General features: G+C 67.1%; 51 protein-coding genes (2 of these 51 cut by a window edge). 21 read left to right on the forward strand and 30 right to left on the reverse strand.

What is annotated here, in order from left to right:
- The 4 genes from MJ605_RS11995 to MJ605_RS12010 all read right to left on the reverse strand — a co-directional run.
- Positions 1-37 carry the 5' portion of a methyltransferase domain-containing protein gene (locus MJ605_RS11995; protein ID WP_243041760.1) on the reverse strand. Its footprint begins 740 nt before the window's first position, so only the first 37 of its 777 coding nucleotides appear in the window; its start codon is at positions 35-37; its stop codon lies beyond the left edge, outside the window.
- On the reverse strand, positions 34-1,188 hold the full coding sequence (locus tag MJ605_RS12000) for a glycosyltransferase (protein ID WP_243041761.1): 1,155 nt from the start codon (positions 1,186-1,188) through the stop codon (positions 34-36). The genes MJ605_RS11995 and MJ605_RS12000 overlap by 4 nt, the downstream gene beginning before the upstream one ends.
- Positions 1,189-1,190: 2 nt before the next feature.
- Positions 1,191-2,060 (reverse strand): glycosyltransferase family 2 protein, encoded by an 870-nt coding sequence (locus tag MJ605_RS12005; protein WP_243041762.1) that lies wholly within the window; start codon positions 2,058-2,060, stop codon positions 1,191-1,193.
- 99 nt (positions 2,061-2,159) lie between these two features.
- Positions 2,160-3,332 (reverse strand): DegT/DnrJ/EryC1/StrS family aminotransferase, encoded by a 1,173-nt coding sequence (locus MJ605_RS12010; protein WP_243041763.1) that lies wholly within the window; start codon positions 3,330-3,332, stop codon positions 2,160-2,162.
- Between the two features lie 220 nt (positions 3,333-3,552).
- Between MJ605_RS12010 and pilB the strand changes: the two genes are divergently transcribed.
- The 4 genes from pilB to coaE all read left to right on the forward strand — a co-directional run bounded on the left by pilB (position 3,553) and on the right by coaE (position 8,248).
- On the forward strand, positions 3,553-5,274 hold the full coding sequence (gene pilB / locus MJ605_RS12015; protein ID WP_243041764.1) for a type IV-A pilus assembly ATPase PilB: 1,722 nt from the start codon (positions 3,553-3,555) through the stop codon (positions 5,272-5,274).
- A gap of 161 nt (positions 5,275-5,435) precedes the next feature.
- On the forward strand, positions 5,436-6,704 hold the full coding sequence (locus MJ605_RS12020) for a type II secretion system F family protein (RefSeq protein WP_279237564.1): 1,269 nt from the start codon (positions 5,436-5,438) through the stop codon (positions 6,702-6,704).
- A gap of 69 nt (positions 6,705-6,773) precedes the next feature.
- Positions 6,774-7,631 carry a prepilin peptidase gene (locus tag MJ605_RS12025; RefSeq protein WP_243041765.1) on the forward strand — a complete coding sequence of 286 codons (858 nt, stop codon included), beginning with the start codon at positions 6,774-6,776 and terminating at the stop codon, positions 7,629-7,631.
- Entirely contained in the window at positions 7,628-8,248 is a 621-nt protein-coding gene (gene coaE / locus MJ605_RS12030; protein WP_243041766.1) for a dephospho-CoA kinase, read from the forward strand. Before MJ605_RS12025 ends, coaE begins: the two co-directional genes overlap by 4 nt.
- A 103-nt stretch (positions 8,249-8,351) precedes the next feature.
- Here coaE and MJ605_RS12035 read toward each other — a convergent pair whose 3' ends face one another.
- The 4 genes from MJ605_RS12035 to lgt form a co-directional block, all read right to left on the reverse strand.
- Entirely contained in the window at positions 8,352-9,305 is a 954-nt protein-coding gene (locus MJ605_RS12035; RefSeq protein WP_243041767.1) for a Nudix family hydrolase, read from the reverse strand.
- 14 nt (positions 9,306-9,319) lie between these two features.
- Positions 9,320-9,808 carry a dihydrofolate reductase gene (locus MJ605_RS12040; protein ID WP_243041768.1) on the reverse strand — a complete coding sequence of 163 codons (489 nt, stop codon included), beginning with the start codon at positions 9,806-9,808 and terminating at the stop codon, positions 9,320-9,322.
- Between the two features lie 106 nt (positions 9,809-9,914).
- Positions 9,915-10,709 carry a thymidylate synthase gene (locus MJ605_RS12045; protein ID WP_243041769.1) on the reverse strand — a complete coding sequence of 265 codons (795 nt, stop codon included), beginning with the start codon at positions 10,707-10,709 and terminating at the stop codon, positions 9,915-9,917.
- 7 nt (positions 10,710-10,716) lie between these two features.
- Positions 10,717-11,625 carry a prolipoprotein diacylglyceryl transferase gene (lgt, locus tag MJ605_RS12050; RefSeq protein WP_243041770.1) on the reverse strand — a complete coding sequence of 303 codons (909 nt, stop codon included), beginning with the start codon at positions 11,623-11,625 and terminating at the stop codon, positions 10,717-10,719.
- Positions 11,626-11,948: 323 nt separating this feature from the next.
- Between lgt and MJ605_RS12055 the strand changes: the two genes are divergently transcribed.
- Positions 11,949-14,828: a TonB-dependent receptor plug domain-containing protein gene (locus MJ605_RS12055; protein WP_243041771.1), complete on the forward strand. Its 2,880-nt coding sequence runs from the start codon at positions 11,949-11,951 to the stop codon at positions 14,826-14,828.
- Between the two features lie 144 nt (positions 14,829-14,972).
- On the opposite strand, the gene MJ605_RS12060 is transcribed toward MJ605_RS12055, so the two are convergent.
- The 4 genes from MJ605_RS12060 to MJ605_RS12075 form a co-directional block, all read right to left on the reverse strand.
- Positions 14,973-15,476 carry a TPM domain-containing protein gene (locus MJ605_RS12060; protein ID WP_243041772.1) on the reverse strand — a complete coding sequence of 168 codons (504 nt, stop codon included), beginning with the start codon at positions 15,474-15,476 and terminating at the stop codon, positions 14,973-14,975.
- Between the two features lies 1 nt (position 15,477).
- Entirely contained in the window at positions 15,478-16,380 is a 903-nt protein-coding gene (locus MJ605_RS12065) for a TPM domain-containing protein (protein WP_243041773.1), read from the reverse strand.
- 1 nt (position 16,381) lies between these two features.
- Positions 16,382-17,002, reverse strand: a complete 621-nt coding sequence (locus MJ605_RS12070; RefSeq protein WP_243041774.1) for a LemA family protein — start codon at positions 17,000-17,002, stop codon at positions 16,382-16,384.
- An 81-nt stretch (positions 17,003-17,083) separates the two neighbouring features.
- Positions 17,084-17,455 (reverse strand): diacylglycerol kinase, encoded by a 372-nt coding sequence (locus MJ605_RS12075; RefSeq protein ID WP_243041978.1) that lies wholly within the window; start codon positions 17,453-17,455, stop codon positions 17,084-17,086.
- Positions 17,456-17,684: 229 nt separating this feature from the next.
- Between MJ605_RS12075 and MJ605_RS12080 the strand changes: the two genes are divergently transcribed.
- The 3 genes from MJ605_RS12080 to MJ605_RS12090 all read left to right on the forward strand — a co-directional run bounded on the left by MJ605_RS12080 (position 17,685) and on the right by MJ605_RS12090 (position 21,330).
- Positions 17,685-19,217 (forward strand): peptide MFS transporter, encoded by a 1,533-nt coding sequence (locus MJ605_RS12080; RefSeq protein WP_243041775.1) that lies wholly within the window; start codon positions 17,685-17,687, stop codon positions 19,215-19,217.
- Between the two features lie 176 nt (positions 19,218-19,393).
- The gene (locus tag MJ605_RS12085) at positions 19,394-20,668 is read left to right on the forward strand and encodes an ATP-binding protein (protein ID WP_243041776.1); all 1,275 of its coding nucleotides are present in this window, start codon (positions 19,394-19,396) and stop codon (positions 20,666-20,668) included.
- A gap of 98 nt (positions 20,669-20,766) precedes the next feature.
- Complete coding sequence (locus tag MJ605_RS12090) at positions 20,767-21,330, forward strand: response regulator transcription factor (RefSeq protein WP_243041777.1); 564 nt, start codon at positions 20,767-20,769, stop codon at positions 21,328-21,330.
- Positions 21,331-21,901: 571 nt separating this feature from the next.
- Here the strand turns inward: MJ605_RS12090 and MJ605_RS12095 are convergent.
- Complete coding sequence (locus MJ605_RS12095; protein ID WP_243041778.1) at positions 21,902-22,897, reverse strand: isoaspartyl peptidase/L-asparaginase family protein; 996 nt, start codon at positions 22,895-22,897, stop codon at positions 21,902-21,904.
- 219 nt (positions 22,898-23,116) lie between these two features.
- Between MJ605_RS12095 and MJ605_RS19315 the strand changes: the two genes are divergently transcribed.
- The gene (locus tag MJ605_RS19315) at positions 23,117-24,475 is read left to right on the forward strand and encodes a 3-oxoacid CoA-transferase (protein ID WP_279237565.1); all 1,359 of its coding nucleotides are present in this window, start codon (positions 23,117-23,119) and stop codon (positions 24,473-24,475) included.
- A gap of 113 nt (positions 24,476-24,588) precedes the next feature.
- On the opposite strand, the gene MJ605_RS12110 is transcribed toward MJ605_RS19315, so the two are convergent.
- From MJ605_RS12110 to MJ605_RS12120, 3 genes are all read right to left on the reverse strand, one after another.
- On the reverse strand, positions 24,589-25,566 hold the full coding sequence (locus MJ605_RS12110; protein WP_243041779.1) for a sensor histidine kinase: 978 nt from the start codon (positions 25,564-25,566) through the stop codon (positions 24,589-24,591).
- A 21-nt stretch (positions 25,567-25,587) separates the two neighbouring features.
- Positions 25,588-26,319 carry a response regulator transcription factor gene (locus tag MJ605_RS12115; RefSeq protein WP_243041780.1) on the reverse strand — a complete coding sequence of 244 codons (732 nt, stop codon included), beginning with the start codon at positions 26,317-26,319 and terminating at the stop codon, positions 25,588-25,590.
- Between the two features lie 106 nt (positions 26,320-26,425).
- Positions 26,426-27,049, reverse strand: coding sequence for an arylesterase (locus tag MJ605_RS12120; protein WP_243041781.1), 624 nt, complete (start codon positions 27,047-27,049; stop codon positions 26,426-26,428).
- Here MJ605_RS12120 and MJ605_RS12125 point away from each other — a divergent pair.
- From MJ605_RS12125 to MJ605_RS12135, 3 genes are read left to right on the forward strand one after another with little or no spacing between them, the layout of a single operon-like run.
- A complete protein-coding gene (locus tag MJ605_RS12125; protein WP_243041782.1) occupies positions 27,048-27,779 on the forward strand; it encodes an ABC transporter ATP-binding protein in 732 nt (243 codons plus the stop codon). The genes MJ605_RS12120 and MJ605_RS12125 overlap by 2 nt on opposite strands.
- Positions 27,776-30,259 (forward strand): ABC transporter permease, encoded by a 2,484-nt coding sequence (locus tag MJ605_RS12130; RefSeq protein ID WP_243041783.1) that lies wholly within the window; start codon positions 27,776-27,778, stop codon positions 30,257-30,259. The genes MJ605_RS12125 and MJ605_RS12130 overlap by 4 nt, the downstream gene beginning before the upstream one ends.
- Positions 30,260-30,262: 3 nt before the next feature.
- Positions 30,263-31,384, forward strand: a complete 1,122-nt coding sequence (locus MJ605_RS12135; protein WP_243041784.1) for an SLC13 family permease — start codon at positions 30,263-30,265, stop codon at positions 31,382-31,384.
- 1 nt (position 31,385) lies between these two features.
- On the opposite strand, the gene MJ605_RS12140 is transcribed toward MJ605_RS12135, so the two are convergent.
- From MJ605_RS12140 to gspN, 6 genes are all read right to left on the reverse strand, one after another.
- Positions 31,386-32,162, reverse strand: a complete 777-nt coding sequence (locus MJ605_RS12140; RefSeq protein WP_243041785.1) for a DUF4097 family beta strand repeat-containing protein — start codon at positions 32,160-32,162, stop codon at positions 31,386-31,388.
- A 225-nt stretch (positions 32,163-32,387) separates the two neighbouring features.
- A complete protein-coding gene (mazG, locus tag MJ605_RS12145; protein WP_345779535.1) occupies positions 32,388-33,206 on the reverse strand; it encodes a nucleoside triphosphate pyrophosphohydrolase in 819 nt (272 codons plus the stop codon).
- Positions 33,203-34,030, reverse strand: a complete 828-nt coding sequence (gene cysQ, locus MJ605_RS12150; RefSeq protein WP_243041786.1) for a 3'(2'),5'-bisphosphate nucleotidase CysQ — start codon at positions 34,028-34,030, stop codon at positions 33,203-33,205. The genes mazG and cysQ overlap by 4 nt, the downstream gene beginning before the upstream one ends.
- Positions 34,027-34,584, reverse strand: coding sequence for an ADP compounds hydrolase NudE (gene nudE, locus MJ605_RS12155; protein WP_243041787.1), 558 nt, complete (start codon positions 34,582-34,584; stop codon positions 34,027-34,029). Before nudE ends, cysQ begins: the two co-directional genes overlap by 4 nt.
- A gap of 9 nt (positions 34,585-34,593) precedes the next feature.
- A complete protein-coding gene (locus MJ605_RS12160; RefSeq protein WP_243041788.1) occupies positions 34,594-35,379 on the reverse strand; it encodes an inositol monophosphatase family protein in 786 nt (261 codons plus the stop codon).
- Entirely contained in the window at positions 35,376-36,164 is a 789-nt protein-coding gene (gene gspN / locus MJ605_RS12165) for a type II secretion system protein N (protein WP_243041789.1), read from the reverse strand. The genes MJ605_RS12160 and gspN overlap by 4 nt, the downstream gene beginning before the upstream one ends.
- 61 nt (positions 36,165-36,225) lie before the next feature.
- Between gspN and MJ605_RS12170 the strand changes: the two genes are divergently transcribed.
- Positions 36,226-37,587 (forward strand): adenosylmethionine--8-amino-7-oxononanoate transaminase, encoded by a 1,362-nt coding sequence (locus MJ605_RS12170; protein ID WP_243041790.1) that lies wholly within the window; start codon positions 36,226-36,228, stop codon positions 37,585-37,587.
- Positions 37,588-37,589: 2 nt separating this feature from the next.
- On the opposite strand, the gene MJ605_RS12175 is transcribed toward MJ605_RS12170, so the two are convergent.
- Positions 37,590-37,913, reverse strand: coding sequence for a hypothetical protein (locus tag MJ605_RS12175; RefSeq protein WP_243041791.1), 324 nt, complete (start codon positions 37,911-37,913; stop codon positions 37,590-37,592).
- Positions 37,914-38,056: 143 nt separating this feature from the next.
- Here MJ605_RS12175 and MJ605_RS12180 point away from each other — a divergent pair, with 143 nt between their 5' ends.
- Complete coding sequence (locus tag MJ605_RS12180) at positions 38,057-38,791, forward strand: 16S rRNA (uracil(1498)-N(3))-methyltransferase (RefSeq protein WP_243041792.1); 735 nt, start codon at positions 38,057-38,059, stop codon at positions 38,789-38,791.
- Between the two features lie 57 nt (positions 38,792-38,848).
- Here MJ605_RS12180 and MJ605_RS12185 read toward each other — a convergent pair whose 3' ends face one another.
- From MJ605_RS12185 to pilG, 7 genes are all read right to left on the reverse strand, one after another.
- Positions 38,849-39,325: a chemotaxis protein CheW gene (locus tag MJ605_RS12185; RefSeq protein ID WP_243041793.1), complete on the reverse strand. Its 477-nt coding sequence runs from the start codon at positions 39,323-39,325 to the stop codon at positions 38,849-38,851.
- A complete protein-coding gene (locus MJ605_RS12190) occupies positions 39,322-40,875 on the reverse strand; it encodes a chemotaxis protein CheB (protein WP_243041794.1) in 1,554 nt (517 codons plus the stop codon). The genes MJ605_RS12185 and MJ605_RS12190 overlap by 4 nt, the downstream gene beginning before the upstream one ends.
- On the reverse strand, positions 40,868-46,909 hold the full coding sequence (locus tag MJ605_RS12195) for an Hpt domain-containing protein (RefSeq protein ID WP_243041795.1): 6,042 nt from the start codon (positions 46,907-46,909) through the stop codon (positions 40,868-40,870). Before MJ605_RS12195 ends, MJ605_RS12190 begins: the two co-directional genes overlap by 8 nt.
- 71 nt (positions 46,910-46,980) lie before the next feature.
- A complete protein-coding gene (locus MJ605_RS12200) occupies positions 46,981-49,011 on the reverse strand; it encodes a methyl-accepting chemotaxis protein (RefSeq protein WP_345779538.1) in 2,031 nt (676 codons plus the stop codon).
- Positions 49,012-49,121: 110 nt separating this feature from the next.
- Positions 49,122-49,661 (reverse strand): chemotaxis protein CheW, encoded by a 540-nt coding sequence (locus tag MJ605_RS12205; RefSeq protein ID WP_243041797.1) that lies wholly within the window; start codon positions 49,659-49,661, stop codon positions 49,122-49,124.
- Positions 49,662-49,668: 7 nt separating this feature from the next.
- Entirely contained in the window at positions 49,669-50,040 is a 372-nt protein-coding gene (locus MJ605_RS12210) for a response regulator (RefSeq protein ID WP_243041798.1), read from the reverse strand.
- 30 nt (positions 50,041-50,070) lie between these two features.
- Positions 50,071-50,427: a twitching motility response regulator PilG gene (gene pilG, locus MJ605_RS12215; protein ID WP_114238650.1), complete on the reverse strand. Its 357-nt coding sequence runs from the start codon at positions 50,425-50,427 to the stop codon at positions 50,071-50,073.
- Between the two features lie 443 nt (positions 50,428-50,870).
- Here pilG and gshB point away from each other — a divergent pair, with 443 nt between their 5' ends.
- The 7 genes from gshB to MJ605_RS12250 form a co-directional block, all read left to right on the forward strand.
- Positions 50,871-51,845 carry a glutathione synthase gene (gene gshB / locus MJ605_RS12220; RefSeq protein ID WP_243041799.1) on the forward strand — a complete coding sequence of 325 codons (975 nt, stop codon included), beginning with the start codon at positions 50,871-50,873 and terminating at the stop codon, positions 51,843-51,845.
- Entirely contained in the window at positions 51,842-52,708 is an 867-nt protein-coding gene (locus MJ605_RS12225) for an energy transducer TonB (protein WP_243041800.1), read from the forward strand. The genes gshB and MJ605_RS12225 overlap by 4 nt, the downstream gene beginning before the upstream one ends.
- A 44-nt stretch (positions 52,709-52,752) precedes the next feature.
- Positions 52,753-53,328: a YqgE/AlgH family protein gene (locus MJ605_RS12230; RefSeq protein WP_243041801.1), complete on the forward strand. Its 576-nt coding sequence runs from the start codon at positions 52,753-52,755 to the stop codon at positions 53,326-53,328.
- A 67-nt stretch (positions 53,329-53,395) separates the two neighbouring features.
- Positions 53,396-53,839: a Holliday junction resolvase RuvX gene (gene ruvX, locus MJ605_RS12235; RefSeq protein WP_243041802.1), complete on the forward strand. Its 444-nt coding sequence runs from the start codon at positions 53,396-53,398 to the stop codon at positions 53,837-53,839.
- 30 nt (positions 53,840-53,869) lie between these two features.
- Positions 53,870-54,796, forward strand: a complete 927-nt coding sequence (locus MJ605_RS12240; protein WP_243041803.1) for an aspartate carbamoyltransferase catalytic subunit — start codon at positions 53,870-53,872, stop codon at positions 54,794-54,796.
- A gap of 265 nt (positions 54,797-55,061) precedes the next feature.
- A complete protein-coding gene (locus MJ605_RS12245; RefSeq protein ID WP_243041804.1) occupies positions 55,062-56,828 on the forward strand; it encodes a hypothetical protein in 1,767 nt (588 codons plus the stop codon).
- Between the two features lie 270 nt (positions 56,829-57,098).
- Positions 57,099-57,296 carry the 5' portion of a BON domain-containing protein gene (locus MJ605_RS12250; RefSeq protein WP_243041805.1) on the forward strand. Its footprint extends 165 nt past the window's final position, so only the first 198 of its 363 coding nucleotides appear in the window; it begins with the start codon at positions 57,099-57,101; the stop codon falls past the right edge of the window.

Consider the following 57,296-nt stretch of genomic DNA (forward strand, 5'->3'; position numbering starts at 1 on the left):
TTGCTCGCTTTTCCCAAGTTTCTCGAATACTACTCACTCAGGCACCACGCTTGATATAAGCTGATTTGCTATGTGTCCAAGGGAAAACTCCTTGGCAGCAGTTTCCGTATACTTAGCGAAAGAAGATGCATCTGCATGCAATGCATCGCGCAAGGCCAAAGCAAAACTTTGTGGATCAACCTTTGCGCTCAGTATCCCACACCCGAAAGATCTTACCAGGCGTGGCAGATCTCCTACCGGGGTACATACGATGGGCCTCCCCAGCTTCATCGCGTCCGAATAAACGACCGGAATGCTCTCGATCTTGGATGGTATGAGAATCCAATCAGCACGTGAAATGGCATCTTCCGCCTCAGACTTCGAAAGATATCCTCCAAGGATAACCGGTCGACATTCCTTAACCAGCTTATTAATACGATCTTTGACGAGACGATCAAGACCACCTCCACCTTGAATCTCAATAGATTCGATAGATAGCCAGTCCGACTCGGATAAGAAATCCAGCGCATCCAACAAAAGGTCAATTCCTTTGTTGGGATGCCAGCGACCAAGAAATAACAGCCTATATGGCTTGAATGTTCGAGGAGGATATGAAGAACAGGATTGGAGCGCTCGGGTAGTTGGAAGAAAACCAACGCGTGCATTGGCAAGCCGACTCGCATCATCGGCGAGTTGATAGCCATCCGCTATGGCGACATCTGCCTGCCTTATTACTCGTCGCAGCATTGAACGAAGCAGCGGTATTCGCCCAAGGGTCCAAACGTCACTACCCAACATCCATGCAGTATACGGAACGCGAGCTTTAGACGCCGACCGCCGGACCCATTCACCACAAGGCAATCCCCATAATGCAATGGCTCTTACAATGCCACCTCGCATCGCCTTATTTGTTGCTCGCTGCCCTCCCAGAAGTACCCGCCCTATCCAAAGAGCATCTATCAGACGCCATGGCTTGAGCGTCGACAAGGGCTTTTCAGGTGAGGCAAACCGATATATCTCTACACCATCACACCAATATTCGTAACTAGTCGAGATACCAGGTGCAACAACTCGTACTTGGTAATATGAAGCCAATGCACAGGCCAAGTCAGCGACAAAGGATCCCGCAGCTTCGCTGCCATCGTTATGTATTGGAAACGAACTTGTGACTAGAACAACTACTGACGTTCTAGCGCCTTCGGTAGCCATGCTTACGAACCTTCATGATCTTTAATGCTGTTATACGTCAATGCGGTGATTTGCTCTGAAACCAGACCAATCAAGAAGACAATTACGGCAGCACTCCAAAGCAGCGTACTCATATTCGTTAGCCTGCCGTAACGCATAAAAGTCCACGCGTAATTCATACATCCTAAGACAAAAAATAGCGCACTCGCAGGAACAAATAATCTCAAAGGCGAATAGAGCGTTGCAATCTTGAATATAATCAACAAAAACCGCAGACCATCCCGTATCGGCTTGATATGACTCTTGCCAATTCGCTGGGCCGCTTTGATAGGGATATACGCAACAGGATAGGCACTACGGAAAAACGCCATAGTGCTCGTAGTTGGATATGAGAATCCATTAGGCAACAAATGAATGAACTCGCGGAATTTCCCAGCACGAACTGCGCGCAGGCCAGAGGTTAGATCTGCAACAACATGACCGGTCATCCTGGTAGCCAGCCAGTTATAAAGTGTATTGGCTACACCACGCCCTACGCCCGCCTGACTACTCCAGTCACGTGCACCAACCACCATATCGTAGCCTTCTTCCAATTTTTCGAGCAGTCGCGTGATATCAGCGGGATCATGCTGACCATCACCATCCATGAATACCAGGATATTGCCGGATGCCGCCCGCGTACCGCGTTTTATCGCGGCACCGTTTCCCATCGAGTAAGGCGAGGAGAGGCATTTCACTCCACTGGCCGCACAGATATTACGGGTATCATCCGTGGAACCATCGTCCACTACCATGATCTCGGCATCCGGCTGGGCCGTTCGCAACCTAGGCAGAAGATCCTTCAAGGCAGGCCCTTCATTTTTCGCAGGCAGGATGATGCTGAGTCGATTCAAGCGACTTCCCCTCAAGATTGAAGAGTCATCATAACCCGGCCATAAGCCGGTAGATGTGGCGAACTTGACGTTTGCGTGGTGCACAGCAACCCCTTATCACTAGCGCCCCAACAGCACCTTCACCGCCTGCACAACCCGTTCCGCATCACCATCAGACATGGCCGGAGACAATGGAAGGCTGACGGTCTGCCGGCCGAGACGCATCGCTTGCGGCCACTGCTCGGGCCGCCAGCCAAAACGTTGCTGGTAATAGGGGTGCTCTGGTACGGATAGGTAATGCACGCCTGCACCGATGCGAGCCGCGTTCATTGCATCGAGAAAGCCATCCCGACTCAAGCCACAGCGCGCCTCATCGATCATCACGGTATAGAGGTGATAGCCGTGCCGGGTCTGTGCTTCTGGCGGGGCAGGCAGGTCGATGGGTAGCCCCTCAAGGGCATGGTCATAGCGTTGCCACAACTCTCTCCGCCGCTGCCAGTTCTGCTCGACTCGGGCCAACTGGTGGATACCGATGGCAGCCTGCAGATCCATCATGTTGTATTTGAAGCCGCATTCGACCACCTGGTAATGCTTGTAACCCTTGTCACCGAAGCGATGCCAGGCGTCCTTGCTCATGCCATGCAGGGCCAAGATACGGGCACGGGCAACATGCTCTTCATCGCGCCCCAGAATCATGCCTCCCTCGCCCGTCACGACGTTTTTAGTCACATAGAAGCTGAAGCAGCCGAAATCGCCGAAGGTACCGGCAGGCCGGCCATGGAACTCGGTTTCGATGGCGTGGGCGCAATCCTCGATCACCATCAGGCCGTGCTTGTCGGCAATGGCCATGATCCGGTCCATATCGCAGGGCCGCCCGGCAAAGTGAACCGGCAGGATGGCCCGGGTCCGGGGGGTAATGGCGGCCTCGATCGCATCTGGATCGATGTTCTGGGTCACAGGGTCGACATCGGCCAGGACTGGGGTCAGTCCAGCATGGAGGATGGCATTGACCGTGGCGCAGAATGTGAGGGGCGTGGTGATGACTTCACTGCCTGGCTCCAATCCCGCCGCCACCATACTTACGTGCAGGGCTGCCGTACAGGAATTGACGGCAGCCACCTGAGACGACCGCACCCCTCGCCAAGCGGCAAAGTCCCGCTCGAATTGCGCAACCCGTGGCCCCGTCCCTAACCAGCCGGAGCGTAGACAGGCCTCGACTTCGGCAATCTCATCCTCCTCGATACGAGGAGCGCCAAAGACCAGGAAAGGTTGCTGCGAGGCATCAGATGACACGGTCGATTCTCAAGGTGAAAGCCGGCTTTCTATCCCAATCCCAAGGCAGCCGTCCATGACCCCTCGCTCGGGCACGGCAGTTGCTTACCGTTCTGGGAGGTGGCTCGCATGCATCTGTGCGGCACGTCACCTCAGGCGCATACCCTTGTCCTTGCTGCGTGACCAACCCATTGAACTAGGGTAAATTCCTATCCAATCAGGGGGCTGAGCCAAAACCGCCATGTCAACGTTAATGCAACCCTCGCTCGCGGGCCTATCCGGCTTGGCGCGCAGGCTGGTATCGGAGGATGTCCTACCCGAGGCTGATGTGCGCAAGGCCGTGGCGGACTCGCTGCAGCACAAGGCCACGCTGACCGCCTGGCTGCTGGACCACAACCTGGTGGACAGCGCCCGTCTGACCCGCATCGCTTCTGACGAGTTCGGTATGCCCATGATGGATGTGAGCACTATCGCTCCCGCCCACATGCCATCCAACCTGATCAGCGAGGCGCTGATCAACAAGCATCACGCCCTGCCGCTGTTCAAGCGCGGCAAGCGTTTGTTCGTGGGCATTGCCGACCCGATGCAATCCCACGCACTGGACGAAATCAAGTTCCACTCCAACTGCATGGTGGAACCCATACTGGTGGAGCGCGGCCAGTTGATGCGCGCCATCGAGACCATGCTCAATACCATGAGCGCCACCGTACCCGACCTCGGCGGCGGCGACTTGGACGAGCTGGCACTGGAGGGAGGCGACGAAGAGGCCGAAACCACCGGCATCGACGCCAATGCCAACGACGATGCGCCAGTCGTCAAGTTCGTCAACAAAATCCTGGTGGATGCCATCAAGCGCGGCGCTTCGGATATCCACTTCGAACCCTTCGAAACCCAATATCGTGTGCGTTTGCGCATGGATGGCATGCTTCGCGCCGTGGCCAGCCCCCCCATGAAGCTGGCATCGCGTATCTCCTCGCGCCTGAAGGTGATGTCCGGCCTGGATATCGCCGAACGCCGCGTGCCTCAGGATGGACGCATCAAGCTCAACCTCTCCAAGAGCCGTGCAGTGGACTTCCGCGTCAGCACGTTGCCGACACTGTTCGGCGAGAAGATCGTGCTGCGTATCCTGGACGGCTCCGCCGCGAAGCTGGGCATCGACGCCCTGGGCTATGAGGACGAGCAGAAAAAGCTCTACCTGGATGCCATCCATAAGCCCTATGGCATGGTGCTGGTCACGGGCCCGACCGGTTCAGGTAAGACGGTGTCGCTGTATACGGCACTCAACATCCTCAACACCGCCGAACGCAATATCTCGACAGTGGAAGACCCGGTGGAAATCCGTGTCGAGGGCATCAACCAGGTCCAGCAGAACGTCAAGCGCGGCATGACCTTCGCGGCAGCCTTGCGCTCCTTCCTGCGCCAGGACCCGGATGTGATCATGGTCGGCGAAATCCGCGACCTGGAAACGGCCGAGATCGCCATCAAAGCGGCGCAGACCGGCCATATGGTGCTTTCCACGCTGCACACCAACGACGCACCGCAGACCATCTCGCGCCTGATGAACATGGGTATCGCGCCCTACAACATCACTTCCTCGGTAACCCTGGTGATCGCGCAGCGACTGGCTCGTCGCTTGCACGACTGCAAAAAGCCCATGGACCTGCCGCCCCAGACGTTGCTGGATGCCGGCTTTACCCAGGAAGACATCGACGCCGGCCTGACCATCTATGAAGCCGTCGGCTGCGATGCCTGCAATGAAGGCTACAAGGGCCGCGTCGGCATCTACCAGGTCATGCCCATGCTGGAGGATATCCAGAAGATCGTGCTGCAAGGCGGCAATGCGCTGCAGATCGCCGAAGTGGCCCGCAAGGCGGGCGTCAATGACCTGCGTGCCTCCGCGTTGCTGAAGGTCAAGAAGGGCGTCACCAGCCTAGCCGAAATCGACCGCGTCACCAAGGACTAAGGTACCCGCCAGGCATCGACCAGGCGGGACGAGGCGGTTCGTCACACTGAAGTTGCGCCCGGGACCACGAATTACCCTGGGGGAATGGCTTAAGCTGAATAAAATCAGGCAGTCGCCATCCTGAGGCGGCCCGACCGAACAAGCAGGGGGGAAGGAATACCATGGCCACGGCCACCGCCACCGCTAAGAGCACCGAGAAGCTTGCCGCGCAACGCGCAGAGGTCAGCAAGCTGACCATGTACGACTGGGTTGCGCTCGACAAGCGCGGCAAGCGCATGAAGGGCGAAATGCCGGCGAAGAACGCCTCGCTGGTCAAGGCGGAACTGCGCCGCCAGGGCATGAACCCGCAGACCGTGCGGGAACGCTCCAAACCCCTGTTCGGCGCCACCGGCAGCACGGTGAAGCCCCGTGACGTGGCCATCTTCAGCCGCCAGATCGCCACCATGATGGCCTCCGGCGTGCCGATGGTGCAGGCCTTCGAGATCATTGCCGACGGCCAGAAAAACATCCGCTTCAAGAACATGCTCACCGATGTGAAGCAGAGTATCGAGGGCGGCTCGGCCTTGCACGAGGCCCTGGCCAAGTACCCCGTCCAGTTCGACGAGCTCTATCGCAACCTGGTGCATGCCGGCGAGTCGGCTGGCGTGCTCGACACCGTGCTGGATACGGTAGCGACGTACAAGGAGCGCATGGAGGGCATCAAGTCCAAGATCAAGAAGGCCTTGTTCTACCCAATCATGGTGCTAGCAGTGGCCATCCTGGTCAGCATGATCCTGCTGCTGTTCGTGGTGCCGGTATTCGCACAGACCTTCAAGGACGCCGGCGCGGCGCTGCCCGCGCCCACGCAGTTCGTGATCAGCGCATCGGACTTCATGAAGTCCTATTGGTGGGTCGTCATCGGCGGTATTGTGGGTGGTGTCGTCGCGATCATCATGGGCAAGAAGCGCTCCCCCAAATTCGCCCATCTCCTCGACCGAATCTCGCTACGGCTGCCCGTCATGGGCAATATCCTGCGCCAGTCGGCTATCGCCCGCTTTGCTCGTACGCTAGGCGTGACCTTCAAGGCGGGTGTACCGTTGGTGGAAGCTCTGGATGCTGTGGCAGGCGCCACCGGCAGCATCGTCTACAGTGATGCGGTTCACCAGATGCGCGAGGACGTGGCCGTGGGTCATCAGTTGCAGCTTTCCATGCGCCAGACCGGGCTGTTCCCGAACATGGTGGTGCAGATGACCGCCATCGGCGAGGAATCCGGTGCACTCGACCATATGCTGTTCAAGGTCGCGGAGTTCTACGAGGAAGAGGTGAACAACGCCGTCGACACCCTGTCGACCCTGCTGGAGCCCCTGATCATGGTGATCCTCGGCGTGCTGGTGGGCGGCATGGTGATCTCGCTGTATCTGCCGATCTTCAAGCTCGCAGGCACCGTGTAAGCTTGGCCCCGATCCGGGCCCCTCTCCCGCCGGGAGGGGGGCTTTTTTTATAGCTGCTGGAACCTCTGCATGCTCGATCTTCCGCACTGGCTTTGGATACTCGCTGCCGGCGTGCTCGGCCTGTTGGTGGGCAGTTTTCTCAATGTGGTGATCCTTCGCCTGCCCGAGCGGATGAAGGCCGAGTGGCGGCTGGATGCGTTCGATACGCTGGAACTGGAGCCGGACGGCCAGCCAATGCCACCAGGCATCGTGCGCGAGCCTTCGCATTGTCCCCATTGCCACCACCCTCTCGCGGCGTACGACAATATCCCGCTGTTCGGCTGGCTCCTGCTGGGTGGGCGCTGCCGCTATTGCAAGGCGCCGATTTCCATCCAGTACCCGCTGGTCGAATTGCTTTGCGGCGTGCTGAGTGCCCTCATCGTGTGGAAACTGGGGCCGACATGGACCGCCCTGGCCGGGCTGGCCTTCACCTGGCTGCTGATCGCGCTGTCGGGTATTGATTTCCGTACTCAGTACCTGCCGGACCAGCTCAACTATCCGCTGCTGTGGCTGGGCCTGCTGCTTTCCCTGCTGCCGATGTTCGTGCTGCCGCACGCGGCCATCCTGGGGGCCGCCATCGGCTATCTGAGCCTATGGAGCGTGTACTGGCTGTTCAAGCTGCTGACCGGCAAAGAAGGCATGGGTTACGGCGACTTCAAGCTGCTGGCCGCGCTGGGCGCCTGGATGGGGCCGACCGCCCTGCTGCCGGTGGTCCTGCTGTCCTCGCTGATCGGCGCCTTGGTCGGTGGCACCCTGATCGCCCTGCGCAAGCACGGGCGTGACGTGCCCATGCCGTTCGGTCCCTTTATCGCAGCGGCCGGCTGGGTGTGGTTCATGGCGGGCGACTGGCTGCTGCAGCACTACCTGCTGCTGACCGGGCTACGGTGAACACGCCTCGCCGCAGCTATGTGGTGGCCTTGACCGGCGGCATCGCCGCCGGCAAGAGCGCCATCTCGCGGCGTTTCGAGGCGCTGGGCATCCATGTCTACGACGCCGACGTAGCCGCGCGCGAGGTGGTGGCCCCAGGCACGGAGGGCCTGCGCGCGGTGGTGGAGCGCTTTGGCGCCGGGGTATTGGATGCCGGCGGCCAGCTCGATCGCACGGCCATGCGCCAGCGCATCTTCGGCGACGACGAGGCAAGGCACGCGCTGGAGGCCATCATTCACCCCCGCGTCCGCGCCTGGCTGCACGAACACGCCCTGGCCGACCATGGCCCCTATTGCCTGCTGGCCATCCCGCTACTGGCCGAGAATGCCAGCCACTACGACTGGGTGGACCGCGTCCTGGTGGTCGATGCGCCGGAAGCGTTGCAGCTCGACCGGCTGGTGCGCCGCGACGGCATCGAAGAGTCGCTGGCACGGCGCATGATAGAGCGCCAGGCCACGCGCGAGCGCCGCCTGGCGCTAGCGCATGACGTCATCGAGAACAGTGGCGACGAAGCCGAGCTGGACCATGCCGTCGCGCGGCTGCATGCCCGTTATCTGGCGTTGGCGTCGGCGGGTTGAGCGCTTCAACAAGCCCCCCTCCCAACCTCCCCCTGCCCGCAGGGGAGGAGCCAAGGCAGCCCGCCCTGACTCCCTGGACAAGGGGAATCATCATTGGCGCTGTTCACCAGAAGCCGCGAATCCCCGCCACGCCCTGTCCGCCGGCCCGCCTAGCCGTCTCGGTGTCGTCCCGGTGCATGCCGCCCAGGGCATAGACCGGCAAGGCAGCGGCCTCAACCAGTCCATGGAAAACCGGCCAGCCCAGCGGCACTGCCTCCGGATGCGTCGCGGTTGCCGCTACCGGCGACAAGGTGGCGAAGTCGGCCACCCGTTGGGCGCGATCCAGGTCGGCCGCATCGTGGCAACTGGCGCCGATCCATTGATTCAATGGCAGCGGCCTGGTCGCCAGCCCAGCCAATTGGCGGGCCTTCAGCTGTACGCCCACGCCCTCGCCCAGCGCCAGCGCACCGGCCACGTCGCCGCTCAGCAGCAGATGCGCGCCAAGGGGACGCGATACGGGCAACAGGGCGCGCGCCAGCTCGCGCACCTGTTCGATATCCCATAAAGGCAGGCGTAGCAGGACCAGCCGCTCACCGCCAGCAAGCACACCGGCCAGCCGCTGCCGCCAATCCGGAAAGGCCTCGGGCGGCACTTCGGCCGGCGTGATCAGATAATGCGCGGGCAGTTGCACCGCCCGCAGGATGAAACGGTCGGCCGGCGCCAACGACGACAGGTCCACGTCGGCGGGATCGCACCATCGCAGCGCCTGCCCTTCCAGCGAGGCCGGCTCGCCTTGCCATTGGCGAACCGTCCAGGCGTCCAATAGCAGCGAACGCTCGCCATAGCGCCAGGGAATGCGGATCAATGGCCGGTCGGCCGCCGCCTCCACACCCAGTTCCTCGCGCAGTTCACGCGCCAGTCCGGCCACGGGCGATTCGCCGGGTTCCAGCTTGCCTCCGGGGAACTCCCACAGGCCCGCCAGGTGCTTGCCGGGCGGCCGTTGCGCCAGCAGCACCCGGCCAGACGCATCGCGCAGCACGCCAGCCATCACGTGCATGGCCGGGGCGGATACGGACAAGGAAGAGCGCTCGCTCAATCGTTGCGGATGTACTCGACCATGTCGAAATCGTAGGCGTGCTCGGCATCCTTCTTGTGGTGCACGCGGGACACTTCGGTCCATTCGCTGAAGTGCACGCCAGGGAAGAAGGTGTCGGCGCCATCGACGGCCGCATTGACCCAGGTGAGGTACAGGCGCCGGGCCTGCGGCAGTGCCTCGGCATACACCGCGCCGCCGCCGATCACCATCAAGCCGGTACCCGCCGTGCGCGCCTGCGCCTCGGGCACGGAGCGCACGGTGACCTGGCCCGGAAACGGCGCCTCATGCCGGCGGCTGAGTACCAGGTTGGTACGGTCCGGCAGGGCGCGCCCGATGGCCACGGCGGTGTTGTAGCCCATCAGCACGTATTTCCCGAGCGTCAGCTCCTTGAACCAGCGCAGATCGTCCGGCAGGTGCCAGGGAAGCTGTCCCTTGCGACCGATGGCGAAGTTCTCGTCCAGTGCGGCGATCAGCGAAATAGCCATGGAAATCCTTGCATCATAGGGAGCCAGCCCCGCGCCGGCCGGTAGCGCGGCGCGCGCCGATCTTAGCAGGATGCGGCAAAGCGTCCACGCCCGACCAACGGCACTGTTACACCGCCACCGGCGCCTTGATGGCCCCGTGCGGCTCATAGCCGACGATGGCGATGTCGTCGTAGCAAAATTCGAATAGCGAGCGCACCTCGGGATTGAGCCGCAGCCTCGGCAGCGGGCGCGGCTCGCGGGTCAGCTGCAGGCGCGCCTGCTCCACGTGGTTGTTGTACAGGTGCGCGTCGCCCAGCGTGTGCACGAAATCGCCCACGCCCAGGCCGCAGACCTGGGCGATCATGTGGGTCAGCAGGGCATAGCTGGCGATGTTGAACGGCACGCCCAGGAAGATATCGCCCGAGCGCTGGTACAGCTGGCAGCTGAGCTTGCCGTCGGCCACGTAGAACTGGAACAGCGCGTGGCAAGGCATCAGCGCCATCTTCGGCAGCTCGCCCACGTTCCAGGCGCTGACCACCAGCCGGCGCGAATCGGGGTTGCGCTTGATCTCGTCCACCACCCAGCGGATCTGGTCCACGGCGCCGCCGTCGGCCGTCGGCCAGGCGCGCCACTGGCGGCCATACACCGGCCCCAGCTCGCCATCGGCGTCGGCCCATTCGTCCCAGATGCTGACGCCGTGTTCCTTGAGGTAGGCGATATTGGTCTCGCCGCGGAGGAACCAAATCAGCTCGTGGACGATGGATTTCAGGTGCAGCTTCTTGGTGGTGACCAGCGGGAAACCCTTGGCCAGGTCGAAACGCATCTGCCAGCCGAACACGCTGCGCGTGCCGGTGCCGGTGCGGTCGGCCTTGGCGGTGCCATGGTCGAGCACGTGCTGCAGCAGGTTCAGGTAGGCACGCATGGATCGGTTACTCCTTGGCCGGCATGGCGACCGTGAAGGGCCGCAAGGTCGGCGCCTTGCGCGACATCACCAGCAGGACAATGCCGATGATGACCAACGGCAGCGACAGCACCTGCCCCATGGTCAGCCAGCCCCAGGCGAGATAGCCCGGCCGCGGAAAGTCCGGCAAACGCACGAATTCCACGCCGAAACGGAAGCAGCCATACAGCAGGGCGAACAGCCCGGAAATCAGGTAGCGCGGGCGCGGCTTCATCGACACCAGCCACAGCACGGTGAACAGCACCACGCCCTCCAGCAGCATTTCGTACAGCTGCGATGGATGGCGCGGCAGCGCGCCGAACTGCGCCAGCGTCGCCTGCCATTGCGGATGCGAAGCGGCCCACGGCGCGTCGCAGGAAAGTTCGTGGCATTCACGGGCATGCGGGAAGATCATCGCCCACGGCACGTCGCTGGGCTTGCCCCACAACTCGCCGTTGATGAAATTGCCCAGGCGCCCCAGCCCCAGGCCGATCGGTACGATGGGCGCCACGAAATCCACCGTGTCGAAGAAATGCATCTGGTTGCGGCGCGACCACCACAGGCCCGCGACCAGCACGCCCAGCAGGCCGCCATGGAAGCTCATGCCGCCGTCCCATACCCGGAACAACGCCAGCGGATCCTGCCAGATCCAGTGCAGGTCCGCGTAGAACAGCATGTAGCCCACGCGCCCGCCCACGATCACGCCCATCATCACGTAGAAGGCCAGGTCGCCCAACGCATCGCGCGTCACCGGCAGGCGGCCGTGGCGGCGGCGGTACTCGGCCAATAGCCACGCCCCGACGAAGCCGCCCAGGTACATCAAACCGTACCAATGGATCTGCAGTGGCCCCAGATGGAAGGCAACAGGGTCGATGGCGACGGTATAGGGCTGCGTCATGGGCAAGAGGGATAGCAGGCAATGCGCCAGTGTAGCCGGCGGCGCCTTCGCTGGGCATCCGGCCGCCACGCAGGCCATCGTTCCTCCTACGCATGCATTCGAATGAATCACACTACGGAATGCGGTAAGGGATGAATGTTTCAATAGGCTTGCACCTGTACGTCACTTTGTTTTAACGTCGGGCTTACATCGCCTGTCCCCCAAGCCCGGCGATGCCATTGCACCCCACGCCCCTCCCCAGGGCACGGCGTGCTTCCCCATATCCAGACGTCCAGCTCAAGCGCGCTGGCTGCTGGCTATTTTTTGTTCGGAGTTCCACAACAATGAAGCAAAAGACACTGCTGGCTGCTGCCATTGCCGCAGCGCTCGTGCTGCAGACGTGGTCGGTGGCGGCACAGGATGCTGCCCCCGCCCAGGCTGACCAGTCCTCGGCCAAGAGCCTCGAAACCGTCACCGTGACCGGTTCGCGCATTCGCAGCGTGGACGTGGAAACCTCGCAGCCGGTATTCACCCTGGACAGGGCGGCCATCCAGGCCACCGGCCTGACCAACGTCAACGACATTCTGGCCCGCATGCCGTCCGCCGGTACTCCGGACATCACCCCGCAGGACACGCTGTCTTCCGGCACTGACGTGGGCGGCCGCTACGTCAACATCCGCAACCTGGGCTCGCAGCGCACCCTGGTGCTGGTCAACGGCCACCGCTGGAGCACCAGCCTGTCCGGCCTGACCGACCTGTCGACCATCCCGGTCTCGATGATCGAGCGCATCGACGTCCTCAAGGACGGCGCCTCCTCCATCTATGGCTCCGACGCCATCGGCGGCGTGGTGAACATCATCACCAAGGAGAAGTTCGACGGCGCCGAAGCCAACGTCTACTACGGCCAGAACGGCAAGGGCGACGGCACCACCACCAACTACGACTTCACCTGGGGCCACAGCACCGAAAAGAACTCCATCATCATCGGTGCCTCGTACCAGAACACCGACCCGATGTGGAACGACAAGCGTAGCGAAACCACCTACGCCCAGGGCCCGCGCCACCCCGACGCCGGTCGCGGCCTCGGCCCGTGGGGCCGCGTGGTCGATCCGACCACGGGCGACCAGTACGTGTACAACCATGGCTCGGCCACGACGTCGAATGGCGCACCGGCCGGCTATCACCTGTACGACCCCAACAGCACCGCCGATACGTACAACACGCAGAAGGACATGACCTTCCGCGCCGGCTCGAAGCTGAAGAACCTGTACCTGCAGGAACGCTACAAGCTCACCGACAACATCACCCTGCACGGCACCGCCAGCTACAGCACGCGCGATACCTCCGCCCAGCTGGCCGGCTATCCGTTCCAGTCGGGCGTGGCTGACGATCCGATCCTGATCAGCGGCCAGAACGCCTACAACCCGTTCCCGGGCCAGGATGTCGAATTCTTCCGCCGCACGGTGGAAATGCCGCGCATCACGGATTCCAATTCCAAGCTTGCGCACATCGACCTGGGCGCCGAAGGCTACTTCCAGTTCCTGAACCACGACTGGAGCTGGGACGCGGGCTTCACCTACGACCAGAACAAGATCAAGCAGGTCACCACCGGCAACATCTACCTGCCGAATGCTCGCGCGGCCCTGGGCCCGACGACCATCATCGACGGCCAGGTCGCTTGCGCCAGCGCCGCCGACCGCGCCGCGGGCTGCGTGCCGTGGAACATCCTGGCCGGCCCGGGCGGCACCCCGCAGTCGGTGTGGAACTACGTCAACCACGTCAGCACCGACCGCCAGACCAGCTACACCTCGGACTGGACCGCCAACGTGTCCGGCGGCCTGTTCGACCTGCCGGCCGGCACGGTCAGCCTGGCCGTGGGCGTGGAGCACCGCGGCGAGAAGGGCGACTTCCGTCCGGACGCCGCCGACTCGGCCGGCCTGACCACCAACCTGGCCAGCGCCCCGACCTCCGGCGCCTACAACACCAACGAAGCGTACGCCGAGCTCGACGTGCCGCTGCTGCGTGACCTGCCGGGCGCCCAGGAGCTGGGCCTGAACATCGCCAGCCGCTACTCGCACTACAGCAACTTCGGCAGCACCACCAACAACAAGTACAGCTTCCGCTGGCGTCCGTTCGCGGACCTGCTGGTCCGCGGCACCTACGCCGAAGGCTTCCGTGCGCCGACCATCAGCGACCTGTACGGCGGCACCGGCCAGAGCTTCGAAACGTTCCTGGATCCGTGTGACTCGCAATACGGCGCAGCCAAGACCAACCCGACGGTTGCCCAGCGCTGTGCCGCTGCGGGCGTGCCGGCGAACTACCGCCAGGTCGACCAGACCGGCGCGCAGATCGGCAGCACCAACGGCGGCCAAACGCCGGTGGCGTTCCTGTCGGGCTCCAACCCGAACCTGAAGCCGGAAACCTCGATCACCCGCACGCTGGGCCTGGTCTACAGCCCGCACCAGATCGATGGCCTGGACTTCACCGTGGATTACTACAACATCTACGTGAAGAACATCATCTCCTCGGTGCTGGCGCAGGACATCGTCAACTTCTGCTACATCCAGGGCGACCAGAACTTCTGCAACAACTTCCAGCGCAGCCAGACCGCCACGTCGAACCTGGCGGCCGGCTCGATCGACCAGCTCAACGAAGGCCTGTCCAACCTGGGCACGCTGAAGACCGAAGGCTACGACGTCGGCATCCACTACCGCCTGCCGGAAACCTCGATCGGCCGCTTCCGCATCGCCTCGGACAGCACCTACCTGACCAAGTACGAGACGGTCAGCGGCCCGGGTGCCATCCCGGTGACGCCGGTGGGCTTCATGGACGGCGAGGACGGCCTGTACCGCCTGCGTTCGAACCTGCAGGTGGACTGGGACTTCAAGCAGTTCGGCGCCAGCTGGACCATCCGCTACTACTCTGGCTTGAAGGACAACTGCTACGATCCGGAAGCTTTGATTGAGTGCAGCTCGCCGAATTACACCAATCCCTGGTGGGGTCAGTACGGCATGAGCCAGAAGGGTTCGGTGGCCTTCAATGATGCGCAGTTCCGCTATACCGCGCCGTGGAAGGGCGTGTTCACCGTCGGCGTGAACAACATCTTCAACAAGAAGGGGCCGTACTACTACTCGGTGACCACCTCGGGTACCGGCAGCTCGCCGTACAACCCGGCGTTCGACATCGATCGTTACTTCTACGTGTCGTACAACCAGAAGTTCTAAGCTCGAAAGAGCCGGGATTTTTGGATGAGGCGGGCCTTCGGGCCCGCCTTTTTTTATGTGGAATCGCGCACTGGGTGCGCTCCTACAGGCAACGATTCCCTTGGTAGGAGCGCACCCAGTGCGCGACCCAACCGCCAAGCGACGCTAGAGAATCACCGGCCGATCCGGCAGCTCGTCCGGTGCGTCCTTGTCGTTGCCCGGGAAATGCCGCGCGAGCAGCGCATGCGCCTCGGCGATGGCGTCCAGACAGCCCTTGCGCCACTCACCCCGCGTGAAACACGCCAGCATGCGATCGCGGACAGCATCCCACTCCACTTGCGTCACGACGGCGGCCACGCCACGGTCGGCCAGGATCACCACGCGGTGCTCGGCCATCAGCACGTAGAACAGCACGCCGCTGTTGTGCTGGGTATCCCACACGTGGAGCTGGGCGAAGACCTGCCGGGCGCGATGCTCCGCATCCAGGCCGGCGAGGACCGTGCCAGGCGCCAGCCGCGATTCGATGGCGAAGCATACTTCGCCCTTGTGCCCGCGCTCGCCGTTGGCGATGGCGACCGCCATCTCGTCGAGCAGGCTCGCGGGAAAACGCCGGCGCAACTGGAACCAGCCGTCGAACAGGTTCATCCACAGCCGTTGCATGCGCGCCATGTCACCAGCTCCCCGAGGAACCGCCGCCGCCGAAGCTGCCCCCACCGCCGCTGAAGCCGCCACCTCCACCGCTGCCGCCGCCGAATCCGCCGCCGCCCCAGCCACCGAATCCCCCGCCGCCAAAACCGCCCCAGCCACCGCCGCCGATCGAGCGACCGCCGCCAGCCGGCAGCAGCATCAGCACGCCGCCGATCAACCCGCCCAGGATGCCCATCCCGATGGACGCGGCGAGCAGCCACAGCAGGCCGCCGGTGATCGCGGCGCCCAGCGGCGTGCGCAGCCAGACGGTCGAGCGGCCGAAGATGCCGCGCAGGAAGAACGCCACGAACACGCCGATCAGCAGCACGTGGCCGGCGTCGAAGCCGCGCCGCTCTCGCTGGCCGCTTTCCACCGGCGGCGGCAATGCCTCGCCGTTGACCAGTTGGGTCAAGGCGCCGACGGCGTCGTTGATGCCGCCGAAGTAGTCGTTGGTGCGGAATTTCGGCGCGATGTACTCGCGGATGATGCGGGCCGTGGCCGCGTCCGGCACCGCGCCTTCCAGGCCATAGCCAACCTCGATGCGCACGCGCCGGTCGTTCTTGGCGATCAGCAGCAGCAGGCCATCGTCGGTGCCCTTGCGGCCGATCCTGTTGGCCTCGGCCACCGCCAGCGAATACTCCGCGATATCCTGCGGCTGGGTGGTGGGCACCATCAGTACCACCAGTTGGGCGCCCTTGCTCTTTTCCAGCGCCACCAATTGCGCGTCGAGCTGGTCCACCTGCGGCGGCGTCAGCGTGCCGGTCAGGTCGGTGACGTGCCGGGCGAGATGGGGCACCGCGGGCGCGGCGTCCTGCGCGTGCGGCCAGGCCAGCGGCAACAAGGCCGCCGCCAGCACCAGCAGGAGGCGCCCCACGCGCCGCCGCATCTCAATGCGCCGAGCTGGCGGGCGCGGGTGCGCTACCGCCGAAATCGACGGTCGGCGCGGTAGAGATCGCCTTCTCGTTCTCCACCGAGAAGTTCGGCTTGACCTGGTAGCCGAACATCTTGGCGGTGAGATTGTTGGGGAAGGTGCGGACCAGCGTGTTGTATTCCTGCACCGCCTGGATGTAGCGGTTGCGCGCCACGGTGATGCGGTTCTCGGTGCCTTCCAACTGCGCCTGCAGGTTCTGGAACAGGCCGTCCGCCTTGAGCTGCGGATAGTTCTCGCTGACCACCATGAGGCGCGAGAGCGCGCCGGACAGTTGGCCCTGCGCCGCCTGGAACTGTTGCAGCTTCTGCGGATCGTTCAAGTCGTCGGCCGACAACTGCATGCTGCCCACCTTGGCGCGCGCGTTGGTCACCTCGGTGAGCACCCGCTCCTCATGCTGGGCATAGCCCTTCACCGTATTGACCAGGTTGGGCACCAGGTCGGCGCGCCGCTGATACTGGTTGAGTACCTCGGACCACTGCTGCTTGACCACCTCATCCTGGCGCTGGATGGCGTTGTAGCCGCAGCCGGAAAGGACGGCGGCTACCAGCAGCAAGGCAAGCACACGTAGAAGTTTCATGGGGGATGCCTCCGGTCCGATGGAGCCGCCATTGCAGCATCCTGCCGTGACCGGCGCAATCTTGCGAATGGCCCGGACCGTTCAGCCCCCGTGGGGCCACAGGATGAGGCCCCAGCTCAGCACGGTCATCATCAGCAGCAGGAAGACCGCGGCCGAGCCCATGTCCTTGGCCCGGCCGGCCAGTTCGTGGAATTCCGGGCTGACCTTGTCCACCACCGCCTCCACCGCCGAATTGAGCAGTTCGGCGGACAGCACCAGCACGGGCGGCAGCACCAGGGCGATCTTCTCCAGCGCCCCGTTGCCCAGCCACAGGCCCAGCGGCACCAGCACCACCGCCAGGCCCACTTCCGAGCGGAACGAGGCCTCGTGGCGCCAGCCGGCACGCAACCCCTTCATGGACCACTTGAAGGCGGCCCAGAGCTGGCGGGGTCCGCGGAAACCGGTGGCGGCCATGGTGTCGTCGTCCTCTTGAGCGTGTGGCATGGCCGCAGGCGGCGGGCATAAGCCTCGAATGATGCCACAGCCGGTCCAGGGATGCCGGGGGCGCAGTTTCCTGCATTGCGGCATCGCAACGCCACCTGAATGACGGATGCGTTACCCTTGGCCGGTTTGTGACCCGGTTCCGGGTTGCATGAGCCGGCCGCTCCGCGGTCGTCGTATGAACCGCAGTACGGACAATTGAATGGCAATACAGAATCCCCCGGTCTCGCAGACCCGCTCGTTCAGCACCGTGTTCCTGATCGAGATGTGGGAGCGCTTCGGCTTCTACGGCATGCAGGTGTTGATGGTCACCTACATGATGAAGAAGCTCGGCTTCATCGATACCAAGGCCAACCTGGTCTGGGGCGCGGCCGCCGCCCTGATCTACGCGACCCCCGCCATCGGCGGCTGGGTGGGCGACAAGCTGATCGGCACCCGCCGCACCATGCTCACCGGCGCCGTGGTGCTGGCCCTGGGCTACGCGCTGCTGTGGATTCCCTCCAACAACCCCACCCTGCTCTACTGCGCCCTGGGCGTCATCGTGGTCGGCAACGGCTTCTTCAAGCCCAACGCCGGCAACCTCGTGCGCAAGATCTACGAGGGCGACGACACCCGCATCGACAGCGCCTTCACCATCTACTACATGGCGGTGAACGTCGGTTCGATGGTGTCGATGACCGCCACGCCGTGGATCCGCAACTACGTGGGCACACACTACAGCGACGCCATGGGCTGGCATACCGCCTTCGGCGCCTGTGCCGTCGGCCTCGCGCTGGGCCTGGGCAACTACCTGCTGATGTACCGCACGCTGGCCCATATCGGCTCGCCGGCCGACGACAGGCCGGTGGGCGCCGGCCGCGCCGCCGCGGTGTTCGTCGTCTCGTTGGCGCTGGTGTTCGTGGCCGCCGGCATCCTGCAAAGCCTTACGGTGGCCAAGGGCGCGGTGATCCTGGCCGGCATCGTGATCCTGGGCATCTTCGCCTACCTGATCGCCATCAGCCAGAAGAGCGAACGCGCCGGCCTGATCGCCGCGCTGGTGCTCACCGTGCAGACGATCTTCTTCTTCATCTTCTACGCGCAGATGGCGACCTCGCTGAACCTGTTCGCGCAGAAGAACGTCAACCTGTCGTTCGACGTGTTCGGCATCCACCTGTTCAACTGGATCCCCGAGCAGTACCAGAACCTCAACGCGATCTGGATCGTGATCCTGAGTCCCCTGCTGGTGGCGGCCTACAACACGCTCGGCCGCATCGGCAGGGATCCGTCGGTGGCGTTCAAGTTCGCGCTGGGCTTCGCCGCCGTGGCGCTGGGCTTCTTCATGTACGGCTTCGGCGCGCTCAGCGCGGTGGACGGCCAGGTGTCCTCGTGGACCATGGTGTGGGGCTATGGCCTGTACTCGCTGGGCGAGCTGCTGGTCAGCGGCCTGGGCCTGGCCATGATCGCCCGCTACGTGCCCGCCCGCATGGGCGGCTTCATGATGGGCGCCTACTACGTGGCCGTGGGCATCTCGCAATACCTGGGCAGCGTAGTGGCCAACCTCGCCGCCATGCCGGAGAACATCAGCAGCCCGGTGGAATCGCTCAACATCTACGTCGGCCTGTTCAACAAGCTCGGCTTCGTGGGCATCGGCTGCACGGTGATCGCCGTGGTGATGCTGCCGCTGATGAACCGCCTCTCGCGCAGCCACGCCGAGGCGCATACGCCACTGCCGGCGGTGCGCAGCGAGGAAGCGTGAAGCCTCGCGCCCTCTCTCCCCGCCGGGCGACGCGGTGCGGGTCCCCGAGGGAGGGAGGGCCGGGACCGGCGGTTTTATTGCGATAGCGCTATATCCCGCGTCCCTGTTTGTTGCAGTCTTGTCGCGAGCGCCCCTCCCTTCGGTCCTCTTCCCGAGGGGAGAGGTGGAAAAGAACCATGAAACGCACCATGTCCCAGCAGCGCATCGGCCCACGCCCCCTCTTCCGCAGCCTGGCTTGGCTGCGCATCTGCGCCATCGCCGGCCAGAGCGCCGCCGTGCTGGTCTGCGCGCTGTGGATGCAACTGGACATCCCGCTGCTGCCGCTGATGGTGGGCATCGGCATCCTCGCCGTATTCGCCGTGTTCGCCGCCTGGCGGCTGACCCAGCCCTGGCCGATCCAGCAGTGGGAAACCATCCTGCACGTGGCGGTCGACACGCTGCTGCTGGGCTACCTGCTGCACTTCACCGGCGGCGCCAGCAACCCCTTCATCACCCTGCTGCTGATCCCCATCGCGCTGAGCGCGGCGGCCTTGCCGGTGGGCGCCGTGCTGTCGGTAGCGGCGCTGGTGGGCGCGGCCTACGTGGTGCTGCTGTTCTGGTACGTGCCGCTGCCGGTGCCCGTGCACGAAGGCACCGGCGGTTTCTCGCTGCACGTGCTGGGCATGGGCGTGAACTTCGTCATCATGGCCGTGCTGCTTGGCTTCTTCATCAACCGGCTGGCCCGCGCCCTGCGGTTGCAGCAGTTGGAAGTGCAGCGCGTACGCGAGCGTGCCCTGCGCGACGAAGGCATCCTCGCCATCGCCACCCAGGCGGCCGGCGCGGCGCATGAGCTCAATACGCCGCTGGCGACCATGCGCACCCTGCTGCCCGAACTGCGCCGCGAGCATGCGGGCGACCTGGCCCTGGCCGACGACCTGGCCCTGCTGGAAGGCCAGGTGGACCGCTGCCGCACCATCCTCCGCGAGATGGTCGCCTTCGGCCAGGCGCAGCTTTCGCAGGAGCCGGAGCAACTCACCGTCGACCGCTTCATCCACGGCTGCCTGGAGCGCTTCCAGCTGCTGCGCCCGGAAGCCGACCTGGCCCTGGCCCTGGACCAGGAGGCCGCGCGCACCGTGCTGCGCACCCCGCCCGGCCTGCGCCATGCGCTGATCAACCTGCTGAACAACGCCGCCGACGCCTCCGCCCTGAACCAGTCGCAGGCGGTGGCACTCACCGTGCGCCGCGACAACGGCTACCTGGAGCTGATCGTCACCGACCACGGCCCCGGCTTCGGCAATACCGACGACCTGGCCGTGCTGGGGCGCTCGCACAAGCAGACGGGCCTGGGGATCGGCCTGGCGCTGGCCGAGGCCACGGCGGAACGGTTGGAAGGTGAATTGACGGCGTCCAATACCGGCAATGGCGCACAAATGCGCCTGCGCCTGCCGCTATCGGTGATTGCGGCGCCATAATCCGTGCGGCGGATAGCCACAGTGGCGCAAGGCCACATGTGCATGCGTTGCCGCAGCGGCGAAACTATGCGTATACGGCCCGTGCCGCGGAGAACCCCATGAGCGACCAGCAACTCCTGATCATCGACGACGACGCCACCTTTGCCCGCGTTCTGGCGCGTGCCTTGAGCTCTCGTGGCTTCGAGGTCATCACCGCCAGCAACGCCGACGAGGCGCGCGCGCTGACCCGGCGGCACCAGCCGCGCTACTGCGTGCTCGACCTCAAGCTGGGCGACGAGAATGGCCTGCGCCTGATCCCCGAGCTGCAGGCGCTGGTGCCGGAGATCCGCGTGCTGCTGCTGACCGGCTACGCCTCGATCGCCACCGCGGTGGAAGCCATCAAGCGCGGCGCGCACGACTACCTGGCCAAGCCGGTCGATGCCGACGCGGTGGTCCGTGCCCTGCTCGACGGCGACACCAATGCCGGCGACGACGACGTCGTCGATGCGCCCGAGGCGCCCCTGGCGCTGCGTCGCCTGGAATGGGAACACATCCAGCGCGTGCTCACCGAGTGCGACGGCAACATCTCCGAGACCGCCCGCCGCCTGGGCATGCACCGCCGTACGCTGCAGCGCAAGCTGAGCAAGCACCCGGTGCGCGAAAGACCCGAGAACGAGGAATAACGCCCTCACAGGATGATGACGACGACGCGGCGAGACCGCGCCCAGGATGTTCAAAATCCCGGCGTACCCCCAGTTAACCCCCTCCCAACCTCCCCCTGCGCGGCAGGGGGAGGGGCCAAAAAACATGTGCGCTCCGCCCCCCTACGTGCGATAGAGATTTTGAACAGGCTCTAAGCCCTCAGTCCATCGCCGCCCTGCGGGGTAGCCGCGGTGTGTAGCGGAAGGAGAGACTGATTCGGCTGGCGAGAACCTTCAAGGCTGGGCCAGCAAGAGAAACGTGACTCGGCAGCCCCACGGGGACTAGCTTCGCGTCGCCGGCAGGACGTCGAAACGCCCGCCGCGTCCCACGGGGACTTCCTTCGGTCGTAGGCGGCAACCTGGCGATAACGCGACAACCGAGCGGTACCGTTACTGGATCCCAGCCCTTGCCCCCTTTTGTGGGGTGCGCCGGGACGACGCCAAAGAACGGGGCGAAAGGCGGTCGCGCACAGGGTGCGCTCCTACAGGAGAGGGCCGATTGGCGTCGGCTGGGAGGAAGTAGCCGGGATGACACCAAGATTTTGAACAGGCTCTAAGGCGACGACGCCGAGCTAGCCTCCGCCGGCAGCGGTTCGGCGGTGCCGTCGTTCTCGTCGCCGTAGATGGCCACGTGCGGCACGCCATCGGCGCCGATCCAGCCGCGATACATGCCGTCGGTATTGAACGGCATCGCGATGGTGCCGTCGGCATCCAGCGCGATGGCGCCGCCATTGCCGCCCATCGAGGGAATCTCCTGGTTGATCACCTCGGCCGCCGCGCGGCGGATCGGCACGCGCATCTGCGACACGCGCATGCAGATCTCGTGCGCGGCCACCGTGCGGATGTAGTACTCGCCCCAGCCGGTGCCAGAGACGGCGCAGTCGGCATCGGCATAGGTACCGGCGCCGATGATGGGCGAGTCGCCCACGCGGCCCCAGCGTTTGTCGGTCATGCCGCCGGTGGAAGTGCCGGCGGCGAGATGGCCCTGCGCATCCAGCGCGACCGCGCCCACCGTGCCGAAGTGCTTGGCGGTCTCCTCGTCGGCGTGCTTCGATTTCTCGGCGTCTTCCTTCAGCGCCTTCTGCAACTGCTGCCAGCGCTCCTCGGTGCGGAAATACGAGGGATCGACCAACGTGATGCCCACCGCTTTCGCAAATTCTTCCGCTCCATCACCCACCAGCATCACGTGCGAGGATTTATCCATCACCGCGCGCGCCAGCAGGATCGGGTTCTTCACGCGGTGCACGCCGGCCACCGATCCGGCGGCCAGGTTGGAGCCGTCCATGATCGCCGCGTCCAGCTCGTTCCTGCCGTCGTGGGTGAATACCGAGCCCTTGCCCGCGTTGAAGTTGGGATCGTCCTCCAGCACGGTGATCGCCGCCGCCACCGCATCCACCGCGGTCCTGCCGGCCTTGAGCTGCGCATAGCCGCTCTGCAGGGCCTGGGTCAGCGCGGCGCGGATGGCCTTGTCCCTGGCCGGGCTCATCTCGCGCTTGATGACCCCCGCCCCGCCATGGATCACCAGCACGGGCGCGGCAGCATGGCTCATGGACGCGATCCCCAGCGCCGCGAGGGCGGCGAACAGACGGCACGACTTCACTGACGGTACTCCCTAGGCGCTGGGCCGGAGTATAGCCAGCCGCCTGCCCATGCTCATCCGCATGGTCATGCCCCGCAGCCGTATCCCTTGGACCTTCGTACAGCGCCGAGCGGTCGCCGATCCGTCGTATCCTAGGTAGCTGGCTCTCCCCCTGCAGAAGGCATCGCAATGGACAAGGTTTGTGCAAGCGCAACCCAGGCTCTCGACGGGTTGCTGTTCGATGACATGACCATCGCCGCCGGCGGCTTCGGCCTGTGCGGCATTCCCGAGAACCTGATCGCGGCGCTGCTGGCGGCCGGCACCAAGGGGCTGACCATCGTGGGCAACAATGCCGGCGTGGACGATTTCGGCATGGGTCCGCTGCTCAAGACCCGCCAGGTCAAGCGCGTGTATGCCTCCTACGTGGGCGAGAACAAGGAATTCGAGCGCCAGGTGCTGGCCGGCGAACTGGAACTGCACCTGGTGCCGCAAGGCACGCTGGCCGAGAAGCTGCGCGCCGGCGGCGCGGGCATTCCCGGCTTCTACACCCGCACCGCGTTCGGCACCAAGCTGGCCGAGGGCAAGGAAACCAAGCTGTTCGACGGCAAGGAATACGTGCTGGAGGAAGCCATCCATGCCGACCTTTCCATCGTCAAGGCGTGGAAGGGCGACCGCCTGGGCAACCTGGTGTTCCGCAAGACCGCGCGCAACTTCAACCCGATGATCGCCACTTGCGGCAAGGTCTGCGTGGCCGAGGTGGAGGAACTGGTCGAGGTGGGCGAACTCGATGCGGACAGCATCCACGTGCCGGGCATCTACGTGGACCGCATCATCCAGGGCCCCTCGTACGAGAAGCGCATCGAGTTCCGCACCGTGACCGGCGCCAACACCGGCAAGGAAAGCCCGGTGCGCAGCGCGATGGCGCAGCGCGCCGCGCGGGAACTGCAGGACGGCTTCTACGTGAACCTGGGCATCGGCATCCCGACCCTGGTGGCCAACTATATCCCGCCGGGCATGGACGTGACCCTGCAGTCGGAGAACGGCCTGCTCGGCATCGGCCCGTTCCCGGACGACGCGCACGTCGACCCGGACCTGATCAACGCCGGCAAGCAGACCATCACCGAGCTGCCCGGTTCGAGCTTCTTCTCCAGCGCCGAGTCGTTCGCGATGATCCGCGGCGGGCATATCGACCTGTCCATCCTCGGCGGCCTGGAGGTGTCCTGCCACGGCGACCTCGCCAACTGGATGGTGCCGGGCAAGATGGTGAAGGGTCCGGGCGGCGCCATGGACCTGGTCAGCGGCGTCAAGCGCGTGGTGGTGCTGATGGAGCACACCGCCAAGGACGGTTCGCCCAAGATCAAGGAACAGTGCGACCTGCCCATTACCGGCAAGGCATGCGTGGACCTGATCATCACCGACTTGTGCGTGTTCTCGGTGGAAAAGGGCAAGGGCCTGACCCTGATCGAACTCAACCCGGGCGTGACGGTGGACGAGGTGAAGGCGAAGACGGGTTGCGCGTTCGCGGTGAGCGCGGCGCTGAGGCCGTAAACGAAAGCAAGGTCTGGCCCCCTCCCCTGCGCGTCCCGAAAAGGGACTCCCTACGGTCGCAGGGAGGGTTGGGGAGGGGGGCTTGTGGCCAAGCCGAGACTTTGAACAGGCTCTTACGCCGGCATCGATTCGGGAAAGCGGATGCGCGCCACGTGCCGGCGGCCTTCACGCGTCTGCAGTTCCAGCGGCCACTGGAAGCGCTCGCTGATGCGCTGGGCGATGGCCAGCTCGAAGCCGTGGCGGTTGGCGCTCGCGGGCATCGGCGGCTCGCCGCGGTGGGTCACCGTCACCACCCCGGGCATCACCGTGATTACTACCGTGCCGCCCTCGCATTGCTGGCAGGCGTTGCGGATCAGTTGCCAGCACAGCACGGCGAATACGCGCGGCGAGCCATGCAGCGCGAAGCGCGCGGGTTCTTCCAGCTCAAGCGTGATGGGACGTCCTTCGAGCATCTCCAGCACGTCGGGCAGCTCGTGCCGGATCACATCGTTGACCACGAAATCCTCCTCGGTGAGCCCGTTGTCGGATTCGCGCGCCAGGATCAGCAGGGCCTCGACCAGCGCCTCCATCTCGCGCGTCGAGCGCTTGATGCGCTGCACGGAGCGCTGGCCGAATTCACCCAGCGACGGGTCGTCGGCGAGCATGTCGGCCGACATCTTGATGACGGTGAGCGGGCTGCGCAGCTCGTGGCTCGCATCGCGGGTGAAGTTGCGCTCGCGCTGGTTGTAGCCGGCGATGCGGTTGGCCAGCGCGTACAAGCTGCTGGCCAGCGTGGCCACGTCGGCGTCGGTGCGGCGGGACAGCTGGTCGGGACGCCAGCCGTCGAGGCCGGCGGCTTGCTCGTCCCAGTCGCTCACCGCCTGCGCCAGGGCGCTCACCGGCGCCCATTGCCGGCGCGCCGCCAGCCATGCCAGCGCGCTGACCACGACGATCAGCACCAGCACGGCGCCCATCGGCGCGACGTTGTAGAAGCCCATCAGGCAGGCGACGACGATGGCCAGCAGTTGCAGGCCGAAGATGATCGCCAAGCGCCGATGGAACAATCCGCGCCGGAACCTGTGCGCGGCGTGCACGCTACTCCCGCTGGCCATGGTCAATGCATGCAAGCGCGATCATGCCGTCTGCGAGGCGGAAGCCACCTCCGACTCGAGATCGGCAAGGCGATAACCGGCGGAATGGATGGTATGCAGCAGGGGGCGCTCGAACGGCTTGTCGATCACCCGGCGCAGGTTGTACAGGTGCGAGCGCAGCGTGTCCGAGTCGGGCAGCGTATCGCCCCAGATCTCGCGCTCGATGTCGCGGCGGCTCACCACGCGCGGCGATTCGCGCATCAGGATGGCCAGCAGCTTCAGGCCGATCGGCGAGACGGTGAGCTCCTGGCCGCCACGCACCAGACGCAGGGTGGCGGTGTCCAGCGTCATGTCGCCGACGGTGAGGATCTCGGTGGAGACCTGCCGGCGGTCGCGCCGGATCAGCGCGCGCAGGCGGGCTTCCAGCTCGCGCACCTCGAACGGCTTGACCAGGTAGTCGTCGGCGCCGGCCTCCAGTCCCACCAGCTTGTCCTCCAGGGTGTCGCGGGCGGTCAGCATCAGCACCGGGGTGGACTTCTTGGCGTCGCGGCGCAGCTTCCGGCAGACGTCCAGGCCGTCCATGCCCGGCAGCATCAGGTCCAGCACCACCACGTCGTAGCTGTTGGAAACGGCCAGGTGCAGGCCGCTGACGCCATCGGCGGCATAGTCGACCGAGTAGCCCCGCCGCTCAAGGAACTCTCCCACCATCTCGGCGATCTGGCGGTTGTCCTCGACCAGAAGAATCAGTCCGGATTGTTCGTCGCGCGAGCTCATCCTTACCTCCTGCAGCTGGCTTCACAAAGGTGAACAGCTAACGATCCGCATCGTGAGGATCGCGTGAAAGGCATGACGCCGGGTTCACGTGAGGTTGTGAGAGTCGTCACGGCTGGCGCAACAGGGGCGACAATGCCTTCCATACGTTGTCCAGCACCAACGGCTCGCCCGCGGCGACGGGATGCAGGCCGTCCTCCTGCATCAGCTCGGGCCTGAGCGCCACGCCATCCAGCAGGAAAGGCAGCAGTGCCGCCTTCTTCTCCTTTGCCAGATCGGCATAGACAGCGCGCAGGCCATCGCGGTATTGCGGCCCGTAGTTCACCGGCAACTCGATGCCCAGCAGCAGCACCCTCGCCCTGGCCTGCTCGCCGGCATCGACCATCGCCGCCAGGTTCTCGCGCAGCTGCGCCAACGGCAGGCCGCGCAGGCCGTCGTTGGCCCCCAGTTCGATCACCAGCACTGCCGGGTGGTACTTCTCCAGCAGCCCGGGCAGTCGGTTGCGGCCACTCAGCGAGGTCTCGCCGCTGATGCTGGCATTGACCACCGTCCAGCCCGGCTCCATCTTGGCTAGACGGTCGCCCAGCAGATGCACCCAGCCGGACTCGACCGGGATGTTGTGCGCGGCGGACAGCGAATCGCCCAGCACCAGCACGGTTTTCGGCGGGGCCGCCCAGGCGGTGCCGGCGAGGGCGCCCAGCAGCACGAGCAGGCAACAAAGGAAACGACGCATGAGTGGCAAGCCCTCCCTATCCAACGGTGTCCTTCTGGACGCGGCCGATGTTAGCAAGTCGGTCCAGGGCCCCGAGGGGCGGCTGGACATCCTCGGCGGCGTGTCGCTGCAGGTGCGCGAGGGCGAGAGCTTCGCCATCGTGGGCGCCTCCGGCTCGGGCAAGACCACCCTGCTCGGCCTGCTGGCCGGGCTGGACGTGCCCAGCAGTGGACGCATCGTCCTCGACGGCCACCCCTTGCACGCCATGGACGAGGAAGCCCGCGCCGACCTGCGCCGGCGCCTGGTCGGCTTCGTGTTCCAGTCGTTCCACCTGCTGCCGGCGCTCACCGCCGAGGAGAACGTGATGCTGCCGCTGGAGCTGGAAGGCCGCGACGATGCCCGCTCGCGGGCCCGCGAGGCGCTGGAAGCGGTGGAGTTGGCAACGCGCCGGCGCCATTATCCCGCCCAGCTTTCGGGCGGGGAACAACAGCGTGTGGCGATCGCCCGCGCCTTCGTGCACCGCCCCCGCCTGCTGTTCGCCGACGAGCCCACCGGCAACCTGGACCAGCGCACCGGCCACCACATCAGCGACCTGATGTTCGCGCTCAACCAGGATCACCGCACCACCCTGGTGCTGGTCACCCACGATCCCAAGCTGGCCGCGCGCTGCGCGCGCCAGGTGGAGCTGGACAACGGGCGGGTGGTCACCTCGGCGCGCCTGGCCGAGACCTTGCTGGAAACCCGCGCATGAAGCTGCTGCGGCTTTCCCTGCGCAGCCTGCGGCGCGAATGGCATCTGCCCGAGCTGCGCACGCTGGGCGCCTCGCTGGTACTGGCGGTGGTGGCCCTGGGCGTGGTCGCCACGCTGTCCACCCGCATGGAACGCGGCGTGCTGGCCAGCGCCGCCGAGCTGATCGGCGGCGACCTGGGCATCAGCTCGCCGCAGGCGCTGCCCGCCGAGTACACCTCGCAGGCCGCCCGGCAAGGCTTGCGGACCTCGCGCAGCGCCAGCTTTCCCAGCGTGGCGTTCACCCACGGCCAGAGCCAGTTGCTGGACGTGCTGGCCACCGACAACGCTTATCCGTTGCGCGGCACGCTGGAACTGGACGATGGCCGGGAAGGCAGCGTCATCGGCCACGGCCCCGCGCCCGGCACCGCCTACCTGGACCACCGTGCGCTGGTCGCCCTGGGCATCCGGCTGGGCGATACCGTGCAGTTGGGCGGCCGTGACCTGCGCATCACCGCCGAACTGGTGCGCCAACCCGACGGCGGCGAACTGGTGGCGATGGCGCCGCGTGCGTTGATGAACGTCGCCGACGCCGAGCAGGCCGGCCTGCTGGGCACCGGCAGCCGCGCCCGCCACCGCCTGCTGGCCGCGGGCGAACCCGCCGCCGTGCAGGCCTGGCGCGACTGGCTGCAGGCCCAGGCCCTGCCGCAGGGCGCCGAACTGATCACCCCGGAACAGACCCAGGAACGCATGCGCAGCGCCTTTGACCGCGCCAGCGCGTTCCTGCGCCTCACCGCCCTGCTCTCGGCCCTACTGGCCGGCGTGGCGATCGCCCTCGCGGCGCAGCGCTACGCCCGCCGCAAGACCAACGAGGTCGCCCTGCTGCGTGCCCTGGGTACGCCGCGCCGGCAGGTGCTGGGCCTGCTGGTGGGCACCCTGACGCTGCTCGCCGTGCCCGCCGTGCTTGTCGGCGGTGCGGTTGCGCTGGGTCTGGCCCAGCTCACCTGGCATGTCGCCAGCCAGTTGTTCGCCACCGTGCCCACCGACCTGCCGCTGGGTCCGGCGATTGCCGCTGCGGCGATGGGCCTGGCGGTGCTGGCCGGCTTTACCCTGCCGCCGCTGGCACGGCTGGCCGAGGTGCCACCGGTGGCGGTATTCCGCGAGAGCGCGACCCGGCGCGTGCGCCGCTTCGACGCGCTGTACCTGGTGCCGGCGCTGGTGGCCCTGCTGCTGATCTGGAGCCAGAGCGGCTCGGCCAGGCTGGCCGGCGTGCTCGCGGTGAGCCTGCTGGGCGTGGCGGTGGTGGCGGGCCTGCTCTCGGCCCTGCTGCTGTGGACCGCCCGGCGCGTGGCGCCCGGCGCCCATCCCGCCCTGCGCCTGGGCTTGGCCGCGCTGGCCCGCCGCCGCGGCATGAGCCTGGTGCAGGCCACCGCGCTGAGCCTGGGCCTGGTCGCCCTGCTGTTGCTCGCCATCGTGGCGCCCGCGCTGCTGGAAGGCTGGCGGCGCGAGCTGCCCTCCGACACGCCCAACTGGTTCGTGCTCAACCTGCAGGACGACCAGCGCGCGGGCTTCGAACAGGCCCTCGCCGGCATGGGCGGGCAGAAGCTCAACATGCTGCCGCTGGCGGTCGGCAAGCTCACCGCCATCAACGGCCATCCGATCGACCAGTTGCACTTCCAGGAGGAGCGCGCCAAGGACTGGTCCGACCGCCAGCTGCGCCTGTCCTGGGCCGGTGCGCTGCCGCCTAGCAACCAAGTGATCGCCGGGCAGTGGCATGGCGAGCATCCGGCGCAGGCGGAGGTATCCATCGATACCATGTGGCGCGACATGTTCGCGCTGAAGGTGGGCGACGTGATGAGCTTCAACGTGGGCGAAGGCAACATCGACGCCCGCGTCGGCAGCATCCGCCAGGTGGACTGGACCTCGTTCCAGGTGAACTTCTTCCTGGTGTTCGACCCGGCCCACGCCAGCACGCTACCGCATACCTGGATCGCCAGCTTCTACCTGCCGCGCGGGCATACCCAGGCACTGGCCCAGCTGTCGCGCGACTACGGCAACCTCAGCCTGATCGACGTGGATGCCATGCTCGACCGCGTGCGCGAGATCGTGGACCAGGTGAGCGGCGCGGTGCGCTGGGTGCTCGGCTTCAGCCTGCTGGCCGGCGCGCTGGTGCTGGCCGCCGCGCTGGCCGCGAGCGCGCAGGAACGCCGCCACGAGGCAGCGCTGCTGCGCACCCTGGGCGCACGTCGCAGCCAGTTGCGCGCCGCGGCGGCCTGCGAGTTCGCCCTGCTGGGCCTGGTGGCGGGCCTCACCGCCGCCTTCGGTGCCGCCGGCACCGGCCTGTGGCTGGGCCATGCGATCTTCCATATCGAGCACTTCGTGCCGCCGTTGGGCGCGCTGCTGCTGGCTGCGCTGGGCGCCGCCGCTGTGGTGATGCTGCTGGGCCTGGCCGGCACGCGGAAGGTGAGCCGCACCTCGCCCATGCGCCTGCTGCGGGAAGGCTGAGCCTTGCCGCCGGCCCGGTCATGGCTCAAGCGCCTGGCGCACGAGCGGTTGCTGGTGGGCTTCGGCCTGCTGGCCGTCGTGCTCGCAGTGGCCGACCCGCACCCGCTGCCGGACTACCAGCGCTGGCTGCAAGTGCCGACGCTGGCCGGCCTGCTGGGCCTGATGATCTGCATCCAGGGCATCCGCGACAGCGGCCTGGTGCAGCATGCGGCGGCGGCGCTGATTGAACATGTCCATTCGCTGCGCGGGCTGGGCCTGCTGCTGGTGAGCACCACGGCGCTGCTGTCGATGGTGCTGACCAACGACGTGAGCCTGTTCCTGGTGGTGCCGCTGACCCTCGCCATCGGCGGCATGTCCAATCTGCCGGTGATGCGCATGGTGGTGCTCGAGGCGCTGGCCGTGAATGCCGGCTCCACCCTCAGCCCCATCGGCAATCCGCAGAACCTGCTGCTGTGGCAGGTCGGGCACCGCTCCTTCCTGCAGTTCGCGCAGGCCATGCTGCCTGTATTCGCCGTGATGTTCGTGCTGGTCGCGGTGCTCACGCTGGTTTGGATGCCGAAGCAGCGCGTGGTGCTGCATGCCGAGGAGATCGACGGACACCCGGTGGCCACCGCGCAGGCGGCGTTGTCGATACTTGCCCTGGTCAGCATGGTATTGATGATGGAGCACGGCCACGCCCTGCTGGGCGCGCTGCTCCTGCTGGCGCCGTTCATGCTGCTGGAGCGCGGCACGCTGGCGCGGATCGACTGGCTGCTGCTGGCCACCTTCGCCGCGATCTTCCTCGGCCTGGGCCACTTCGCCGAACTGGGCGCGGTGCGACACGTGCTGGATGGCCTGGACCTGGACCGGCCGCTCACGCTCTACCTGAGCGGCATCCTCGCCTCGCAACTGATCAGCAACGTGCCGGCCACGGTGCTGCTGCTGGGCCACGCGCCGGATGCCATCGCCCTGGCGGTGGCGGTGAACGTGGGCGGCTTCGGCGTGGCCATCGGCTCGCTGGCCAATCTCATCGCCCTGCGCCTGGCGAAGCAGCCCCATGGCGGACGGCTGCTTCACCTGGTATCGGTTCCCTTCCTGCTGGTATGCGCGCCACTGGCCTACCTGGCATGGCGCTGGCTGGGGTAAGTCAGTCGTCGTCGCGGTCGTGCGGGATGCTCACCTTGCCCTGCACGCCCGAGTGGCTGACGTCGCCGCTGCCCTTGGCGCCGACGCTGAAGTCGCCGCGCACGTCGCGCACGCGCAGGTCGCCCGAGCCCAGCGTCTCCACCCGCACGCTGCCGCCGACGCCATGGATGGTGACGTCACCCGAGCCCACGCTGCCCACGCGGGCATCGCCGCGCACGCCATCGATCTTGAGGTCGCCCGAGCCGACCGAGCCCACGTCGAGGCTGCCGATGTCGGTGGCGTCCACGTCGCCCGAGCCCACGCTGACGCGGAATGGACCGGCGATCTTGCTGATGTGCACGTCACCCGAGCCCACCTGGCTTTCCAGGCGCTGCATGCCGGTGACCCAGGCATCGCCCGAGCCCACGTTGAGCACCACCGGCATCTGCGTCGGCAACTGCATATTGAGCTGCAGGTCGGTGTAGTTGGAACCGAACAGGCTGAAGCTCATGCGTCCATGGCCGCCCGCCTCGACGATCAGGCGATCGCCTTCGCGCCGCTGGGTCACGGTGAGGTCATCCAGCAGCCTCGCATCGGAGGCGCAGGCGCGGCCGGTCACGCTGCCGCCCTTGGTGGCATCGCTGCCGGCAAGGTGCAGGTCGTGGCTGTGCAGGTCCACCTCCACTTCGCGAATGCCGCTGAGGTCGAGGGTGAGATTGCGCGGCGCCTCGTACTTGCATTCCATGGCATGCGAGGCCAGCGGGGCGAACAGCAGGGCGGACAACAGAAGGCGACGCATGGGAAAACTCCTGAGGGTGGGTTGTGCCACATGGGATGCCTCCGGCGGCCGGAAGGTTTAGCCCGCAGGTCAACGCCTGCCGGGTCGGCACGTTCCCGGGACCATGTTTCCTCCCGGCCCACCGGCCACCCCGCCATAACCATAACGAGAAAGGCACTGCCGGAGGCAGCGCGCCACCCCTGAGGCACGGGAACCCCAGAGCCCGTGCCTCTTTTTTGGGCCGGATCAGGCGCCGGTATCGCCGCCGTCGCGCTTGGCGCGCTGCCACAATGCTTCCTGGGCGGCGAGGTCGCGTTCCGCCAGGGGCCGTCCCTCGGCGCGCGCAAGTTCTTCCATGCGCCGGAATCGCCGCTCGAACTTCGCATTGGCATGCCGCAGGGCCTGCGAGACATCCACGCCGGCGTGCCGCGCGAGATTGGCCACCACGAACAGCACGTCGCCGATCTCGTCCTCCAGCCGCCGCGGGTCACGGCCATCGACGAACTCGGCGCGCACTTCCTCCACCTCTTCCAGCAGCTTGTCGAACACCGGCTGCTCATCGGGCCAGTCGAAGCCCACCTTGGCCGCGCGTTCCTGCAACTTCTGCGCGCGCTTCCATTCCGGCAGGCCATGCGAGATGCCGGCCAGCGCGCTGTCGTCGGGCCGCCCGCCCTTGGCTTCCCGCTCGGCCGCCTTGATCGCTTCCCAGGCCTGCTTCTGCGCCTCGGCGTCCGCATAGCGCTCGTCGCCGAACACGTGTGGATGGCGGCGGATCATCTTGTCGCTGATCGCATGCGCCACGTCGGCGAAATCGAACAGACCCGCTTCCTTGGCCATCTGTGCATGGAACACCACCTGCAGCAGCAGGTCGCCCAGTTCGTCGCGCAGGTCGCGCCAGTCCTGGCGGTCGATCGCATCGACGACCTCGTAGGCTTCCTCGATGGTGTAGCGCGCAATCGAGGTGAAATCCTGCTGCACGTCCCACGGGCAACCGCGCTGCGGGTCGCGCAGGCGCGCCATGATGGCCAGCAGATCCTCGAGGCTGTGCCGCGTGGCCGCGCTCACGGCGCACCCAGGTCGGCGGCCCGCAGGCGGGCCTTCCAGTCGACGGACGTGTCGCCCACCGCGATGAACTCGGGATTGATGAGCGAATCCCCGCGGTTGTAGCGCAACGGCTCGCCATCGAGGTCGAGCACGGCGCCGCCGGCCTCTTCCAGCACGCTCTGCGCCGCGGCGGTATCCCATTCGCTGGTGGCGCCACGGCGCAGGTAGACATCCGCGGCGCCACGCGCGACCAGGCAGAACTTCAGCGACGAACCCAGCGGCATCGATTGGTAGCCATCGCCAATCAACTGGTGCAGCAAGCCCGTGCTCGCGCCACCGTGCGAGCGGCTGCCCGCGACCGTCGCCGGTGCGGCCAGCCCACGCGTGCCGATGCGCAGCCACGGCGCCTCGGCATCGGCCTGCATCCAGGCGCCTTGCCCCCGCGCGGCGGCATACAGCTCGCCGGTGACCGGCGCCAGCACCACGCCGAGCACCGGCCGGTGATCCTCGATCAGCGCGATGTTGACGGTGAACTCGCCGTTGCGCTTGATGAATTCGCGCGTGCCGTCGAGCGGATCGACCAGCCAGTAGCGATGCCACTCACGCCGCTGGGCCCAGGGCGCGTTGCTGGCCTCTTCCGAGACCACCGGCAACGCGGCGTCGAGCCGGGCCAGCCTATCGGTAATCACCTGCTGCGCGGCCAGGTCGGCGGCGGTCACCGGCGAATGGTCCTGCTTGCGCTGCACCTCGAAATCCTCGCCGTAGACGACGAGGATGGCTTCGCCGGCCTCGCGCGCGATCGCGGCGACCTGCTGCAGCAAAGGGGAAATGGGCGTTGGACTCATGTCGGGGAGAAGCGGCCGGCCAGATATTCGCGGGCCATGAACAGGGCGGCGATCGAGCGTCCTTCGGTGACGTCGTCTCGCGCGACCAGGGTATGCAGGTCCGAAAGCTTCCAGGGAACCACTTCCAGTTCCTCCGGCTCGTCGCCTTCGAGCCGCTCGGGGTACAGGTCCTGCGCCAGCACCACGTGCGCCATATGGGTCATGTACGAGGGCGACAGCGACAGGTTGTGCAGGATCTTCAGCTTGCGCGCGCCGTAGCCGACCTCCTCCTTGAGCTCGCGGTCGGCGCCCTGCTCCACCGTCTCGTCGCGGTCCAGACGTCCCTTGGGCAGGCCCAGCTCGTAGCGGCCGACGCCGGCGCCGTATTCGCGCACCAGCAGAACGGTCTCCTCGTCCAGCATCGGCACGATGATGACGGCGCCCAGGCCGCCGCCCTTCAGGCGTTCGTAGATGCGGCGCTCGCCGTTGGAAAACTCCAGGTCGAGCTGCTCGACGCGCAGAAAACCGCTGTCGTGCACGTCGCGGATGGCATGGATGATCGGTGGCTTGTGCATCGGGGCATTCTATCCCTTGGCGGCCTGCAACCGTGGCAGGGTGATGGCATGCAGGGCGGGCGTGCCGGCCAGCACGCTGCGGGTTTCCAGCGAGGGCACCTGGCCGTCCAGGTCGGTGAACACGCCGCCGGCCTCGCGCACGATCACCGCCAGCGCGGCCACGTCCAGGATGTTCACGTCCGACTCCAGCACCAGGTCCAGCCCGCCGCGCGCCAGCAGGTGGTAGTGGCAGAAATCGCCATAGCCGCGGATGCGGTTGCTGTCGCGGATCAACGCGCCCAGCGCCGCCCAGCGCGCGTCGGCGGTGAGCGACTTGACGTTGCCGATGGAAATCGACGCCCGCGCCAGCGCATCGGTGGACGCTACCTGGACGCGCTCGCCCTCGAACCAGCAGCCGCCATCCCGGCTCGCCCACATGGTCTCGCCATAGATCGGCGCGCTGGATACGCCCAGCACCAGTTCGCCGCGATGCATCAGCGCGATCTGGGAGGAGAAGAACGGCGTGCGCCGGACGAAGCTCTTGGTGCCGTCCAGCGGATCCACCAGCCACAGCCACTCGTGGTCGTGTCCATCGCGGCCAAATTCCTCGCCGTAGATCGATGCCTGCGGCAGCGCCAGCTGCAATATCTCGCGGATGGCCAGTTCGGCCTCACGGTCGGCCACCGTGACCGGGGTGTCGTCGCTTTTCAGCTCCACCTCCACGCCGCGCCGCCAGTAGTAGCGCAATACCTCGGCAGCCGCCTCCGCGGCCTCGCGCGCCGCGGCGAGCGCATGCGGCAGGTTCGGATCGCTCATGGTTTTCCCCTAGACATGGCGGCCGCCAGGCCGCCGCTGTAATGGATGTGCGTGACGCCGGCGGCGCCGGCATCGCCAAGGCTGGCCAGCCAGCGCCGCAGTCCGGCATCGGGATCGCGCGGCAATGCCGACGCGGTGAAGCGCCACCCCAGCGGGCTGAACTGCAACCGCCCATCGACTTGCAGCGGTCCCTTGCCATCGTCGCGCAGCCGGCCATCGATCACGCCATTGCCGCCGCGCAGTGTCAGATGCAACACGCCCAACGGCAAGGTGCCGTGGCGCGGCGTGCGCAGGCAGGCATCGGACCATTGCAACTGCGCGTCCAGCGTCAATGGCCAGCCGCCACGCAGCTGGACCTCGTTGGCGTCCACCGCGACGCCGCCGCACGGCTGCCCGATGGGAAAAGCCAGGAGACGCTCGCCGAGCAGGCCAAGATCCGCGCGCAGATGGACGTCCGTCCAATGGGCATCGGCGCCGCCTGGGCCATCCAGCCGTCCCTGGAACGCCATGCGCGGGCCGCTCAGGTTCACCTGCAGGCGGCGCTCGCCCAGCAGCGCGGTGCGCGAAAGCCGCCAATCGAGCTGCCCCAGCGCCTCGCCGCGTGCGGACCGCACCTGGCCGGCATGGCCATCCCACAGCGATCCGCTCACTTGCTGCAGGCTCAGGCCATTCAAGCGACCCGCCAGCCATGGCATCGCCCAGCGCGCCGGCAGGAACCAGACCAGCACGAAACCGATCAACAACAAGGACGAGAGGCCCGCCAGTGCAATACGCCAATGCTTCAAACCGGCTCCCGGATGGATGCAAGACTTGAGCGCGCACGCGCCAAACCCCGATCATAGCCCGATGAATGCCTTTCCCGCTGGCGACGCCCTGGTGCGTCGCGACCTGAGCCACCTGTGGCATCCCTGCACGCAGATGCACGACCACCAGACCGTGCCGATGGTGCCCATCGCCCGTGGCGAAGGCGCCTGGCTGATCGGCACCGACGGCCGGCGCTACCTGGACGGCATCAGCTCGTGGTGGACCAACCTGTTCGGGCACGCCCATCCCCGGCTCGCCGGCGCCCTGGCCGAGCAGGCGCGCACCCTGGAACACGTGATCTTCGCCGGTTTCACCCACGAGCCGGCGGTGGCGCTGGCGGAGGAACTGGTGCGGGTCACGCCGCCGGGCCTGGAGCGCGTGTTCTATGCCGACAACGGTTCGGCCGCGATCGAGGTGGCGCTGAAGATGAGCTTCCACTATTGGCTCAACCAGGGCCATGGCGAGAAGACGCGCTTCATCGCGCTGACCGGCAGCTACCACGGCGAGACGCTCGGCGCGCTGTCGGTCAGCGACGTGGCGCTGTACCGCAAGACCTACGCTCCCCTGCTGCTCACGCCGATCCTCGCGCCATCGCCGGATGCCTACGAGGCGCAGCCCGGCGAGGACCCCGCGGCGGTCGCGCGGCGGCGCCTGGACGACCTGCGCGCCCTGCTGGAACGCCATGCGCATGAGGTATGCGCCGTCATCGTGGAGCCGCTGGTGCAGTGCGCAGGCGGCATGCGCATGTACCACCCGGACTACCTGACCGGACTGCGCGCCCTGTGCGACGCGTTCGGCGTGCACTTCATCGCCGACGAGATCGCCGTGGGCTTCGGCCGCACCGGCAGCTTGTTCGCCTGCGAACAGGCCGGCGTGTCGCCGGATTTCATGTGCCTGTCCAAGGGCCTTACCGGCGGCTTCCTGCCACTGTCGGCCGTGCTCACCACCCCGCGGGTCTACGAGGCCTTCTACGCCGAATACAGCGCGGGCAAGGCCTTCCTGCACTCGCACAGCTATACCGGCAACCCGCTGGCCTGCCGGGTAGCGCTGGAGACGCTGCGCATCTTCCGCGATGAGCCCGTGCTGGAGCGCAATCGCGGACTGGCCAGCCATCTCGCCGCCCGGCTGGCCCCGCTACGCGACCATCCGCACGTGGCCGACGTGCGCCAGACCGGCATGATCGCCGCGCTCGAACTGGTGGCGGACAAGGCCGGCCGCCAGCCTTTCCCGGCCGCCGAACGGCGCGGGCTGCGCGTTTACCTGCACGGACTGGAAAATGGCGCCCTGCTGCGTCCGCTGGGCGACGTGATCTATTTCATGCCGCCCTACGTGATCACGCCACAGGAGATCGACCACCTGGTGGACACCGCCGTGGCGGGTATCGCGCAGGCGGTATCCCGCTAGCGCTAGTGGCCGCCCACCGTGATGCTGGGATCCAGGTCGCGCAGGGCCGGCCCCAGTGTAGTGCGGCCAGTGCTGTCGATGTCCTTGCTGCTATAGCTGCGCCCCGCCACCGGCAGGCAGGTGCCTGGCTTGGCCGGGATATGGCTGCCCGTGCTCTGGATGCAGTTGCGATCACCGGGCCGCGGCGACTTTTGCGCGGCGGGCTGGGGCTGGGGCGGGGCGGCTGCGCCCTCGCCGGTCGCGGGGGGCGTCGCGGTCTGCGCCACGGCGGCGGTTCCCACGGCCATGAGGAAAGCCAGGAGCGATGTGCGAAGGAACCGATTCATGATCCACCTCCGGGGTTGGGGCACGACGTCATGCTGCTCTTGAGACAACTGGCTGGCAAATCCGTTTCCCGGACCACCCGGCCCCCATTCAGCTTGCGCGCGCGTCCGCTATGCTGGCCGTTTCGATAGGAACAGAACGCGCCATGCGCACGATTCGCATACACGTGGACCAGCCGCTCGCCGCCAGCCTGGAGCTGGCCCTGCCGGCGCAGGCCGGGGAGCACGTGGCCCGGGTGCTGCGCCTGGCCGCCGGCGATCCCGTCACGCTGTTCAACGGCGACGGCTGCGACTACCCCTCGGTGATCCAGTCCATCGGCAAGCGCGAGGTGATCGTACAGGTGCAGGCCGCGCAGGCGGTGACCAACGAATCCCCGCTGTCGCTGACCCTGGCCCAGGGCGTGGCACGGGGCGAGAAGATGGACCTGATCGTGCAGAAGGCCACGGAACTGGGCGTGGCGCGCATCGTGCCCCTGCTCACCGAGCGCGCCGAGGTCCGGCTGGACGCCAGCCGGGCGGAAAAGCGCCTTGCCCACTGGCGGGCCGTGGCCGCCAGTGCCTGCGAGCAGAGCGGACGGGCCCGCCTGCCCGAGGTGGCGCCGGCCATTCCGCTCGATGCCTGGTTACGCGAGCTGCCACGGGACGGCGCGCTGCGCCTCGCCTTGCTGCCCGAGGGTACGCGGCGGGCCGCCGCGCTGCGCTTCACGACGGATGGCGGCATCCTCGCGGTGGGGCCGGAAGGCGGCCTGGGCCAGCGCGATACCGCGCTGCTCGCCGCGGCCGGCTTCGAGGGATTGCGGCTGGGACCGCGCATCCTGCGTACCGAGACGGCCGGGCTGGCCGCCCTGGCAGCCTTGCAGGCGCTGCACGGGGACGTCTGAAACGACGGCGCCGCCCGTCAAGGGCGGCGCCGTGGCGCGGCCTGCCGCGGCAGTGCTTCAACCAGCGTGGTCGAGCAATTCGACCAGTTCCGCCTCGATGCCTTCCAGGTCCGGAATCACCGCCACGTCGTCGCGTACCAGCACCTGGGCGCGCACGCCCGACGGCAATGGCGCACCGTCATGGGTCGGGATGATCAGTTCGGCGTTGAGTGTGGTCAGCCGGGGAAAGCCCTGGGTGATCACCGCGATGAAAGGCAGCGTCGCATGGCCGCCCAGCGCCTTCAGCACGGCCACGCGCACAGCCTGTTCACTGTCTCCCGCGCTGGCTCCCGCCAGCGTGCCGAACGACACCAAGGGCACGCGCCAACCACGCCAGGCGATCCGCCCCAGCAGCCACGCCGGCGCGCCTTCCACCGGCTCGGGCGTCGGCAGGGTGATTACCTCGGCCACGGTGGCATTGGGCAACAGCAGGCGCAGACTGCCGACCGGCACCAACACGCAACGGATCTCGCGGGGCAACGGCAGTTCGCTCATCGCCAGCCCTCCATAGACATCTCCTGGACCAGGCGCGCCGCCAGCTCGGCGGGCGTACCGGAATAACTATGCAGGCGCTCGGCTTCGATGCCGTGCACCATATCGGCGAAATGCCCGTCCGGCGAGGTTTCTACCCAGACTCGGCCGCCGCGATCGTGGATGGCCTGGCAACCGCCCAGGCCATCGTTGGCCTCGCCGGCGAACACGATCGCCTGCGCATGGCGGCCGAACACGCTAGCGGCCAAGGTGAAGCTCGCATCGATGGGAGAGCTGTTCATGTCCGGACCACCCAGCGGCTGCAGTTCCACTGTGCCATCGCGCTGCACGCGGACCTGTTGTCCCTCGGGCACCACCAGCACCTGTCCCATCCGCGCGCGCGCGCCATGCGCCGCGACACTGACCGGCAGCGGGCAATGCGCCGCCAGTTGGCCGGCCAGCACTTCGGCCGGCTTGCCGTCCAGGTGTTGGACGTGCAGCACGGTGACGCGCAAGTCCCCCGGCAGGTGCGAGAGGAAGGTGCATACCGCCTCGACGCTGTCGGCCGCGGCACCGAGCACCAGCACGCGGCTGATGGCACCATCCAGGTCGGCCAGCAGCATTTCGTGCCCGTCCTCGAAGGAGGTGGGCGCGATGGCTTCCTCGATCGACACCAGCTCCAGGCTCATGCCCGGATGAATCGCCGACGATTCCTCGCTGCCGCCTTCCGGCGCCAGGAATTCCGCCGCGCTGAGCTTCTCGATGCCGAAGTCCGAGGGCTTGGGCGCCGGCGGGGCCTGCGTGGACAAGGCATCGTCCTCGACCAGCGACCAGCTCGATGCCGCCCCCAGCAGCGGCGACGCGTCCTGGTCGTCCGCCTCCGCCGCCACGCCGGCCGCGGGCATGAACGATTCGTCGATCGGCGTCAGCGCCAGGTGATCGAGCTGGAACGACGGCATAGGCTTGGCGATGGCCGTCTCCTCCTGCGGCGCGGGATCGTCCCCGAGCGGAGCCGGTCCCTGTGTCTCCAGGCTGTCCACGCCGAACCGGCCGTCGTGCAGCGGCGGCAGCTCGTCGTCGGCATTGAACTTCAACCCCTCGCCGAAATCATCCTCGGCGGGCGGCTGTTCGTCGGCCGCGAGCAGCGCCTCGAGTTCGGCCGCGAGCGTCTCGGCGGCGGCGGCATGCTCTTCGGTGGCGCTGACGACCTGCGCATGCTGCGGGCGCGGCGGATCGAGATCGCCTTCGGCCATCACCTTCACGGCAAGATGGCGCGCCCAGCGCGCGCGGTCCCAGCCCTCCAGCTGGCGGCTGGCCTGGGCGTCGTTGAACACCACGCGCGGCCGGTCGCCGTCGATCACGTCGTAGAGGCGGTCGAGCTCGTCTTCTGCCTCCTCGTCCAGGTTCACCACCAGCACTTCGGCACCGGTGCTGTCCAGCATCGCGCGGCTCAGGCTGGACAAGGGGCCTTCATGGACGATCCGCGCGCCGCGCTCGTGCAACGCATCGCGCAGTTGGCCGCCCAGCTCTCCATCGTCGAACAGGAGTGCAACCGCCGTCGACCGTTCAGCCATTGAGCGACTCCACGGTGCGCTGCTCGAGCACCTCGCTGATCTGCGCCAGCAGCTCGGCTTCCTGGTACGGCTTGCCGAGGTAACGGTCCACGCCGATATCAAAGGCGCGCTGGCGATGCTTGTCGCCGGTACGCGAGGTAATCATGATGATCGGCACCTCGCGCAGCCGCGGGTCGGCCTTCATCTGCGTGGCGAGCTCGTAGCCGTCCATGCGCGGCATCTCGATGTCGAGCAGCATCAGGTCGGGCACGCGGTCGTGCAGCTTCTCCAGCGCGTCGACGCCGTCCTTCGCGGTGGTGACCTCGTACTCGTGGCGCTCCAGCACGCGGCCGGTGACCTTGCGCATGGTGATGGAATCGTCGACCACCATCACCAGCGGGCGCACGCGCGGCTCTTCCGCCACCAGAGCCGGTACGGCGTCGATACCGTCGTCGAGACGCTGCTGGCGGCGCGAGACGCCATGGCGGACCAGCGGAGCGAGATCGAGAATGATCAGCACCGAGCCATCGCCCATGATGGTGGCACCCAGGATGCCGGGCACCGAGCTGATCTGCGGGCCGACCGACTTGACCACGATCTCGCGCGAGCCGATCACGGCGTCGATGCGGATGGCGGCGCGCAGGTCGCCCGAGCGGGTCAGCAGCAACGGCAGTTGTTCCTCGTCGGCGGCATGGCTGGCCGGAATCCCCAGCAGCTCGGACAGGTCGTGGATGCCGTAGCTCTCGCCGGCATAGTCGAACGAAGGTTCCGGCTCGGCCAGTCGCTCGGCGAGCTCCGCCGGGGTGATGCGGGCCACGCCCTGCACCGAGGTCATCGGGATGGCGAAGGTCGATTCGCCGATGCGCACCAGGATGGCCTGGGTCACCGCGAGGGTGAACGGCAGGCGCAGCACGAAGGTGGTGCCTTCACCGGCCTTCGACTCGATCGCCAGCGAACCGCCCAGTTGCTTGATCTCGTTGACCACCACGTCCATGCCTACGCCGCGCCCGGCGAGCTGGGTCACGGTGCTGGCGGTGGAGAAGCCGTGCTGGAGGATCAGCCCCAGCAGCTGGTCGTCGCTGATCCTGGCGTCGGCACGGATCAGGCCGCGCTCGATGCCGCGCTTGCGGATCGCCTCGCGGTCCAGGCCACGGCCGTCGTCGCTGACCCGCACCACCACCTCGGTGGCCTCGCGGGTCACGCGGATGCGTACCGCGCCTTCCTCCGGCTTGCCCACCTTGCGGCGCTCGGCCGGCGATTCGATGCCATGCGCGACGGCGTTGCGCAACATGTGCTCGAACGGCGCCTTGATGCGGTCGAGCAGGTTGCGGTCCATTTCGCCATGGGCGCCTTCCACGTACAGCTGGGCGCTCTTGCCTTCCTCCAGCGCGGCCTGGCGCAGGGTGCGACGCAGGTTCGGCACCATGGTGTCGAACGGCAGCATGCGGGTGCGCAGCAGGCCGTCCTGCAGTTCCGAGCTCACGCGCGACTGCTGGATCAGCAGCGTTTCCGCCTGGCGGGTCAGTTCGTCGAGCATGCCCTGGATCGACACCAGGTCGGACACCGACTCGGCCAGCGCACGCGAGTACTGCTGCAGCTGCGAGAAGCGATCGAGCTCGAGCGGGTCGAACGCCGCTATGCCTGCCTCGCGGTGCTCGCGCTGGAAGCGCGCGATGATCTGCGCCTCGGTTTCGATTTCCAGCATGCGCAGCTGGCTGCGCAGGCGCTGCACGGTCTGGTCCAGCTCGACCAAGTTGAAGCGGTAGGCGGCTACCTGCTGTTCGAGGCGCGAACGGTAGATCGCCACCTCGCCGGCATGGTTCACCAGGGTGTCGAGCAGCTCGGCGCGGACGCGGATCTGTTCCTGCGGCGCGCTGACCGGCGCCTCTTCGCGCCCATCCTCCGGCAGCAGTTCCGGCAACTCGCCATGCCCGGGAAGCGGCACCACCGAAGCCACGCCGGTCGCGGGCGCCTCGCCGGTATCGCTGGCGAGGGCCAGGAAACGGTCGATCATCGCCTGCGGATAGGCGATGGCATGGCCTTGGGCTATGCGCTGCACCATGCCGTGCAATTGGTCGAAGCCCGTCTCCAACGCGGCGATCAGCCTGGCCACCTTGGCCGACTCGGCCTGCAGCGGCTGCTCCAGCGCCGTCTCGATGGCATGGGTGAGGTCGCCCACCGGTACCATGCCGGCGATGCGCGCGCCACCCTTGAGGGTATGCAGGTCGCGCTGCAGCTCCGCCACGTGCTCGATGGCCGTGGGTTCGCTGCGCCACTGCGCCAGCACGCCATCGGAATGGTCGAGGATCTCGCGGGCTTCCTCGATGAAGATTTCCAGCAGGTCCGGATCGATCTGGCTGGGCGAAAGCAGGGCCTGGCCCTCGGTGCCCGTCACCGGCGGCATCGCCCCGGCGGGCTCACTGGGCGCCGGCACGCGGGCCGCGGCCTCCGCCTCGGGTTCGGCTTCCGGTTCGCTGGCCACGGCCTCGGCGACGGGCTCGTCCGCAACCACGGGAGTCTCGGCGACTTCCGGCGCCTCGGGCTCGGCATGGAAGGCCTGGGCCTCCTCCGCCGGTGCCTCCGGCACCTCGGCCTCGCCCACGAGGGCATCCTCCAGCCCGGCGGTGTCGAGTTCCAGCTCGTGAATGGCGGTTTCGTCTTCCGGCTCGGCCTCGCTCTCGGCGACCGGACCGACCTCCAGCGACTCGGCCTCGCCCAGCAGTTCCGCATAGGCGGCAGCCAATTCGTCGTCGCCCTCGCCGATGTCTGCCGCGGGCGTTTCGTCCTGCGCCTGGGGCGGCGACACCTCGACCGTTCCGGGCAGGTGCGCATCAAGGTCGAACTCACCCAGCGCCGCCAGCAATTCGTCAGCATAGCTGTCGCCTGCCGGCGCGGCGAGGCCGTCCTTCGGCTCCTGGCCCGAGGCATCGGACAAGGCGGCATCGAGCGAAGCGGCCAGCGCTTCCTCGTGGGCGGCTTCGCCATGGGGCGCCGCCGCATCGTCCAGTTCGTCGGCGTGCGGCTCGAACAGCACGTGGGCCACCTGCGGTTCCGGCTGGCTGTCGCGCAGTTCGGTGATGCGCTGGATCAGGCCATCCAGGTCCGGCAGCTGTGGCGACGCGGCGTCGAACTGGCTCATGACGTGGTCGACGGCGTCGGCGCTCTGGCTGAGCAGGTGCACGCCTTCGGCGGACAGCGGCAGGCTGGCCGCGCGCAGGCGCTTGAGCAGGCTTTCCAGCGGCGACAGCAGGTGCGTGAGCAGCGGCACATCGACCATGGCGATGGCGCCGTGCAAGGTATGCACCGCGCGCAGCAGGCCATCGTCCACGCGCAGTTCGCCGTCGACCCGGTTGATCGCGGTACGGATGGTGGCCAGATACTGTGCCACTTCGCTGCGCAGGATCTCCAGCAGCACCGGGTCGATCGGCGGCATCACCGGCGCCTCGATCACGTCGGCAACCGGCGCCACCGGCTCGGCCGGCGTCTTTTCGACATCGGCCAGGCTGGCCGCCGGAATGGCCTCGGCGGCGATCTCGGCACGCGGCACGCGACGGCGTACCACGCGCCGCACCGACTCGGTCGCCCCCGGAGCCACATCGGCCAGGCGTGCGTGTTCCTGGCCGGCGGCAAGCTTCTCCGCCGTTTCCGTGATCGCGGACACCGGCGCGGTGACGGCGCCTTCGCCCGTCAGCGCGGCGCGCAACTGCGGCAGCGCGTCGATGGCGGCGCGGACCACTTCCTGCACGCCTTCGTTCGGCGCGATCGAGCGGTCCAGCACGCGATTGAGCATGTTCTCCACCTTCCAGGCGAACTCGCCCAGCAAGGTGGCGCCGACCAGGCGGCCGGAACCCTTCAGGGTATGGAAGGAGCGGCGGATCGGCGTCAGCGCATCCAACTGCTGCGGATCGGCCAGCCAGGTCTGGCGGGCGGCATGCAGGTTGTCGATCTCCTCCTGCATTTCCTCCAGGAAGATCTCGCGGATGTCGTCGTCGATGCCCGCCGTGCTGGACTGGAAGCCGGCATCGACCGCCGTGGCGCCTGCCACCGGCACCTGTTCGACGATTTCCTCCTCGATCTCGACCCAGTCCTCCTCGTCGCCGTGCACGGCCTCCTGCGGGCTGACGTGCTCGGTATCGGCCAGGCGCAGGCCGGTGATCTCGTGCGGCTGGGGCGACGGCGTTTCGCTGCTGCCCACGACCAGCCCGGACAGGTCCTCGCCCTGCGCCAGGCTGACGCTCTCGGAAAGCTCCGGCTGGCTGGCCAGTGCGGCGGCAAGGGCGGCATCGGCGGCCTTGACGACGTGCTCGGGCGCCTCGTCCAGCTCGTCCGGCGCCGCGATGCGGGCTACCGGCGGCGGCCAGTAGCCGAGCGTGCTCAGGCTGTGCTCGGCCACGTCCAGGATGTGCTCGAGGCCGCCGCGATGCTCGCGCGCCGCCTCCAGGTAGTACTCCAGCGCGGCGAGCGCGTCGGCCAGGTGATCCATCTGCGCGCTGCTGGGCACGCGGCGGTCGGCCAACAATTCGTTGCCGACGAAGCGTCCGATGCCTTCGGCCAGCTCGGCGGGACGCGGCGCGGACAGCATGCGCATGGCGCCGGCCACCTCGTCCATCAACTGGCTGACCTCGGCCAGCTGCTGCGACTGCCAGCCCGACTCGACGTAGGCGACGATGGCTTCCTTCACCTTGCTGGTGTTGGCGGTGGCCTCGTGCATCAGGGTCGCCAGGATGTGCCGCGCCTCGCTGCGGGGCAGCATGGCGGTGGCGCCCTCGCTGGGGATCTCCTCGTCGGCGCCCAGGCTGTCGATATGGTCGTCCAGCGAGGCTTCCACGTAGAGCAGCGCACCGGCCACGTCGAGCAGCAATTCCTCGTCGGGAGCGCGCACGCGGTTGGCGATCTCCTCCAGCACGCGGCGCTGCTCGTTCACCACGCGACGCGGCACGGCCAGGGCGAGCATGCCCAGCGTGTCGCCAACGCGTTCGAGAATCTCGGTCTGGCCTGACAGTTGGACCGGGTCGGCATCGGCCTGGCGCAGGAACAGGTCCAGCGATTCCTTCACACGCAGCAGGTCATCCTTCAGCGCCTTGGCGACGGAATCGAGCAGGGCGCGGTTGTGGCCGGACATCGAGCCGCGAGCATGCTCGACCTCGCTGGCCTCGGGCAACAGGCTGTCCAGCGCGTAGGTCTGGCGCAACTGTTCCATCCGCGGGCTGCCCTGGCGGACCTGGCCCACCACGTACAGCAGCTTGCGGGCCAGTTCGTCGGCATCGCCGCCGCGCAGGCTGGGTTCGCCCTGCTCCACCAGTTGGCGGATGCTGCGATCGACCTTGCCGACCAGCTGGCGCACCTCGCCCACCTGGTTCTTCAGCGCGCCGTGCTGCGTGCCCTCGAGTACGCCGGCGGCGATCCACCACAGGCGACGGCCCGCCACGGTGTGGCAGCGCGCGGCGATGGCGTCTAGGGTCTGGATCATGCCCGCCAGTTGCTGGTCGCTGCCCTGGCCACGGAACCACGACAGCAACTGCTGCTGGAAGCGCAGGCGCAGCGTGGCCACCTCGTTGCGCTGCCGCTCGGGCGACATGTCATGCGGGGCCAACGGAGCCGCCGCGGGCAATGCCACATCGAGGTTGGGGGTGAACAGCGCCGACTCGTGCAGCGCCTGCTGGCCGCGGCTGGCGCGCAGGTCGTTGAGCAGCGGCAACAGCACCACCGGCACGTCGCGGTGGCCGCCGGACAGGCGCTCCAGGTAGTCGGGCAGCTGCATCAGGCCGCGCATCAGGGCGGCATAGGCCTCCTCGCGGTTGGCCACGTGGTCCTCGAGCAGCGAGATGGCGAGTGTTTCCATCTCCTCGGTCACCATGGCGGCGCCGTACAGCTCGACCATGCGCAGCGTGCCCTGCACCTGGTGCAGGCTGTCCGCGCAGGAACGCATGGCATCCCGGTTGCCCGGGTTGTCGACGTAGGACTCCAACGCCTCGCGGGCCAGGGCGAGCGTCTCGTCGAGCTCGGGCTTGACCCACTGCAGGGTGGTGAAATCGATGTGGTCTTGAAGTCTCATACGCCCCTCTCAGCGGTCACGTAACGCCTTGTCACGCAACCGTCGAGGTTGCCCCCCGTGTCAATCGTTTGTCAGCCCGGCAGCTTGAAGTGGGCCACCGAACGCCGCAGGTCGCTGGCCAGCTGGGCCAGGTAGCCGATCGAGTCGGCCGTCTGGCTCGCGCCCTGCGAGGTCTGCGAGGTGATTTCCTGGATCGCATTCATCGACACCGAGATGTCGGTGGCCGCGGTGGACTGCTGGCGCGCCTGGGTCGAAATGTTCTGAATCAGCGCGGACAGGTCGTGCGACACGCGCTCGATATCGCCCAGCGCGCTGCCGGCGTCTTCCGCCAGGCGGGCGCCGGCCACCACTTCCGCGGTGGTCTGCTCCATCGAGTTCACCGCTTCGTTGGTGTCGGACTGAATGGTCTGCACCAGCGTCTCGATTCGCTTGGTCGCGCTCGCGGAACGTTCCGCGAGGCGCTGCACTTCGTCCGCCACCACCGCGAAGCCTCGGCCCGCCTCGCCCGCCGAGGCCGCCTGGATGGCGGCGTTCAGGGCGAGGATGTTGGTCTGTTCGGCGATGTCGTTGATCAGTTCCACGATGGAGCCGATCTCCTGCGAGGATTCGCCCAGGCGCTTGATGCGCTTGGAGGTCTCCTGGATCTGGTCACGGATGGAGTCCATGCCGGAGATCGTCTCGCGCACCACTTCGGCGCCGCGCGAGGCGATCTTCACCGAGCGCTCGGCCACGTCGGCCGACTCGGCGGAGTCCTTGGACACCGTATCCATCAGGCTCGCGATCTGGTTGATCGCGGTGGTGGCCGTGCTGATCCGCTGCGCCTGGTGCTGCGCCGATTCGGCCAGCTGGCGGGCGGTGGTCTGGGTTTCCTGAGCCGAGGACGACACCTGCTCGGAGGTCTCGTTGATGGTGGTCACCAGGGTGCGCAGCTCGTCGATGGCGTAGTTCACCGAGTCGGCGATGGCGCCGGTGATGTCCTCGGTCACGGTGGTCTTCACCGTCAGGTCGCCTTCGGCGAGCGAGCCCATCTCATCCAGCAGGCGCATGATCGCCTCCTGGTTGCGCTGGTTGAGCTCGGTCGATTCCTGGAAGCGGCGGCGTTGGTCGGCGATCAGCTGCACCACCAGCATGATGAGGAAGGCGGCCGCGCCGATCGCGCCGAGCACGCCCCACCACAGGTTCGGGAACAGCCGGCGGGTGGGCAGCTTGCCGACCTGGTCGGCAAGCTCGTTGGCGCGCAGCAGCACGTTCTGCGAATCCAGCGAGGCCTGGTTGCCGGCGCGTTTCACGTCGCTCAGGTTGCCCGCCGCCGAAACCAGCTTGCCGACCGGATCCTGCAGGCTGTCCCACTGCGTCTGCATGTCGGAGAGGATCTTGCGCGCGTTGGCGTCGGCCATCGGACGCACGCCCACCTCGGTGTTGCCTTCGAGCAGGCCCTTGAGCACCGAGCCGTACAACTGACCGTCGCGGGCCAGGCCATCGGCCGCCGGCTGCGAGGCGTCGCCGCCCTGCAGTACTTCCTGCACGCGGCGGATCATGCGGTCGGCCAGCAGCATCTGGCGGGCGGAGGTGTAGGTCTGCTCCGCGCTGCCGCCGCGCTGCTGCAGGATGTTCACCACCTGCTCCATGCTGGAGTTGAGCACGGGCAGGTCACGCGACAGGGCGGCGGCGCGCTGCGAGGAATCCACCACCAGCGCCTTGTTGGACAGGATCTTGCCGATATCGGCGTCGAGCTGTCCCCAGGCGTTGCTCAGGGCCGAGGTGGCGCGGCCGGCGGGGGTGGCGTTGTTGTCGGCGTAGGGCTTCATGCCGCTCTTCTCGTCGCCCTTGTTCAGGCGCTGCACCGCCGAGTCGATGGCATTGCGGTTGGTTTCCAGCTCCTTGAAGGAGTCGACGTTGCCGTCCGCCGCCTCGAGGGCGTATTTCGCCGTCTGCTGCGACAACACCTGGATCTGCGTGGTCAGTCCCACGGCCTGGGCGTCCTCACGCCCACGCAGCGTGAGCATGACGAAGTCCACGCCCGTGAAACCGAACGCGATGACCAGCGCAATGATGAGGCTGGTATAGCCTCGCTCCTTGCCCATGCCCCCTGTAGTGCTCATTTCGTTCACCTCGCCCGTGTACACCTTGCCGACCTGGCCGGCCAGGTGTCGGTACATCGCCCTGACTTCCGGCCTCGAACGGCACCGGCCCTACTTGTGCTTTCCTTCCGTCAGGCGGCGGCCTGGCGGAAATCCGGCGCACGCACCAGCTTGCCCATGCTGAACACGGCCAGCCGTGGTTCGCCTACCCGATCCTCGACGAAACGCGACAGGCGCGGGTCGTCCTCCTGCTCGGCATGGCGGCGCTGTTCCGCATCGACGGTGCGCTGGCCGAACACTTCGTCAACCATCAGCGCCACGCTGCCCGTGCCCTGGCGGACCACCAGCAGGCGCGTGCGCTCCGTGGTCTGGGTACGCTCGCCGAACAGGAAACGGGACAGATCGATCACCGGCACCAGATTGCCGCGCACGTTCGCCACGCCCAGCAGCCAGGCCTGGGTACCCGGCACCGGCGTGAGCGTCGGCACCGCCAGCAGCTCGCTGATCTCGTCGATGCCGCTGACGAACAAGCGGCTGCCGGCACGGAAGCCGATGCCGCGCCAAAGGCCGGGGGCCTCCAGCTTCTCGGGCGTGTCGGAGGCATGCGCCAGCGAGAGCCGCTCGTAGCGGGCCAGCAGTTCGAAGGGCGAGAGCGCGGCGGTCTGGGTCATCGCCACCTCAAGCCGCGCTCGGCAGCAGGTCGTTGATGCAGGCCAGCAGATCCTTCTCGTTGACCGGCTTGGTGATGAAGGCGCGCGCGCCCTGGCGCAGGCCCCATACGCGGTCCGTTTCCATGGACTTGGTGGTAATCATCACGATCGGCACGTTCGACGTCTCCGGATCGCGCGTGAGCGTGCGCGTGGCCTGGAAGCCATTCATGCCGGGCATGATGACGTCCATGATGACCAGGTCGGGCTTCTGCGCGCGCACGCGCTCGATGCCTTCCTCGGCGTTGCCCACGGAATCGACCTTGTAGCCGGCGCGCTCGAGCAGCGTGGTGAACACGCGCACGTCGGTCGGCGAATCGTCGATGATGAGAATATTGGCCACAGGCCCCCCTAGTTCCTGTAGTCGACGGCGTTACACCGTGCTGACATGTCGATGGATGGCGCCAAGCAGCTCGTCGCGGGTGAACGGCTTGGTGAGGTATTGCTCGGCGCCGACGATGCGGCCGCGGGCCTTGTCGAACAGGCCGTCCTTCGAGCTGAGCATGATCACCGGCGTGCCGCGGAACTGCGGGTTGTTCTTGATCAGCGCGCAGGTCTGATAGCCGTCGAGGCGCGGCATCATGATGTCGACGAAGATGATCGCGGGCTTCTGGTCGGAGATCTTGGCGAGGGCTTCGAAACCGTCCACGGCCGTGAGCACGTCGCAGCCTTCTTTCTTGAGCAAGGTTTCGGCGGTGCGACGGATGGTTTTCGAGTCGTCGATCACCATGACCTTGAGGCCGGCCAGGCCATTTCCATTTATGTTCAAGTTCACAACACCCCCCTGCGACCCGCCCCAGGCTCAGGTAAATCGTGCGGCCGCCGGCACCGGGCCGGCAGCCTCATCATGTGTTAGAAAAATTCTCGATCTACGACGTACGACGACCATTCAGCCAGCAGGCACTCGTGCGTTGCTGTTTACCGCCTGCCCGACGTGGCGTCAAGCTGAAATCTCACGCTAAGAGTCCTACGTCATTGAATTGGCGATTTCTCCGAAAAATCCCACACCCCGAATAGGCCAGGGAGCAGCTCGGGTTCCCAAGGCGGGGCGCCCCGGCCGGGGACGCGGGCGGGCCATCGCGGCAAGGGTCGGCAGCGCAGGCGTCTGCTCCTACACTTGCCTGTCCCCGCCTGGCCGGCATCGTGGCCAGGCTCTACTACCGGAGAATGACGATGACCCTCTCGGTCGCCGTGCTGATGGACCCGATCGGTGCCATCAAGATCGCCAAGGACACCACCTTCGCCATGCTGCTGGAGGCCCAGCGGCGCGGGCACGCGCTGTTCTACATGGAGCAGGGCGACCTGTCCGTCCGGGACGGCCTGCCGTGGGCGCGCCTGGCGCCGCTGTCGGTGCGGGACGACCCCTCCGGCTGGTTCGTGCTCGGCGAGGCGCGCTGGCGCGACCTGCGCGAGCTGGACGTGGTGCTGATGCGCAAGGACCCGCCGGTGGATGCGCAGTTCATCTACGACACCATGGTCGCCGAGCTGGCCGAGCGGGCCGGGGTAGCCGTGGTCAACCGGCCGCAGGCGCTGCGCGACTGCAACGAGAAGCTGTTTGCCCTGCATTTCCCGCAATGCATGGCGCCCACCCTGGTGTCCCGCGACGCGGCCGAGCTGCGCGCCTTCGTGGCGGAGCACGGCGAGGCGGTGCTCAAGCCGCTGGACGGCATGGGCGGACGCGGCATCTTCCGGGTGCGCGAGGGCGACGGCAACCTCAACTCCATGCTGGAGACCCTGATCGCGGCCGGCCCACATGGCGAGCACCGCCAGTTCACCATGGCGCAGAAGTTCATCCCCCGCATCAGCGAGGGCGACAAGCGCATCCTGGTGGTCGACGGCGAGCCGGTGCCCTACGCCCTGGCCCGCATCCCGCAGGGCAGCGATTTCCGTGGCAACCTGGCCGCCGGCGGACGCGGGGTGGGCGTGCCGCTGTCCGACCGCGACCGCTGGATCGTCTCGCAGGTGGCGCCGGAACTGCGCCGGCGCGGGCTGCTGTTCGTGGGCCTGGACGTGATCGGGGACTACCTCACCGAGATCAACGTCACATCGCCGACCTGTGCGCGCGAACTCGATGCGCAGTTCGGGCTTAATATCTGCGGTCAGCTGTTCGATGTCATCGAGCACAGAACCGGAAACCGTCCCGCGTGAGCCAACCCGCTGTCCGCACCGGCGCCGACATGATCGGCGCCACCCTGCTGTTCTCGCTGTTGCTGCACGGCGTGCTGATCCTCGGCATCGGCTTCAGCTACGTGAAGTCCAGGCCCAGCCTGCCCACCCTGGACGTGACCCTGGTGGACGTGGCCAACCGCGAGGCGCCCGACAAGGCCGACTTCCTGGCCCAGGCCAGCAACAGCGGCGGCGGCGAAAGCGACAAGGCCGCCCGCCCTTCCCAGCCCGTTTCCGGCATGCTGCCCCGTCCCTCGCCAGGCGTGGCGCCGCAGCCGGTCGAGGCCGGCGCGCCCAGGCCGCAGCAGGCCACCGACGACAGGCTGCTCACCACCTCCGGCCACAGCAGCTACCGCGTGAGCACGGACAGCGACAAGCCGGATCAGGCCCCGCAGGACCTGCCCGAATCTCCCACCGAGGTCCGCCGGCGCCAGGAAATGGCCCAGCTGGCCGCCGAGGTGCGCGACCGCAGCGAGCAGTACGCCAAGCGGCCGCGCAAGAAATTCATCTCCTCCAACACCAGGGAATACGCCTATGCCGCCTACATGCGCGGCTGGGTGGACCGGGTGGAACGGGTCGGCAACCTCAACTACCCGAACGAGGCCCGCCGCCGCGGCCTGCACGGCGACGTGCTGATGACGGTGACGCTCAACCGAGACGGCTCCGTGAAGGGCATCGAGGTCGTGCAAAGCTCAGGCCAGCCCCTGCTGGACGCCGCCGCCCAGCGCATCGTGCGGCTGGCCGCGCCCTTTCCCCCGATTCCCGAGGACAAGGACCACATCGACGAGCTGAACATCACGCGCACCTGGCAGTTCATGCCCAACGACGTGCTGCGCAGCCGCTGAAGGCCCCGCGGGCAGCCGTGGCCCGCAGGGCTTACAATGCGCCCATGTCCGCATCCCTGCCCCAGTCCCAGTCCCTCGCCGGCCATTTCCTGATCGCCATGCCCAGCCTGGCGGAGCCGCCGTTCTCGCGCGGCGTGGCCTTCATCTGCCAGCACGACGAGGACGGCGCGGTGGGGCTGCTGGTCAACCAGCTCTCCGAATACCGCCTGGGCGACGTGCTGGCCCAGATGAAGCTGGACTGCAACGACCTGGAACTGGCCGATGCCCCCGTGCTGATCGGCGGGCCAGTGCAGCAGGAGCGCGGCTTCGTGCTGCACCGCGAACCGGGGCATTGGGAATCCAGCTACCGCATCAATGCCGAGTGGTCGGTGACCACCTCGCGCGACATCCTGGTGGCCATGGCCAACGGCGAAGGCCCGCGCCTGGCGGTGATGGCCCTGGGCTACGCCGGCTGGAGCGCCGGCCAGCTCGAGCAGGAACTGAAAGACAACACCTGGCTCACCGTCGAGGCCAGCGAGCGCGTGGTGTTCCATACCCCGCTGGAGGAACGCTGGAGCGCCGCCGCCGGCCTGGTAGGCGTGGACCCGCTGCAGCTTCCAGGCTACGCGGGCCACGCATGAGCGCCCGCCTCCGTCCCTGCCCGCCGGCTGGACAGCAGGCCGCACCCGGCGTGGGCCATGCGAAGCCATGAGCCAGGCGAGTTGCGTGTTCGGCTTCGACTACGGCAGCCGGCTCATCGGCGTCGCCATTGGCAACCGCTTCACCGGTAGCGCACGCGGCCTGGCCGCGGTGCCCATGCGCGACGGCGCTCCCGACTGGACCCGGCTGGATGCCCTGCGCGAGGCGTGGTTGCCCGACACGCTGGTGGTCGGCCTGCCGCTGACCCTGGATGGTGGGGAACAGCCGGCCAGCCGCGGCGCCCGCCGCTTCGCCGAACAACTGGGCCAGCGCTACGGCCTGCCGGTCGAGCTGACCGACGAGCGCCACAGCTCGCGCGAGGCCGCCCAGCGCTTCGCCAGCGCCCGCGCGGCCGGCCTGAAGAAGCGCAGCGCCGCCGCCGCCATCGATGCCGAGGCCGCCGCCGTCATCCTCGAACGCTGGCTGGCGGGCGCGTCCGCCCACGGCCACTAGCATCCCTCCAGTCCCGGACCCCTGCCTGCCATGAGCCAACGCCTGCGCCATCTCACCACGCTGGAACACCTGCCCCGCGACACCATCGAGCGCCTGCTCGACCGCGCCGAAACGATGCGCGACGGCTGCGCCCACGGCACGCGCAAGCTGGACCTGCTGGCTGGCCGCACCATCCTCAACCTGTTCTTCGAGCCCTCCACCCGCACGCGCACCTCGTTCGAGCTGGCCGCGCGCCGCCTCGGTGCCGACGTGGTCAACTTCGACATCGGCTTCTCCTCCACCAGCAAGGGCGAAGCCCTGTTCGACACCCTGCACACGCTCGAGGCGATGCACCTGGACGCCATCGTGGTACGCCACAAGGTGTCAGGGACGCCTGATGAACTTGTCCGCCATGCGATGAGCGGCGTGTCGGTGGTCAACGCTGGCGATGGTAATCGCGCCCATCCGACCCAGGGCCTGCTCGACGCGCTGACCATCCGCCAGCACCGCCCGGACTTCGCTCCGCTCACCGTGGTCATCTGCGGCGACGTGAAGCATTCGCGCGTGGCGCGCTCGGACGTGCATGCGCTCGGCGGCCTGGGCGTGAAGGAAATCCGGCTGTGCGCGCCGCGGGCGCTGATGCCCGAGCCATCGGAGTTCCCGCAGTGCATCCTCACCGACGATTTCGATGCCGCCGTCGAAAGCGCGGACGTGGTCATCATGCTGCGCCTGCAGAAGGAGCGGATGGCCGCCACCGACCTGCCCGACGAGGCGGCCTATTTCGAGCGCTACGGCCTGGACAAGCGCCGGCTGGAACGCGCCGCCAGGGGCGCCCTGGTGATGCACCCGGGCCCGCTCAACCGCGGCATCGAGATCGCCTCCGAGGTGGCCGATGGGCCGCAGTCGCGCATCCTCGAGCAGGTCGGCAACGGCGTGTTCGTCCGCATGGCGGTGCTGGCCGAGGTGCTGGGCCGCTGATTGGATGGCGATGGGTTGGGGATGGGCAGCAAGGCGCCAAGACCGACGACCGTGGCAGCGCCTGAAAGCCGCGATAGACGATGCGCGACACCGCGCTGTCGTCGCTGACTGAAGGTGGCCAGACGGGTGGTCTTGGCACCCCCACCACCCACCCCCAACCCCCGCTCCACCAAGGCTTCTTCCCCCCCCCGCACGCCCCGCGATATCCCGCAAAAGCGGGCATAATGCGCGGCGCGACACCATCTCACCATTCAAGGGAACAGACATGCGATCGACGATGCGCTTTGCCGCGCTGGGCCTCGCCGGCGTGCTGCTGGCTGCATGCCATCACAAGGACAAGGACGCGCCCCTCGCCTTCGTGCCGGCGGACACGCCGTACGTGGTCGCCAACCTCGACGTGCTCGATGACGATACCCGCAAGGCCATCCTGGCCCAGGCCGACGCCCAGCTGCCGACCGAGCTGACCCAGCTGCGCGCCACGGCGGACGACATGGCCGAGAAGGACCCCGATGCCTCCCGCCTGCTCAAGGCCATCATCGCCGAGCTGGACGGCAAGACCATCGAGTCGTTCGCGCGGAACGCCGGCCTCAACGTCAAGGGACGCTCGGCGTTCTACGGCCTGGGCCTGTCGCCGGTGGCCCGCTTCGAGCTGACCGATCCCAAGGCGTTCGACGCCTTCGTGGGTCGCCTGGAAGCGGCCTACGGCAAGCCGTTCGACACCGCCACGCTGGGCGGCCTGAGCTATCGCAAGCATGTCTCCGCCGAGGCCGGCGTGCAGGTGGTGCTGGCGGTGGTGTCGGGCAAGCAGGCGGTCGCCGCGCTGCTGCCGTCCGACGCGCCGGAAGCCACGCTGCGGCTGGCGCTGGGCCTGGACCGCCCGGCCAGGAACCTGCAGGACGACGGCCGCCTGGACAAGTTGGCCAAGGCCAAGGACTACCAGCCGTGGGCCATCGGCCAGGTCGACCTGGCCCGCCTGCTGCCGCTCGCCGCCAGCGGCAAGGACCCGCTGTTCAACGCCCTGATCAAGGCCCGCGCCGAGGCCGAGTCGGCCAAGACCGGCGAGCCGGTCGCCAACCAGGTGAAGATCGCGCCTAGCTGCGAGGCCGAGGCAACCCGCATCGCCGCCCGCGTGCCGGCGACGAGCTTCGGCTACACCCGCCTCGACGCCAAGCACCAGGACCTGCGCTGGGACGTGGCGCTGGCCGACGACATCACCAAGGCCTTCGCCGGCCTGAAGGTGGAACTGCCCGGCCTGGGCGCGGACGGCGCCTCGCCGTTCGACATCAGCCTGGCGATGCCCATGGTGCAGGTGCGCGCGTTCTGGAGCGCGCAAGCCGAGGCAGTGGCCGCCAAGCCGTTCGCCTGCCCGTCGCTGGCCGACCTCAACGAGGGCTTCGCCAAGATCGGCCTGATGGCCCAGCAGGCCGCGGTGCCGCCGGTTGGCGACCTGCTCGGCGCACGCGTGGCGCTGGACAGCTTCGAACCCGGCAGCGCCGACAGCATGCCCAAGTTCAGCGGCCGCGTGGTGATCGGCACCACCAACCCGGCTGGCCTGCTGGCCATGGCGCAGATGGCCTCCTCCGGCCTGCAGCAGCTCAAGCTCGCCCCGGACGGCAAGGTCGCCGCCCTGCCGCCGGAAGTCACCGCCCCGCTGGGTACGCCGGTATGGGCCGCGATGGGTCCCAAGGCGTTGGCGCTGGCCATCGGCCAGGGCGAGGATGCCAGGCTGGGCGAGCTGCTGAGCGCGCCCACCGGCGACGCGGGCCGCCTCGGCCGCCTGCACCTGAGCGGCGACATGTACCTGGCCTGGGTGAAGGCGATGGCGCAGAAGTCCGAGCACATCGCCGAACTCACCGCCTCCGCCAGCAGCGACGATCCGGATGCGCAGGCGACCGCCAAGGCGGCGGCCGCGCACTCGAAGGCCCAGTTCGAGGCGATGGAAGCACAGGCCGCGCGCATCAAATCGGTGGCCGGCACGCTGCGCATGGACAACGACGGCCTGGTCATCACCAGCCAGACCGAATTGAAGTGATTGCCGGAGTGGCGCGGCGATGAAGTAAACGGGGCGCCCTTGGCGCCCCATTTCGCTTTGCGCATCCCGCCATGCCCGGCCGGCCCCAACGCTTTCAGGACATCGCGATGACGTCGCCTTCGCAAGCGTGATCGCGCCCTGAACCGGTGCGGATGCCAGCCATCGAGGATTCACACGCGGGCTGCTGGGATGGAACCCACGAACGCCAGGAGCAACGGCGGACGTCTGTCCCGAGGGACAGTGTTCCCTCCATTGCAAGGAGATTTTCCCATGCTCACCCACAACCTGTTCCGCAAGACGTTGATCGTCACTGGCTTGGTGGCCGCCTTCTCGGTCGTACCGCTCGCGCAGGTTGCCGCTCAGGATGCCGCGCAGAAGCAGTCGGACAACCAGACCGTACCCGACAAGACCGCCGATGCGTGGATCACCACCAAGGTGAAATCCGAGCTGACCACCACCAAGGGCATC

The organism is Dyella sedimenti (assembly GCF_022760995.1).
Classification (GTDB): domain Bacteria; phylum Pseudomonadota; class Gammaproteobacteria; order Xanthomonadales; family Rhodanobacteraceae; genus Dyella; species Dyella sedimenti.

Excerpts from the sequence above, each read along its gene's own strand:
- MJ605_RS12000 (WP_243041761.1), bottom strand. The coding sequence starts at position 1,188 with ATGGCTACCGAAGGCGCTAGAACGTCAGTAGTTGTTCTAGTCACAAGT.
- pilB (WP_243041764.1), top strand. The coding sequence starts at position 3,553 with ATGTCAACGTTAATGCAACCCTCGCTCGCGGGCCTATCCGGCTTGGCG.
- MJ605_RS12020 (WP_279237564.1), top strand. The coding sequence starts at position 5,436 with ATGGCCACGGCCACCGCCACCGCTAAGAGCACCGAGAAGCTTGCCGCG.
- MJ605_RS12025 (WP_243041765.1), top strand. The coding sequence starts at position 6,774 with ATGCTCGATCTTCCGCACTGGCTTTGGATACTCGCTGCCGGCGTGCTC.
- MJ605_RS12040 (WP_243041768.1), bottom strand. The coding sequence starts at position 9,808 with ATGGCTATTTCGCTGATCGCCGCACTGGACGAGAACTTCGCCATCGGT.
- MJ605_RS12045 (WP_243041769.1), bottom strand. The coding sequence starts at position 10,709 with ATGCGTGCCTACCTGAACCTGCTGCAGCACGTGCTCGACCATGGCACC.
- lgt (WP_243041770.1), bottom strand. The coding sequence starts at position 11,625 with ATGACGCAGCCCTATACCGTCGCCATCGACCCTGTTGCCTTCCATCTG.
- MJ605_RS12055 (WP_243041771.1), top strand. The coding sequence starts at position 11,949 with ATGAAGCAAAAGACACTGCTGGCTGCTGCCATTGCCGCAGCGCTCGTG.
- MJ605_RS12060 (WP_243041772.1), bottom strand. The coding sequence starts at position 15,476 with ATGGCGCGCATGCAACGGCTGTGGATGAACCTGTTCGACGGCTGGTTC.
- MJ605_RS12065 (WP_243041773.1), bottom strand. The coding sequence starts at position 16,380 with ATGCGGCGGCGCGTGGGGCGCCTCCTGCTGGTGCTGGCGGCGGCCTTG.
- MJ605_RS12070 (WP_243041774.1), bottom strand. The coding sequence starts at position 17,002 with ATGAAACTTCTACGTGTGCTTGCCTTGCTGCTGGTAGCCGCCGTCCTT.
- MJ605_RS12075 (WP_243041978.1), bottom strand. The coding sequence starts at position 17,455 with ATGGCCGCCACCGGTTTCCGCGGACCCCGCCAGCTCTGGGCCGCCTTC.
- MJ605_RS12080 (WP_243041775.1), top strand. The coding sequence starts at position 17,685 with ATGGCAATACAGAATCCCCCGGTCTCGCAGACCCGCTCGTTCAGCACC.
- MJ605_RS12085 (WP_243041776.1), top strand. The coding sequence starts at position 19,394 with ATGAAACGCACCATGTCCCAGCAGCGCATCGGCCCACGCCCCCTCTTC.
- MJ605_RS12090 (WP_243041777.1), top strand. The coding sequence starts at position 20,767 with ATGAGCGACCAGCAACTCCTGATCATCGACGACGACGCCACCTTTGCC.
- MJ605_RS12095 (WP_243041778.1), bottom strand. The coding sequence starts at position 22,897 with ATGAGCCATGCTGCCGCGCCCGTGCTGGTGATCCATGGCGGGGCGGGG.
- MJ605_RS19315 (WP_279237565.1), top strand. The coding sequence starts at position 23,117 with ATGGACAAGGTTTGTGCAAGCGCAACCCAGGCTCTCGACGGGTTGCTG.
- MJ605_RS12110 (WP_243041779.1), bottom strand. The coding sequence starts at position 25,566 with ATGGCCAGCGGGAGTAGCGTGCACGCCGCGCACAGGTTCCGGCGCGGA.
- MJ605_RS12115 (WP_243041780.1), bottom strand. The coding sequence starts at position 26,319 with ATGAGCTCGCGCGACGAACAATCCGGACTGATTCTTCTGGTCGAGGAC.
- MJ605_RS12125 (WP_243041782.1), top strand. The coding sequence starts at position 27,048 with ATGAGTGGCAAGCCCTCCCTATCCAACGGTGTCCTTCTGGACGCGGCC.
- MJ605_RS12120 (WP_243041781.1), bottom strand. The coding sequence starts at position 27,049 with ATGCGTCGTTTCCTTTGTTGCCTGCTCGTGCTGCTGGGCGCCCTCGCC.
- MJ605_RS12130 (WP_243041783.1), top strand. The coding sequence starts at position 27,776 with ATGAAGCTGCTGCGGCTTTCCCTGCGCAGCCTGCGGCGCGAATGGCAT.
- MJ605_RS12140 (WP_243041785.1), bottom strand. The coding sequence starts at position 32,162 with ATGCGTCGCCTTCTGTTGTCCGCCCTGCTGTTCGCCCCGCTGGCCTCG.
- cysQ (WP_243041786.1), bottom strand. The coding sequence starts at position 34,030 with ATGAGTCCAACGCCCATTTCCCCTTTGCTGCAGCAGGTCGCCGCGATC.
- nudE (WP_243041787.1), bottom strand. The coding sequence starts at position 34,584 with ATGCACAAGCCACCGATCATCCATGCCATCCGCGACGTGCACGACAGC.
- MJ605_RS12160 (WP_243041788.1), bottom strand. The coding sequence starts at position 35,379 with ATGAGCGATCCGAACCTGCCGCATGCGCTCGCCGCGGCGCGCGAGGCC.
- MJ605_RS12170 (WP_243041790.1), top strand. The coding sequence starts at position 36,226 with ATGAATGCCTTTCCCGCTGGCGACGCCCTGGTGCGTCGCGACCTGAGC.
- MJ605_RS12175 (WP_243041791.1), bottom strand. The coding sequence starts at position 37,913 with ATGAATCGGTTCCTTCGCACATCGCTCCTGGCTTTCCTCATGGCCGTG.
- MJ605_RS12180 (WP_243041792.1), top strand. The coding sequence starts at position 38,057 with ATGCGCACGATTCGCATACACGTGGACCAGCCGCTCGCCGCCAGCCTG.
- MJ605_RS12185 (WP_243041793.1), bottom strand. The coding sequence starts at position 39,325 with ATGAGCGAACTGCCGTTGCCCCGCGAGATCCGTTGCGTGTTGGTGCCG.
- MJ605_RS12190 (WP_243041794.1), bottom strand. The coding sequence starts at position 40,875 with ATGGCTGAACGGTCGACGGCGGTTGCACTCCTGTTCGACGATGGAGAG.
- MJ605_RS12195 (WP_243041795.1), bottom strand. The coding sequence starts at position 46,909 with ATGAGACTTCAAGACCACATCGATTTCACCACCCTGCAGTGGGTCAAG.
- MJ605_RS12200 (WP_345779538.1), bottom strand. The coding sequence starts at position 49,011 with ATGAGCACTACAGGGGGCATGGGCAAGGAGCGAGGCTATACCAGCCTC.
- MJ605_RS12205 (WP_243041797.1), bottom strand. The coding sequence starts at position 49,661 with ATGACCCAGACCGCCGCGCTCTCGCCCTTCGAACTGCTGGCCCGCTAC.
- pilG (WP_114238650.1), bottom strand. The coding sequence starts at position 50,427 with ATGGTGATCGACGACTCGAAAACCATCCGTCGCACCGCCGAAACCTTG.
- gshB (WP_243041799.1), top strand. The coding sequence starts at position 50,871 with ATGACCCTCTCGGTCGCCGTGCTGATGGACCCGATCGGTGCCATCAAG.
- MJ605_RS12230 (WP_243041801.1), top strand. The coding sequence starts at position 52,753 with ATGTCCGCATCCCTGCCCCAGTCCCAGTCCCTCGCCGGCCATTTCCTG.
- ruvX (WP_243041802.1), top strand. The coding sequence starts at position 53,396 with ATGAGCCAGGCGAGTTGCGTGTTCGGCTTCGACTACGGCAGCCGGCTC.
- MJ605_RS12240 (WP_243041803.1), top strand. The coding sequence starts at position 53,870 with ATGAGCCAACGCCTGCGCCATCTCACCACGCTGGAACACCTGCCCCGC.
- MJ605_RS12245 (WP_243041804.1), top strand. The coding sequence starts at position 55,062 with ATGCGATCGACGATGCGCTTTGCCGCGCTGGGCCTCGCCGGCGTGCTG.